This is a genomic window from Laceyella sacchari (assembly GCF_024927925.1).
Lineage (GTDB): Bacteria > Bacillota > Bacilli > Thermoactinomycetales > Thermoactinomycetaceae > Laceyella > Laceyella sacchari.
The window spans coordinates 495172-552842 of the sequence record NZ_CP103866.1 but is presented as its reverse complement, the minus strand read 5'-3'; the positions used below and the strand labels follow the sequence as shown (position 1 = coordinate 552842).

Annotated in this window: 58 protein-coding genes (2 of these 58 only partly in view); 16 read left to right on the top strand and 42 right to left on the bottom strand. The window is 49.4% G+C overall.

Annotated features, from left to right (window positions below):
- A protein-coding gene (locus tag NYR52_RS02960; protein WP_259436243.1) for a peptide ABC transporter substrate-binding protein crosses the window boundary here: on the bottom strand, positions 1 to 1361 show its 5' portion. Its footprint begins 280 nt before the window's first position; only the first 1361 of its 1641 coding nucleotides appear in the window; it begins with the start codon at positions 1359 to 1361; its stop codon lies beyond the left edge, outside the window.
- 328 nt (positions 1362 to 1689) lie between these two features.
- Between NYR52_RS02960 and NYR52_RS02955 the strand changes: the two genes are divergently transcribed.
- The gene (locus tag NYR52_RS02955; protein ID WP_132219602.1) at positions 1690 to 2058 is read left to right on the top strand and encodes a DUF3899 domain-containing protein; all 369 of its coding nucleotides are present in this window, start codon (positions 1690 to 1692) and stop codon (positions 2056 to 2058) included.
- On the opposite strand, the gene NYR52_RS02950 is transcribed toward NYR52_RS02955, so the two are convergent.
- From NYR52_RS02950 to NYR52_RS02935, 4 genes are all read right to left on the bottom strand, one after another.
- Entirely contained in the window at positions 2055 to 2294 is a 240-nt protein-coding gene (locus tag NYR52_RS02950; protein ID WP_158283161.1) for a YuzB family protein, read from the bottom strand. The genes NYR52_RS02955 and NYR52_RS02950 overlap by 4 nt on opposite strands.
- Positions 2295 to 2879: 585 nt before the next feature.
- The gene (locus NYR52_RS02945; RefSeq protein WP_022737795.1) at positions 2880 to 3242 is read right to left on the bottom strand and encodes a cupin; all 363 of its coding nucleotides are present in this window, start codon (positions 3240 to 3242) and stop codon (positions 2880 to 2882) included.
- 86 nt (positions 3243 to 3328) lie between these two features.
- Positions 3329 to 4423: a YutH/CotS family kinase-like spore coat protein gene (locus NYR52_RS02940; protein ID WP_259436242.1), complete on the bottom strand. Its 1095-nt coding sequence runs from the start codon at positions 4421 to 4423 to the stop codon at positions 3329 to 3331.
- 121 nt (positions 4424 to 4544) lie between these two features.
- Positions 4545 to 5327 carry an SDR family oxidoreductase gene (locus tag NYR52_RS02935; RefSeq protein WP_259436241.1) on the bottom strand — a complete coding sequence of 261 codons (783 nt, stop codon included), beginning with the start codon at positions 5325 to 5327 and terminating at the stop codon, positions 4545 to 4547.
- A gap of 129 nt (positions 5328 to 5456) precedes the next feature.
- Between NYR52_RS02935 and NYR52_RS02930 the strand changes: the two genes are divergently transcribed.
- The gene (locus NYR52_RS02930) at positions 5457 to 5975 is read left to right on the top strand and encodes a phosphatidylglycerophosphatase A family protein (RefSeq protein ID WP_259436240.1); all 519 of its coding nucleotides are present in this window, start codon (positions 5457 to 5459) and stop codon (positions 5973 to 5975) included.
- 45 nt (positions 5976 to 6020) lie between these two features.
- Here the strand turns inward: NYR52_RS02930 and NYR52_RS02925 are convergent, their stop codons facing one another.
- From NYR52_RS02925 to NYR52_RS02900, 6 genes are all read right to left on the bottom strand, one after another.
- Positions 6021 to 6995, bottom strand: coding sequence for an MBL fold metallo-hydrolase (locus NYR52_RS02925; RefSeq protein ID WP_259436239.1), 975 nt, complete (start codon positions 6993 to 6995; stop codon positions 6021 to 6023).
- Between the two features lie 21 nt (positions 6996 to 7016).
- The gene (nucF, locus tag NYR52_RS02920) at positions 7017 to 7784 is read right to left on the bottom strand and encodes a 5' nucleotidase NucF (protein WP_259436238.1); all 768 of its coding nucleotides are present in this window, start codon (positions 7782 to 7784) and stop codon (positions 7017 to 7019) included.
- Positions 7781 to 8512 carry a class I SAM-dependent methyltransferase gene (locus NYR52_RS02915; protein WP_132219594.1) on the bottom strand — a complete coding sequence of 244 codons (732 nt, stop codon included), beginning with the start codon at positions 8510 to 8512 and terminating at the stop codon, positions 7781 to 7783. The genes nucF and NYR52_RS02915 overlap by 4 nt, the downstream gene beginning before the upstream one ends.
- Positions 8513 to 8579: 67 nt before the next feature.
- On the bottom strand, positions 8580 to 8750 hold the full coding sequence (locus tag NYR52_RS02910) for a hypothetical protein (RefSeq protein WP_259436237.1): 171 nt from the start codon (positions 8748 to 8750) through the stop codon (positions 8580 to 8582).
- 99 nt (positions 8751 to 8849) lie between these two features.
- Entirely contained in the window at positions 8850 to 9506 is a 657-nt protein-coding gene (locus NYR52_RS02905) for a helix-turn-helix transcriptional regulator (protein WP_259436716.1), read from the bottom strand.
- Positions 9507 to 9542: 36 nt separating this feature from the next.
- The gene (locus tag NYR52_RS02900) at positions 9543 to 9977 is read right to left on the bottom strand and encodes a DUF86 domain-containing protein (RefSeq protein WP_259436236.1); all 435 of its coding nucleotides are present in this window, start codon (positions 9975 to 9977) and stop codon (positions 9543 to 9545) included.
- Between the two features lie 433 nt (positions 9978 to 10410).
- On the opposite strand from NYR52_RS02900, the gene NYR52_RS02895 reads away from it, so the two are divergent.
- From NYR52_RS02895 to NYR52_RS02885, 3 genes are all read left to right on the top strand, one after another.
- Entirely contained in the window at positions 10411 to 11040 is a 630-nt protein-coding gene (locus NYR52_RS02895; protein WP_132219593.1) for a MerR family transcriptional regulator, read from the top strand.
- Positions 11041 to 11211: 171 nt separating this feature from the next.
- On the top strand, positions 11212 to 11481 hold the full coding sequence (locus tag NYR52_RS02890) for a DUF3055 domain-containing protein (protein WP_022737785.1): 270 nt from the start codon (positions 11212 to 11214) through the stop codon (positions 11479 to 11481).
- Between the two features lie 54 nt (positions 11482 to 11535).
- Positions 11536 to 11757, top strand: coding sequence for a hypothetical protein (locus NYR52_RS02885; protein ID WP_022737784.1), 222 nt, complete (start codon positions 11536 to 11538; stop codon positions 11755 to 11757).
- 14 nt (positions 11758 to 11771) lie between these two features.
- Here the strand turns inward: NYR52_RS02885 and NYR52_RS02880 are convergent, their stop codons facing one another.
- Positions 11772 to 12068 carry a YutD family protein gene (locus NYR52_RS02880; protein WP_132219592.1) on the bottom strand — a complete coding sequence of 99 codons (297 nt, stop codon included), beginning with the start codon at positions 12066 to 12068 and terminating at the stop codon, positions 11772 to 11774.
- Between the two features lie 119 nt (positions 12069 to 12187).
- Between NYR52_RS02880 and NYR52_RS02875 the strand changes: the two genes are divergently transcribed.
- Positions 12188 to 12874 (top strand): YhcN/YlaJ family sporulation lipoprotein, encoded by a 687-nt coding sequence (locus NYR52_RS02875; protein ID WP_259436235.1) that lies wholly within the window; start codon positions 12188 to 12190, stop codon positions 12872 to 12874.
- A gap of 48 nt (positions 12875 to 12922) precedes the next feature.
- Here the strand turns inward: NYR52_RS02875 and lipA are convergent, their stop codons facing one another.
- The 3 genes from lipA to NYR52_RS02860 all read right to left on the bottom strand — a co-directional run bounded on the left by lipA (position 12923) and on the right by NYR52_RS02860 (position 15999).
- Positions 12923 to 13825 carry a lipoyl synthase gene (lipA, locus tag NYR52_RS02870; RefSeq protein WP_022737781.1) on the bottom strand — a complete coding sequence of 301 codons (903 nt, stop codon included), beginning with the start codon at positions 13823 to 13825 and terminating at the stop codon, positions 12923 to 12925.
- A 111-nt stretch (positions 13826 to 13936) separates the two neighbouring features.
- On the bottom strand, positions 13937 to 14980 hold the full coding sequence (locus tag NYR52_RS02865) for a FecCD family ABC transporter permease (RefSeq protein WP_310795340.1): 1044 nt from the start codon (positions 14978 to 14980) through the stop codon (positions 13937 to 13939).
- A gap of 5 nt (positions 14981 to 14985) precedes the next feature.
- Positions 14986 to 15999, bottom strand: coding sequence for a FecCD family ABC transporter permease (locus NYR52_RS02860; protein ID WP_259436234.1), 1014 nt, complete (start codon positions 15997 to 15999; stop codon positions 14986 to 14988).
- Between the two features lie 191 nt (positions 16000 to 16190).
- Here NYR52_RS02860 and NYR52_RS02855 point away from each other — a divergent pair, with 191 nt between their 5' ends.
- From NYR52_RS02855 to NYR52_RS02845, 3 genes are all read left to right on the top strand, one after another.
- Positions 16191 to 17156 (top strand): ABC transporter substrate-binding protein, encoded by a 966-nt coding sequence (locus NYR52_RS02855; RefSeq protein ID WP_022737778.1) that lies wholly within the window; start codon positions 16191 to 16193, stop codon positions 17154 to 17156.
- 140 nt (positions 17157 to 17296) lie between these two features.
- On the top strand, positions 17297 to 18364 hold the full coding sequence (locus NYR52_RS02850; protein ID WP_259436233.1) for a M23 family metallopeptidase: 1068 nt from the start codon (positions 17297 to 17299) through the stop codon (positions 18362 to 18364).
- Between the two features lie 303 nt (positions 18365 to 18667).
- Positions 18668 to 19420 (top strand): MerR family transcriptional regulator, encoded by a 753-nt coding sequence (locus tag NYR52_RS02845; protein WP_259436232.1) that lies wholly within the window; start codon positions 18668 to 18670, stop codon positions 19418 to 19420.
- Between the two features lie 51 nt (positions 19421 to 19471).
- On the opposite strand, the gene bcaP is transcribed toward NYR52_RS02845, so the two are convergent.
- Together bcaP and NYR52_RS02835 are read right to left on the bottom strand one after the other, a co-directional pair.
- Positions 19472 to 20857: a branched-chain amino acid transporter BcaP gene (gene bcaP / locus NYR52_RS02840; RefSeq protein ID WP_510735781.1), complete on the bottom strand. Its 1386-nt coding sequence runs from the start codon at positions 20855 to 20857 to the stop codon at positions 19472 to 19474.
- 158 nt (positions 20858 to 21015) lie between these two features.
- The gene (locus NYR52_RS02835) at positions 21016 to 21252 is read right to left on the bottom strand and encodes a glutaredoxin family protein (RefSeq protein ID WP_132219585.1); all 237 of its coding nucleotides are present in this window, start codon (positions 21250 to 21252) and stop codon (positions 21016 to 21018) included.
- A gap of 159 nt (positions 21253 to 21411) precedes the next feature.
- Here NYR52_RS02835 and NYR52_RS02830 point away from each other — a divergent pair, with 159 nt between their 5' ends.
- Positions 21412 to 23172: a UbiD family decarboxylase gene (locus NYR52_RS02830; protein ID WP_132219584.1), complete on the top strand. Its 1761-nt coding sequence runs from the start codon at positions 21412 to 21414 to the stop codon at positions 23170 to 23172.
- Positions 23173 to 23217: 45 nt separating this feature from the next.
- Here the strand turns inward: NYR52_RS02830 and NYR52_RS02825 are convergent, their stop codons facing one another.
- Positions 23218 to 23598, bottom strand: a complete 381-nt coding sequence (locus NYR52_RS02825; RefSeq protein WP_132219583.1) for a hypothetical protein — start codon at positions 23596 to 23598, stop codon at positions 23218 to 23220.
- A 408-nt stretch (positions 23599 to 24006) separates the two neighbouring features.
- On the opposite strand from NYR52_RS02825, the gene NYR52_RS02820 reads away from it, so the two are divergent.
- Positions 24007 to 24555, top strand: a complete 549-nt coding sequence (locus tag NYR52_RS02820; RefSeq protein WP_259436231.1) for an excalibur calcium-binding domain-containing protein — start codon at positions 24007 to 24009, stop codon at positions 24553 to 24555.
- 63 nt (positions 24556 to 24618) lie between these two features.
- Here the strand turns inward: NYR52_RS02820 and NYR52_RS02815 are convergent, their stop codons facing one another.
- The gene (locus NYR52_RS02815) at positions 24619 to 26370 is read right to left on the bottom strand and encodes a GmrSD restriction endonuclease domain-containing protein (protein ID WP_102993755.1); all 1752 of its coding nucleotides are present in this window, start codon (positions 26368 to 26370) and stop codon (positions 24619 to 24621) included.
- Between the two features lie 639 nt (positions 26371 to 27009).
- Positions 27010 to 27063, bottom strand: coding sequence for a DUF3709 domain-containing protein (locus NYR52_RS16695; RefSeq protein WP_375163191.1), 54 nt, complete (start codon positions 27061 to 27063; stop codon positions 27010 to 27012).
- 79 nt (positions 27064 to 27142) lie between these two features.
- Here NYR52_RS16695 and NYR52_RS02810 point away from each other — a divergent pair, with 79 nt between their 5' ends.
- The gene (locus NYR52_RS02810; protein ID WP_259436230.1) at positions 27143 to 29164 is read left to right on the top strand and encodes a M4 family metallopeptidase; all 2022 of its coding nucleotides are present in this window, start codon (positions 27143 to 27145) and stop codon (positions 29162 to 29164) included.
- 234 nt (positions 29165 to 29398) lie between these two features.
- On the opposite strand, the gene NYR52_RS02805 is transcribed toward NYR52_RS02810, so the two are convergent.
- The 7 genes from NYR52_RS02805 to pdxK all read right to left on the bottom strand — a co-directional run bounded on the left by NYR52_RS02805 (position 29399) and on the right by pdxK (position 37183).
- On the bottom strand, positions 29399 to 30187 hold the full coding sequence (locus tag NYR52_RS02805) for a TIGR00266 family protein (protein ID WP_132219580.1): 789 nt from the start codon (positions 30185 to 30187) through the stop codon (positions 29399 to 29401).
- Between the two features lie 194 nt (positions 30188 to 30381).
- Positions 30382 to 31293, bottom strand: coding sequence for an ABC transporter permease (locus NYR52_RS02800; protein WP_259436229.1), 912 nt, complete (start codon positions 31291 to 31293; stop codon positions 30382 to 30384).
- Positions 31294 to 31299: 6 nt separating this feature from the next.
- Positions 31300 to 32310: an ABC transporter permease gene (locus NYR52_RS02795; protein ID WP_259436228.1), complete on the bottom strand. Its 1011-nt coding sequence runs from the start codon at positions 32308 to 32310 to the stop codon at positions 31300 to 31302.
- A gap of 85 nt (positions 32311 to 32395) precedes the next feature.
- Positions 32396 to 34012 carry an ABC transporter substrate-binding protein gene (locus tag NYR52_RS02790; protein ID WP_132219577.1) on the bottom strand — a complete coding sequence of 539 codons (1617 nt, stop codon included), beginning with the start codon at positions 34010 to 34012 and terminating at the stop codon, positions 32396 to 32398.
- A 92-nt stretch (positions 34013 to 34104) separates the two neighbouring features.
- On the bottom strand, positions 34105 to 35076 hold the full coding sequence (locus NYR52_RS02785; RefSeq protein ID WP_132219576.1) for an ABC transporter ATP-binding protein: 972 nt from the start codon (positions 35074 to 35076) through the stop codon (positions 34105 to 34107).
- Positions 35063 to 36055, bottom strand: coding sequence for an ABC transporter ATP-binding protein (locus NYR52_RS02780; protein ID WP_259436227.1), 993 nt, complete (start codon positions 36053 to 36055; stop codon positions 35063 to 35065). Before NYR52_RS02780 ends, NYR52_RS02785 begins: the two co-directional genes overlap by 14 nt.
- A 315-nt stretch (positions 36056 to 36370) precedes the next feature.
- Positions 36371 to 37183 (bottom strand): pyridoxine/pyridoxal/pyridoxamine kinase, encoded by an 813-nt coding sequence (pdxK, locus tag NYR52_RS02775; RefSeq protein WP_132219574.1) that lies wholly within the window; start codon positions 37181 to 37183, stop codon positions 36371 to 36373.
- Positions 37184 to 37389: 206 nt separating this feature from the next.
- Between pdxK and NYR52_RS02770 the strand changes: the two genes are divergently transcribed.
- From NYR52_RS02770 to NYR52_RS02755, 4 genes are all read left to right on the top strand, one after another.
- Positions 37390 to 38877, top strand: a complete 1488-nt coding sequence (locus NYR52_RS02770) for an FAD-dependent thymidylate synthase (protein WP_259436226.1) — start codon at positions 37390 to 37392, stop codon at positions 38875 to 38877.
- A gap of 183 nt (positions 38878 to 39060) precedes the next feature.
- Entirely contained in the window at positions 39061 to 39393 is a 333-nt protein-coding gene (locus NYR52_RS02765) for a hypothetical protein (RefSeq protein ID WP_132219572.1), read from the top strand.
- A 2-nt stretch (positions 39394 to 39395) separates the two neighbouring features.
- On the top strand, positions 39396 to 39761 hold the full coding sequence (locus NYR52_RS02760; RefSeq protein ID WP_132219571.1) for a hypothetical protein: 366 nt from the start codon (positions 39396 to 39398) through the stop codon (positions 39759 to 39761).
- A 278-nt stretch (positions 39762 to 40039) separates the two neighbouring features.
- Positions 40040 to 41452 (top strand): alanine/glycine:cation symporter family protein, encoded by a 1413-nt coding sequence (locus tag NYR52_RS02755; RefSeq protein WP_158283265.1) that lies wholly within the window; start codon positions 40040 to 40042, stop codon positions 41450 to 41452.
- 57 nt (positions 41453 to 41509) lie between these two features.
- Here NYR52_RS02755 and NYR52_RS02750 read toward each other — a convergent pair whose 3' ends face one another.
- The 15 genes from NYR52_RS02750 to srtD form a co-directional block, all read right to left on the bottom strand.
- On the bottom strand, positions 41510 to 43027 hold the full coding sequence (locus NYR52_RS02750; RefSeq protein WP_375163169.1) for a chitinase: 1518 nt from the start codon (positions 43025 to 43027) through the stop codon (positions 41510 to 41512).
- A 349-nt stretch (positions 43028 to 43376) separates the two neighbouring features.
- Entirely contained in the window at positions 43377 to 43922 is a 546-nt protein-coding gene (locus NYR52_RS02745) for an isoprenylcysteine carboxyl methyltransferase family protein (protein WP_132219568.1), read from the bottom strand.
- On the bottom strand, positions 43919 to 44995 hold the full coding sequence (locus NYR52_RS02740) for a type III polyketide synthase (protein ID WP_259436224.1): 1077 nt from the start codon (positions 44993 to 44995) through the stop codon (positions 43919 to 43921). The genes NYR52_RS02745 and NYR52_RS02740 overlap by 4 nt, the downstream gene beginning before the upstream one ends.
- Before the next feature lie 232 nt (positions 44996 to 45227).
- Entirely contained in the window at positions 45228 to 46220 is a 993-nt protein-coding gene (locus NYR52_RS02735) for a helix-turn-helix transcriptional regulator (RefSeq protein WP_259436223.1), read from the bottom strand.
- Between the two features lie 178 nt (positions 46221 to 46398).
- Positions 46399 to 46731, bottom strand: coding sequence for a hypothetical protein (locus NYR52_RS02730; protein ID WP_022737752.1), 333 nt, complete (start codon positions 46729 to 46731; stop codon positions 46399 to 46401).
- A gap of 278 nt (positions 46732 to 47009) precedes the next feature.
- Positions 47010 to 47321 (bottom strand): hypothetical protein, encoded by a 312-nt coding sequence (locus NYR52_RS02725; RefSeq protein ID WP_259436222.1) that lies wholly within the window; start codon positions 47319 to 47321, stop codon positions 47010 to 47012.
- 71 nt (positions 47322 to 47392) lie between these two features.
- Positions 47393 to 50011: a type IV secretory system conjugative DNA transfer family protein gene (locus NYR52_RS02720; RefSeq protein WP_259436221.1), complete on the bottom strand. Its 2619-nt coding sequence runs from the start codon at positions 50009 to 50011 to the stop codon at positions 47393 to 47395.
- A gap of 109 nt (positions 50012 to 50120) precedes the next feature.
- Positions 50121 to 51248 carry a peptidoglycan DD-metalloendopeptidase family protein gene (locus NYR52_RS02715; RefSeq protein ID WP_259436220.1) on the bottom strand — a complete coding sequence of 376 codons (1128 nt, stop codon included), beginning with the start codon at positions 51246 to 51248 and terminating at the stop codon, positions 50121 to 50123.
- A complete protein-coding gene (locus NYR52_RS02710; protein WP_259436219.1) occupies positions 51232 to 51801 on the bottom strand; it encodes a hypothetical protein in 570 nt (189 codons plus the stop codon). The genes NYR52_RS02715 and NYR52_RS02710 overlap by 17 nt, the downstream gene beginning before the upstream one ends.
- A 21-nt stretch (positions 51802 to 51822) precedes the next feature.
- Positions 51823 to 53298 carry a CD3337/EF1877 family mobilome membrane protein gene (locus NYR52_RS02705; RefSeq protein ID WP_132219561.1) on the bottom strand — a complete coding sequence of 492 codons (1476 nt, stop codon included), beginning with the start codon at positions 53296 to 53298 and terminating at the stop codon, positions 51823 to 51825.
- Positions 53299 to 53343: 45 nt separating this feature from the next.
- The gene (locus NYR52_RS02700) at positions 53344 to 55824 is read right to left on the bottom strand and encodes an ATP-binding protein (protein ID WP_132219560.1); all 2481 of its coding nucleotides are present in this window, start codon (positions 55822 to 55824) and stop codon (positions 53344 to 53346) included.
- The gene (locus NYR52_RS02695; RefSeq protein ID WP_022737745.1) at positions 55821 to 56219 is read right to left on the bottom strand and encodes a TcpE family conjugal transfer membrane protein; all 399 of its coding nucleotides are present in this window, start codon (positions 56217 to 56219) and stop codon (positions 55821 to 55823) included. The genes NYR52_RS02700 and NYR52_RS02695 overlap by 4 nt, the downstream gene beginning before the upstream one ends.
- Positions 56216 to 56479: a hypothetical protein gene (locus tag NYR52_RS02690; protein WP_211341876.1), complete on the bottom strand. Its 264-nt coding sequence runs from the start codon at positions 56477 to 56479 to the stop codon at positions 56216 to 56218. The genes NYR52_RS02695 and NYR52_RS02690 overlap by 4 nt, the downstream gene beginning before the upstream one ends.
- Before the next feature lies 1 nt (position 56480).
- Complete coding sequence (locus tag NYR52_RS02685) at positions 56481 to 57392, bottom strand: conjugal transfer protein (protein ID WP_158283158.1); 912 nt, start codon at positions 57390 to 57392, stop codon at positions 56481 to 56483.
- Positions 57393 to 57394: 2 nt separating this feature from the next.
- Positions 57395 to 57671, bottom strand: partial view of a class D sortase, LPxTATN-specific gene (srtD, locus tag NYR52_RS02680; RefSeq protein ID WP_246026805.1) — the end only. Its footprint extends 356 nt past the window's final position; 277 of the gene's 633 nt are visible here — the last part of the coding sequence; its start codon lies beyond the right edge, outside the window — the gene reads right to left on this strand; its stop codon occupies positions 57395 to 57397.

Below are 57671 nucleotides of genomic sequence, written 5' to 3'. Positions count from 1 at the left end.
GACTGCCAAATCTCAAAATGGCTGATCGGATCATCATAATCCGCAGTCCAGGTCAGCATCCCCATATCATAATCGCCACGGCTTAAGCGATCTACATGAATTTTCCACGTAGGTGCGTCCAGTTTGATGTCCCAGTCCAATTTTTTTCTGAGCTGATCTTTGATATTCACGGCAACATCCCGTTTGGCGGTCGAGTCATAACTAACCATGACCACATCGTTCGGCGGAGCAGAAAGATTCAATTCACTCAGCCCTTGTTTAAACAGCTCTTTTGCTTTTGCCACATCCGGTTTGACGACTTCCCCGTTGACGCGGAATGAATTAATCCCTTCACCCGACAACGTCGGAGGAATCAGCGCTCCAGCCGGTAAAGAACCGTCTTTCATGATTTGCACCATTTCTTCACGGTCCAGTGCAAGCGTAATCGCTTTGCGGATCTTTTCATTCTTGAAAAAAGGATGCTTTTGGTTCAGCATGATAAATACGGTCGAAGCCTCTTTAACTTCTAAGTAGTCAGGCGTTTGCTTGAAGGCGTCCACAAAAGCTTGGTTCAATAAAGCGGTGTCCAATTGGTTGGAATTGTACAAGTTAATGCCTTGTGCCACATCTTTGACGATGTGGATGTCCACTTTGGTCAAGCTGACAGCGTTCTTATCCAAGTATTTCTCATTTTTGACCAATTCGACTTTTTGCTGAGTCCAACTGGATACGACAAATGGCCCGTTATAAACCATGTATTCCGGTTTGAGGCCATATTTATCTTTATATTTTTCAACAATGTCTTTTCGCTGAGGCAGGTATTCCACATGTGTTGTCATATTGATAAAGTTAAGCGTGGGTTTTTCGAGTGTAACGACCAGCGTACGATCATCTTTCGCTTTCACGCCCACTTCATCAGCACTTGCTTGGCCACTATTGAATCGCTCGGCATTTTTGATCGGGAACAAGATATATGCGTATTCCGATTTGGTTTTCGGATCCAATGCCCGCTTCCACCCATATTCAAAGTCATATGCTGTAACGGGCTTGCCGTCGCTCCACTTGGCATCTTCATGAAGATAAAACGTGTACACCTTTTTGTCTTCACTGATATCGTAGCTGGTTGCCATTCCCTCTTCCGGTTTTTTCTCTTTGCCCAAACGCATGAGCCCTTCTTGCACATTGTTCAACACGCTCATGGTCGGTACGTCTTTTGCTTGCGTGCTGTCCAGCGTGGTCAACTCACCGGTGTCACTCAAGCGCAAGGTCTGATTATCACTTAGAGAAGAACCTTTTTGTTGATTGTTGCTCACGCCGCATCCGGCAAAGATCACACTGGCGGAGAGGATCATTCCCAAAATCCCATTCCATTTTTTCCACATCAGCGCTAAGCCCCCCTTTATCAAACGAGGGCATGTCAGGTGAATAGGCTAGCAGGTCCAACACTGTTTTTTCACTTCGCGCGTGACGAGACACGCTTCTGAAAAAGGTTTTTTCACCGCTTCTACTCACTAACTTCAATTGCCAAACATGCCCTAGCTGGTTAAATCTTGTCAGATTATTACGTTAACTATGGGAATAACTCGTTTTTGACTTGTATATTATAAATGAATCAGTTGTAATAGGAAAGATTATATTCTAATAATAAATGTTGAACCTCATATGTTTCACAGTTCATTCATACTTCAGCGATGACAAAGGAGAATCACATTGCGAGTAAATAATCCATTTATTCTAACACTGATCGGGATTGTCCTGGGCTTGGGATTGCTGAGATTCACAGCACAAACGGAGCGTATGGCCTGGATTGACCATGCCTTCTTGCTGGGCGTCGGCTGGCTCATCGTGTCTGCCTCGCTGTTCGTGATACGCGGTGGATTTTTCCAATCGTTTGCGACCAATTTCAAAAAGTTCAACAGCTGGCTTTTTCCAGCCGGCTCAAGTGACATACATCGCGAAAAAGAGATCACGGTTGGCCGAAATGAACCACAGGCCTGGATGCCAATCGCAATCGCCGTATCCATGATGCTCGGGATCTTTTTTATCGGGCTCTCCCTGCTTTTGCTTTATACTGTCTAATTCTGATCAGAGATCCGATCAATGATGTTGGCAAGCAATTCCTCTGACGTGGCGCCTTCCACCACTTCTTTGTTCACCAAAGCGAAGAAAGTGTTGGCGCATCGGCCGCAATATCCCAAACAGGCTTCGGCGCGCATGGTCATATTGGGGTATTGCCGGCCTTTTAATTGATTGTACGCATCAATGGCCCCGTCAAGCAAATTGGCTGTACAAAATGCGACGGTCACGGTATTCATCTGATTCCCTCTTTTCTTTTGGGCAAAAAACCCTTTACTTTTGACCATGTTTAACCCAACGCACCTAGTTGAATATACCTATTTTTCTAATCATTTAATAATTATCAAATATATATTTTAATTTTAGGCAGTTTGAATAAATATACAAGCACCTAAAGTTTAGTCGAAGAGTGACAACTTCTCTTTTTGACAATTATGCGAACAAAATAGTGTGCTTTTTTAGTACGTTATGCCACTTTTATGCTTTCACCAGATGAAGTTTCCTTCGATTGGCACGTCAAACCAGGGCATGTCCAGCAGTAGAAAGACCACGTTTCTCAGTGCTTATCGGAAGAGGTTTTTCCACCGCCTTAAATGTGTTAACAAAAGCTCAGACATGCCCCAAGCGACCTGTCCAACCCAGGGCGTGTCTGGTGAATCAAGATACCGGAAAGAAGCGGCGGAAAAACCTTTTCTCGAGGCGCGCCGTGCACAAGTGAAAATAAATGGAGCCGCCGGCCTATGCATCAGACACGCGCTGGTAGATATGAAAAACCGATTGTGAAGATTTAGACAGCTAGGAGCCATAAAAGAGGAATGTTGAGCTTACTTTTGAGCAACCAAAGAAAATTTGCCTGGATTAACCGTTTTCCCTTCAACTACAAAAGCCATCATCCCGTCATCTGATCCCACTTCATGCCACTCGCCTTCTTCCCAATAAATTGCATCCCCCATCTCTACAAAGACGGGGGCTGAGGCATCGCTTCGCACCCACCCTTTCCCTTGGACAACGATGAACAATCGATTCGCCACCGCGGGGTGCAATCCGATCAAGCCGGACGGTTGCACAAAAAAACACCCCACTTGGACAAAACCGTTGGTGCTCAAAACAGGATTGACAAACGCATTATGGCTATCGAATTTATCTATACGCTGCACTAAATGGGTATTAAATCGAAAAATCCGCACAACCTACTTCTCCTTTACCCTTGATGTCCTAATACTTTATATTATAGGAATTTAAAACTGAAAAGAAAATAACCCATTTAAATGGGTTAGATTTCATTTCTTATCCAATCTAATTGCGGGATGGTGAATCCCATTTTTTCTTTTACAACAGAATGGTACATTTGCATCAGGCCCAATTTCTTTTCTTCCATCTGCAACAAGGGTTGCACGCGTTGAGCAGCCTCCTCCATGGGCATGGTCTGATTCAGGTAAGTGTTTTCCAATAAGTGAATTAGCCGCTCAGGATATAAAAGCCTCGCGTAAATCAACGCAAATTCTTCTTGTGAGCACTTGCTCACCCCTTGATACCCTTCTAACACCGCTTCCACGATTTCCCGACTTCCTGTGCGGCCGTATGCGTAAAGGAGAAGTTGAGCCACATCTGTCGCCCTGATATCCAATGCCATTTCATTCCAATCAATTAGGTGCAGCGTACCTTTGGCGGTTTCTACGATGTTGGCCTGGCGCAACCGTTTGTGGCATATCTTCCCTTGCGCACTGGATTCGGCCGCCAACTTGTCGCCGCCAATTTTATCATAATACTGCAACAAATTTTCCATCATCCCGATCGTGTATCGGGAAATGTCGAGCCAAACCCGGTCCAACTCGTTGGGTTGCACCGTCCACTTGGCCGCAGTCTGGAAGATGTTCAGATGTTGCAAATCCCTCTCCCACCGGTCTTGCCACTGGCCGATCCACTCATAATCCTCGTATTTCCCGGTCGGGTTAAAGCCTTTTGACGCCTGGTGCACCCGGCCCAAATGCCGGGCCACCCGCATCCAGTCTTCCTTATCACGCAACCGAGCGGCATCCCCGTCAATCCAAGGTAGCAAGACATAACGGAAACGATAGCCATCAATCTGCAACCGCCCCTTTTTTGTGCGAACTGGCTTAGCCAGAATAGCCACATCCCTATCAACCTGCTTCAGATAGGCGGCCGCCTCATCCACCAACTCCCACCGATCTTGCTCCTTCATACGCACCCGTTTCAACACATACGCGCCACGGTCGGTCATCAGTTTCAATACCCCACCCACAGGCTGGGCTCGCGTTACTTTCAGGTCATAATGATGATTCAATAAGTCGAGCAATCTCTCTTCACCAGTCAATTCCGCCAGTTTTGTGATCCAGTTTGCAGACACACTCCCTCACCTCTCGTCAATCCATGATATGTGCCCGGTGTGGGAATGTTGCCTAGGGCATCGGTATCTTATGTAACTTGGACAGATAGGAATCTGCCAAAGACATTTGCCCATCCAACGTTTATGGCTGGTTGCGTTTAGAAACAGGATGAATTACATCCAGCCCTCCCGTCACTTGGATCATGTTGCCAGTTACAAAGTCAGACGAATCTTGGAGCAAGAATTGGACAGCCTTGGCTACATCTTCGCCGGAGCCCGGCCGCCCTCGCGGTGTTTCCTTATCAGTAAGCGCAGCCGCTTCGATGATGGTCATCTCTTTCTTCTCACCGACGATGTCGCCCGGACAAATCATATTGACAGTAATGCCAAACGGCGCTTCCTCTACAGCCAAAGATTTGGTAAAGGATACTAATCCCGTTTTGGCGGCGGCATAGACAGAGCGATCCGGCCAAGCCGGCGCTTCCATCGCGCGTCCAAACCCAAACAATATTATGCGCCCCCATCCGGCCTGGCGCATATGCGGCAAAACGGCTCTTGTCGACCACATGGCGCTCAACAAGTTGCCCGCGATCAGGTCCTCTATTTCCTCCGGGGAGTGTTCCACAAACCATTTCCGCTCACGAATGAAGGGGCCCACGGTGTGTATTAGGGCATCCACTCGCCCAAACCGCGCCATCGTCTCCTCCACCACCCGCTCGATCTCGGTCCGGTTCTTCACATCACCCGCGCTGATAAACGCCCGGACGCCGTACGCCTCGCATTCCGCCCTCAGTTTGCTTATTTTATCCCCTTCGCGGCGGCTGTTTAGGCACAGATGCCACCCCGCCGCCGCCAGTGTGCGGGCGATCATGCTTCCTAATCCGCTTGAACTCCCCGCGATAAGGGCAACTCTCGCTTCACTCATCAGGACTCATCCTTTCTCTTTATACAACATAATTATTTCTTGTATGGTTAAGAATAAACAAAAGTTCGATGTTTTCTTGTTGTATATAACACTTTTTATATAAATGATGGTTTGGAAGGTGAACTTGCCATGAGAAAAAACACCGCGCAGCCCTGTTCAGAAAAAGAGATTTACGATTTTACCCTGAACTTGATCAAAGAACGAGGGGTTGAGTTGGAAGAGATAGCGGAACTGACTATGTATCTGCAAAAAGATTACTATCCAGACATCACCCTGGAGGAGTGTCTTAGTCATATCCAACAGGTACTACGCAAACGCGAAGTCCAAAACGCCGTAATGACAGGAATCCAGCTCGATGTATTGGCCGAAAAAAATTTGTTGGAAGGCCCTTTGCAAAAATTGATTTTGCATGATGAAAGCTTGTACGGAGTGGACGAGATTTTATCGGTCGCCATATTAAATGTATATGGAAGCATCGGCTTAACCAATTACGGGTTTATTGACCGCGTGAAACCGGGGGTTCTCGCCCGGCTCAACAATAAGCAAAGCGGGAAAATCCACACCTTCCTCGATGACCTCGTCGGGGCGATCGCCGCTTCTGCCGCCGCTCGCCTGGCCCATAATCGAAAATGCGCACAAGAAAAATAAAGACCTGATCGGATCAGGTCTTTTTTACAAAAAGCAATTACCCGCTTATACGGCACACGCAAGATAATAGGCGATCCCGTCACGTTCCTCAATCAAGAGTTCACCCCGGATTCGCAAATACTCCAAATGCGCCAACGTCTCCGACAGAGCGAACCGGAGGTTGTGAATGTTATGGTTGGAGCCAAACTGATGTTGGCACACCTCAAACGCCGTAGCACCCGCCTTTTCCACCACAAACGCTTTCATTTCGCGCAAGCGGTCAGCATGATGCTGCTCCAACATTTCGATCCGTTCGGCGTAATGATCAAACACCGGCCCATGCGAAGGAAACACCCTGCTTACTTCCAGCTCTTTCATCCGCGCGAGCGTGGTCAGATAATTATCAAGGGGATTGGGATGGCATTCCGGCCACAAGCTGATGTTAGGGGTGATCTTCGGCAACAGGAAATCTCCACCGATCAGCCATTTCCGATTAGGGTCATAGAAGCTGAGATGCCCATCAGCATGACCGGGCGTATGCAGGACCTCATAGTTCACATCCCCCAAGCGAATCGTTTCTCCCGGTTCCAGAAAAGTCACCTGCGGATGGGGTTCCACCCATGGATGGAAACTGCGCAAATGTGCTGGGATTTGAGAAACCCATTCATCCGGCAACCCATGAAAAGCAAAAAACGATTCCATCGTTTCCGGCATTTGACTCTCTCTTCCAAAAAAGAGTTGTGCTTGCTCATGGTCAGTTCGGGACAGATAGACAGGAGCCCCCGTCCACTGTTGCAATGTTCCCGCTAACCCATAATGATCGGGGTGGTAATGGGTTAAGACAATTTTCTCCACATCCGTCCATTCCCAATCGGCGGCGGATTGCGCTTTTTGCCAAGCCTGCACATCCATGTCAATATTTAAGCCAGCGTCTACTAACGTCACTCCAGACGATCCTTTGATGACATACGCATTAATCGTTCGCAAAGCAAATGGCAGCGGCAACGGAACCTGATAGATGTCTCCCCATTGATGATTCATCCCTTACTCCCCTTTTCATGTTTATGTTTTGATCCATTCGCGAAGATCTGTCACTTCAAAGGCAGCCCGCACTGACGAATTTTGAGCCATCTCCCGGGTTGTAATTCCTGTATACACCAACAGTGTGTCAATTCCACTTCGTACACCTGCCAAGATATCGGTTTCCAGGTTGTCACCAACCATCAACACCCGTTCTGGAGGCACACCAAGCGCTTGCAAAGCGTACCGCATAATGATTGGTTCCGGTTTGCCAATGAAAGTCGGCTCAACCCCCGTCGCATAACCGATCGCCATCGCTAACGATCCGCTGCCCGGGAACAGGCCCACTTCGGTCGGCAAAGCCCGGTCGGCATTTGTCCCGATGAAAGCTGCGCCAGCACGAATGCTCAAACATGCGATTTTCATCTTGTCATATGTAAACGACCGATCCAATCCGGAAACCACCGCCGCCGGACGCTCGGCAGTCAACTGAATGCCCTGGTCCTGAAAAGCTTGCAACAGTCCTTCCTCGCCAATCACAAATGCCGACGACACCTTCAGCTCCTCTTTGACATATTGTGCTGCGGCCATAGCCGAAGTGTACACTTGCTCTGCTGTCGCCGGAAATCCAAACTTCCGAAGCTTTTCAGCCACTTGCTCAGGAGTACGCGTCGAATTATTCGTCAGGTACAGGTATGGTATATCCTGTTTGTTAAGCCACTCCATAAATTCAAGGGCACCTTCGATCAATTCGGTGCCACGGAACAATGTTCCATCCAGATCAATCAAATAACCTTGGTAATCACTCATTTGTCTACACAACCCACCAATATCATTCGTTCACTGTCTTTGGCATACGGATCACCAGCAAAATTGCCGTACGCCTTTTGCACATGCAAGCCCGCTTGCTCCATCCATTGCCGGAGCCGTGAATATTCGATCATTTTCACGCGCTCCTCATACTCTCTCGTTCCCCGTTTGTCGGTGATGGTGATATGTTTGCACACAAACTCGCCGTCAATCCACCGCTCTTCCCGTATGGAGACATTTTCTTCCTCCCTGATGCTGAGCGGCACCAACGTGCGTTCCACCGCAGATCGATTCAAGAAATCGATCACAAAATGCCCTTGGGGCTTCAAGATGCGATGGATTTCTCCCAACACCTGAAGATTGTCCTCATCTTCTTCAAAATAACCAAATGAAGTGAACAGGTTCAGAACCACATCAAACTGATTATCAACAAAAGGCAAACGTCTCATATCCCCTCGGATAAAGGGAATGGCCAAACCTTCCGATTCCCTGACAGCATGGGACAATAGCGTAGCCGACAAATCCAGCCCCACCACAGAGAATCCTTTACGCGCCAAAGCGATGGTGTGCCGTCCCATCCCACAACACAAATCAAGGATCAACTGTTTTTTTTGCAACGGAAGCCATTCTTCAAGCTTCGCCACTTCTTTGGAGGCATCTTGTCTGCTACGGTGTTTATAAACCGTCAAATAGTCCTCGCCAAAACTCTTCTCATACCAATTCGACATGATGTCCCCTCCTGATCATTTCTCATTGATTGTACCATTTCTACATAAAAAGAAAAACGACACGCGTCTAGCGTGTCGCAAGCTTGGTTCCCAAGCGAATCCGGAGCGATGTTTGGAACTGTTGTTTTGCGGCCACAAAAAAAAGCAAAAAAGCGGCACCGCTACCGAATGTAGGACAGCGAGCCTCACCGATGAATTTGAGGGCATGGCCGCTTGCCTCCTCACCGTTTTTAATCATTGGACCAGCAAACATCTCGCTGCTGTAAAGATTTGTACGCCATCCGTCGCAAACCCTGCACCTCAAACCTCTTATACTTAATTGAACGCAGGAAGGAAATCACGAAAGGGGTGCGTTTTCGGTCCGCTCTTTCTGTTTGATTCGGAAAACGCAATGTTGCCCGCCTTTCGCTTGACACTCCGGCCGTTCCACCCGGGCGTCCAGCATGCGTTCAAACCAGTTGAGCTCGCATTGGCATGCGTGATTATATTGGTTGGCCACTTGAAAAATAGGGCAATTGTATTCAATCATCTCATAACTGCCGTCAGGCAACTCTTCCACTTTCACCATATATCCTTTTTGATCTTGGATCTCGGCCAATGTGCGCACTCTTTCACCAAAATCTTTCCCGGCGAAATCCATTTGATGCGCCTCAGCTAAACGCTCTTCGCGATTGTTGAATAGCTGGTCGACCAGCTCCGACCCAAAATTTTTTTCTAAATCGTGCAATAAATCGATGGTAAAGCTCGAATAACTTTTTGGGAAGTGTTCATCCGACTTCTCAGTCAGGAAGTATTGGCTGGTTGGTCGGCCCATAGCTTGTCTCAATAGCCGTGCTTGGATTAGCCCATCCCGTTCCAAAGTATTGATGTGGCGCCGCACGGCCATTTCTGTCACCCCTAGACGCTCAGCCATTTCCCCGACGGTCAGCGGTCCTTCCATTTTCAACATCAACAAGATTTGCTTTCTGGTTGAACCCGCCTCACTCACCTGCATCACCTTCCTTTCTCCTCGTTCTCTCTCTCCCGAGATTTATGCCAAACAATCGGCTCCCAATTCTCGTTTCAAATAAGATTCTACTTGCGCGCTGAATGAAGTGTACCAATCCACATCTTCCAGCACTGGGCGCACTTCTGTCCAAGTGACCTTATCATAATAACGCACAAGTCGCTCACGAAGTTGCACATGATTTTTCAACTTATTTGCCACATTTGTTGAGATGACCGTTTCGTCCAATAAAATATCTACAATATCCAAATATCCGCCTGGGTCCCGCATAATAAATCCATCTATCATCACGCTACCAATGTCAATCATGCACTCCACCGCCAGGTGCAGGGCTCGCTCGACCGCGAATTTTTCTGTAAGGCCGGTCGCTTCCGGATGGATGCGTCGCAAAACTTCTTGGCATTGTGCCAAATAATTAAGTTGATTCTTTATTTGCTTTACATTTACATCATACACCATTTATTTGATCCCCCTAATTTGGAAAATGCCGTTTTCTTGACATTCATATAGAATTATAAGCTATGCCCGGAACAAATGAAAACCATTACATCAGGGTGGCACGCGTCCTCCTCCGCGCGAAAGGGCCAAAGCTGGACAACCTGTGGCATTGTCCTGACAGGCTGGCGATAAAATTATTTGGCCCACGGTAACAACATCATTGGGAATGAAACGAGTAGGTACCAAGCCCAGCGCAACTTGTTTAACGTGATAAACCAGAAAGCTGAACTGGCTGGCCCCCTTCCCCCTTCGTTGCGTGTCGTCGACGGTCATGTTTATTTATCAGACAACAACACTAGTTTTGTCATCTCATGACTTCCTTTGTCTTAGTTGAAGGAAATGAATGGAAATGAGCGAAATCGTAGGAAAACACTAATTCATGGGAGGGTAAAAGATGGCACAAGCGGGGTGTATCTCTACTAAAGAAGCGGCTGAGCGCTTGCAAATACACGCTCGCACCGTCCGCAATTGGATTGATACCTTTCAAGAATATATCGGTCCCAATTGGAACGAGCGAGGACACTATGTTTTATCCGAAGAAAGCTTTGCCCGTTTGCTCGATATTAAACAGCGGTTAAATGATTCCAATAAAACCTTAAAGCAAGTCCGGGAAGAACTGATCCTTGAAGGGAAAATCTCGCTCCCCCAGCCAGCCGCACCAGCGGCTTCCCCCAGCCCCAATTCGGAAACCACGGAAAAAATGTTTCAACACCTGCTGGAAACCATCGACAACGTGGGAGGGTTGGTTGAGGAATTGTATGAGCGAATGGAACGCATGGAAAACCACATGAGCGACTTGTTTGAAACCTTGGAGGGAATGGAGCAAAAAGTGTTGACCGTCAGCTATGATTCCATCTCGGCCAACGAAGTACAACAAATGTTTGACGAAGTCCGCAAAAAACAGGATCAATTGCGGATTGAACTACGCAATGTCTCATTCACCCAACGCCTGACTGCCGCGACGAGCGAATATGGCTTATTGCCACGCCGGCAGAAAAAATCGCGTTTTTTCGGTCTTTTATAAATGATTCTTGTGGTTGATTAAAAATGTTTTTCGAGTGAAAAAGGCGCGGCATCAAAGCCCCAAAGCCATTTTCCTTGTTGCATCCGGGTGCCTTCGCTAGACACCTGCGCTTTCAGGTCGTAGCGACAGCCGCTATAATGGAGGAAAATGCTTCTAAAGGGGTTTATCGCAATGTCTAATGATTGGATGTTTTTATATGATGACACCAAAGAAACCCGAACCCGGTTTGTCAGCTTCATGGGAGAGACAAGCCGGTTTGATTTGGCAATCACAATGACCGACCGTTTTTACGGCAAGTTACTCGTGCTCAACCTCTTGTCAAACCGCTTTGCCATCATCGGCCAAGATGACTTGGATGAGCCCGGCTATCTTGAGCATGCCTACCAATTGTCCGAAGAAGAGGCCAATGAGCTTCGGCAGTTCCTGGCAACCATGATTTAACAAGCATATCCTCCCCCGAACCATCTTATCTTAAAGTCAAGGGGGAAAGCATTGATGACATCCTCAACTGAAAGAATCCAACCCGAAGAATTTCCGGACGGCCCCTACGGCGCGGCACACAATCAAAAGTTGGGCAAATCAACGCCATGGGAACCGGGCCAACAAATCCACTCCGCTTTCACATATGAAATGCGGGAGTTTCATGAAGGCTTGGAAAGAGATTACCCGGGCAGCCATCCCCGTCATGATGAACCGGAAGAGCCAGCTCAATCGTAGAGCTGGCTCTTCCCTCACTTCGTTTCTTTCTTATCCGCTAAGCGCTTCAACACAAAATAGGCACATCCGAAATTGCAAAATTCATTAAGATATTCCTGAAGATAGCTGATCCGCGTCTCCGTCGTGGCCTTTGCATGATGATCAGAAAAAAACCCCTTCAACCTCAACTGCCCATAGCCCCAATCTCCCACCACATAATCATATTTGCTCAAAATGTCGCTATATCTCCGCCGAAAAGCCTCTGCGTTCCAACCTTCGCGATGATTGGTCAACAATTCATATTCCAAACCATATATCTGAATACGTTCCATGAAGATCAACCTTTTCTATTCCATTTCTCCATTATATGTTACCACATCCTGTAACAGGCAAAAACCTTCTGCATCATGAAAATGGATTTGGGCACCTTAGCAAGTAGGAGGTGAAGAAAATGAAACGCTGGATATACATTATTCTCGCTTGCCTTCTTTTTATTCCTGCTTGTGCCAAAAACAACGGAAATCAACAGGGAATGGGGAACGAAAACGCGGGAGGCGGCGCTTTGAATATCAGCACCCCGGAACCGCTCTATCGTGAAGAAGGCCAGGAGACGCGGATCGGTCGCGTACGGAACGACACGATTACCGGAGAGGAAAACGCTGGGGGCGGCGGACAAAATGAAGTGGGATATTTTCGATATAATCCAGAACATTATCACAACAAGGCTGGCGCGACAACAAGCGTCTTCATAGACCGAGACTTGCTTGCCCGCCACATCTCGGAATTGGTCGCTTACCTTCCCAATGTCAAAACCGCCACCACGCTTGTCACCGATGACCATGTGTTCGTGGGCATCAGCACCAAAAACGGCAAAATGGACGGCAAAACAGTCAAAGAGGCTAGACGGACGGCTGAAAGCGTCACGCCCCGCTATTATCGGGTTCACATCACCACCAACAGCAAATTGGAGTCGCAAATGAACGACATCGGCATGCGCATGGTGGGTAATCACGACGTGGAAGGGGTCAAGGGCGATCTGGAACAACTCTTGCGCAAAATGGGAGACGAAACACCGCCCGACGTAAACGAATCCTTGTATCCGAACTCCTATCGCCAAATCAATCCGCAAATGAAGTAGTTTGGAAAAAGGACGACCCTTGTTATAAGAGCCGTCCTTTTTCTTTCGTTATTGCGCCAGTTTTTGTTGGTCATTTTCTTGCGCAGATTGTACTTGCTCATGGGCATGGTAAGAACTGCGCACCAACGGCCCGGATTCCACATGCGAGAAGCCCATCTCAAGGCCGATTTCTTTCCACTGCGCAAATTCGTCCGGTGTCACATAGCGCTCAATCTTCAAGTGTTTTTTGGTGGGTTGCAGGTATTGGCCAATCGTGACGATGTTCACGTCATGCGCGCGCAAATCCCGCATCGCTTCAACCACTTCATCAAAGGTTTCCCCTACGCCTACCATGATGCTGGACTTCGTCGGAACATCTGGTTGCATCTCTTTGGCTCGTTTCAACAACTCCAAAGAGCGGTCGTATTTCGCTTTGGAACGTACCCGGTCAGACCGGCGGCGCACGGTTTCAATGTTGTGATTGAGGATGTCTGGTTTGGCATCCATCACCACTTTCAGCGCCTCCCAATTCCCCAGAAAATCGGGAATCAGCACTTCCACGCTAGTAAATGGGTTCCGTTTGCGAACCGCTTTGATCGTCGCAGCAAAAATAGCCGCGCCTCCATCATTCAAATCATCACGGGCCACAGAGGTGACTACAACGTGCCGCACACCCATCTGCTCCACCGCTTCAGCCACCCGCTCTGGCTCCGCCCAATCCAATTCCGTCGGTAATCCCGTTTTTACCGCGCAGAATCGGCAAGCGCGTGTGCAAATATCACCCAAAATCATGAAAGTAGCCGTACGGTTAGCCCAACACTCGAAGATGTTCGGGCAACGCGCCTCTTCACACACGGTGTGCAAGGTCTTGCTCCGCATCATCTTCTTCAATTCTTGGAAATTGTCGTTTGTGTTCAATCTGACTTTCAGCCATTCCGGCTTGCGCTCACGCGTCACATTGTTCTCTGACACTTCAATCCCCCCAGTTCAAACCACATCCGCCTATCTATATGACAAGTGATTCTCTGATTTTCAAATGTCCTCTTTATATTACCACAAAGATTAAAAACTAAGCCTATCCTCTTACGTCCGATTTCGGCTTTGGATGAGCAGATAGATAAAATAGGGGGCCCCGATCACAGCTGTGAACACGCCAGCGGGAATTTCATGAGCCGCGTACAGCGTTCTTCCCAGCAAATCAGCCAGCATAACATAGATGCTTCCCAACAAGGCCGACGCGGGCAACAACGCACCATAGGATGAACCTACCAATTTCCGGGCCGCATGGGGAGCAAGCAAACCGACGAAGCTGATCCCCCCTGCAAAAGCGACGGAAGCGCCTGTCAAAGCGGTGCTTAAAAACAGGAAGAGCACCCGGTCACGATGAACACTCCCACCCAGTCCCGTCGCCACCTGATCTCCCAGCTGCTGCACATTCAGGTGCCGGGCAAAAAAGAAGATCAACGGCAAAAAAATCACCATCCACGGCAGAATGATCATCACCTGCTCCCAATTGCTACCATAGACGCTCCCCGTAATCCATGTTTTCGACTGCACAGCGCGAAACTCCGGCCCCAATAAAATGACCAAGTTGGTAAAAGCCTGCATAGCGGTGTAGAACCCGATTCCCAACAATATCAGGCGAAACGGAGTTATCCCTTGCCGCAATGACAACAAATACATGAGCAGAGCGACCACCATCGCGCCACCAAAAGCGGCTAGCGGAACCCAGTACAGCGGCACAACCAGGGAAGTCGCCCCGTCGCTGAAGAAGGTCAACACCGCAACAGCGGCCACGGTCGCTCCACCAGTGATGCCAATCAAGTCAGGCGAAGCCAACGGATTGCGAATCACTGCCTGCAAAATGGCTCCAGACACCGCCAAACCGGCACCGGATAAAAGTGCGATGAGCACACGGGGCAAGCGTAGCGTTTCCACTACCAACGTATGATAAGCATTCCCCCAACCCAAAAACACTTTCAACACATCTTGGGGAGCGATATACATGTCGCCGACCCCCACACTGACGCACACCACCAATAGAGCAATCGCGGCCAGGATCATCAGCGTCCACAGCGCCTTCGCTTCAACCAGCATGGAGAACCCTTTCATGCGCCAAGACCACATCTTTTTCACGCCCGCTCACCTCTATTCCGCATAGCCAGGTAAATAAAGAACGGCGTCCCGATCAGCGCGGTCATCACACCAACGGGAATCTCCTGCTGATTCATGATCAGGCGCCCGCTGATATCCGCCACCAGCAACATCGCCGCACCATACACCAAACAATAAGGAAAGACCCACCGATGATCTGTACCGACGGCCCAACGAACCATATGGGGTACCACCAATCCCACAAACACGATGGGACCAGCGACAGCCACCGCTCCGCCCGCCAGCAACACGATCACCACCGAACCCATCAATTTGATAAGCCCTGTCTTCACTCCCAAACCGACGGCGACATCATCCCCCATCATCAAAATGTTTACTGCGCGGGAGAGCAAAAAGGCTAAAATAAATCCGGCTACCATGAATGGAAACACCGGCATCGCCAATGCCAAGCTACGTCCTTCCACTGATCCGGTCAACCAAAACAACAACTCTTCCAAACCCTTCTCATTCATGATGAGCAAGCCTTGAGTCAACGAAGAAAACAACGCCCAAATAGCTGACCCGGCGAGTGTCAACTTGATCGGCGTCAATCCGCCCCGTCCGGCTGACCCCAGAAAATACACAGCAAATGAAGCGATGGCCGCTCCTACAAATCCCAAACTCACCAATGAAGAAATCCCAGTCATGCCCCAAAAAGAGACACCGATCACAATAAACAGGCTGGCGCCCGCATTGACGCCCAACGTTGCCGGAGAGGCCAATGGATTGCGTGTCAACGCTTGCATCATCGCGCCAGCGATAGCCAAGCTTCCCCCTGTCATCACCGCGATCAGCGTTCTCGGCACCCGGGTGGTCTGAATAATCAGATGTTGATTAGAACCATTAAAATGAGTAAAAGAATCGATAACCACATCAAAAGGAACACGCATAATACCGACACTGACACTCACAACCATCAACAGCCCAACAAGCAGGACACCACCAATGAGACCCATCCACTTCCATCCCGGGGAATAGGCACGTTCTTTCAAGTCAAGTCACCTTCGTTCCGTCATCAGTTCTTAAAATCAACTTTAGTCTATGGGAAGCATGAAAGCGTGTCAACGATGTTGAAAATCATTATCAAAAAGTGATTGACAACCCACGAACCAAAGCGCTATAGTATAAGCAACGAAATAATGATAATCATTATCAATTACTTATCGGAAGGAGTACCATTCTCATGTTCGGACTGAAGCAACGTTTGATCCGATCTCTGCTGATCGTAAGCGCGATGATGATCGCTCTTGTGGGCTGTTCATCCTCTCCCGCCCCCACCAGTGAAAAAACGGGGCAAACCCATGCCATCAAACATGCCATGGGTACCACGAAAGTGCCGACCGAACCCAAGCGTGTAGTCGTTTTGACCAACGAGGGACTTGAAGCCCTGCTCGCTTTGGGCGTCAAACCTGTCGGTGCAGTAGAATCATTTACCGAAAAACCTTTTTACAAGCATCTGATGCCTGAAACCAAAGGCGTCAAGACTGTTGGAACAGAGCATGAACCCAACCTGGAAACTATCGCCAGCTTGAAACCCGATCTCATCATCGGTAACAAAATGCGCCAAGAAAAAGTGTACAACCAGCTGAATGCCATCGCACCGACCGTATTTGCGGAAGAGCTGCGCGGTGACTGGAAACTCAACTTCAACCTGTACGCTCAAGCGGTAAACAAAGTAGAAGAAGGCAAGAAAGTATTGGCGGATTATGATAAAAAAGTGCAAGAAGTCAAGCAAAACGCGGGTGACCTGTTGCAACAAAAAGTGTCCGTCGTTCGTTTCATGGCCGGTAAAACACGCATCTACCAACAGTTGAGCTTCACAGGTGTCTTGCTGAAAGACGTGGGCTTCGCTCGCACCGAATTGGGGCAAAAAGAAGAATTTGCCCTGGAGATCTCCAAAGAGCAATTGCCTGATGCCGATGGAGACATCATCTTCTACTTCACTTATGATGTGGGCGATAAAAAAGGCGACGCCCAAGAGCAAGAAATGACAAACGATCCACTGTGGAAAAACCTGACTGCGGTCAAAAACAACCGTGCTTTCAAAGTGGACGATGTCATCTGGAACACAGCCGGTGGTGTGAAAGCCGCAATGCTGATGCTGGATCAGTTGAACAATATCGTAAATCAAATCAAAGCAGCAAAATAAGGTTGGTATGAAAAGCGGGTCCCACACCCATGATGGGGCCCGCTTCTTATTATGCAGAAAATCCTTGACCATCATCTTCCATCATGGAACGTCAGTGAAAAAGAAAAACTATCTTTAAAAACTGACCCGTGGTGATAAATATGAAGAAGCAATGGATGATTCTTCTCTGCGTGATTCTCATCGGTAGCGGAGTACCCGGGCTCGCCGCGGCCGCGTCACCAACGCCAAAGGTCGACCCGTCTGTGCAAGCGCGGGCAAAGGAACGGCAAATCTTATATGAAACGATGCAAACCTTGACCGGAGTCCCATGGCCTTATCTAGCCGCGATAGATCAATATGAACAAAACTTGCGCCAGGAGTCAAAAGATGCAGGCCCACCGCCACTCATCTCCATTCAAGTCCCCCCATCCACATGGGCTGGTATGATCAATCCTGACCAGGAAGATAAGCTGCCAGATTCGATTTCCTTCTTCGGAGGCATCGGCAAAGACGGTGATGGAGACGGCGTCGCGGATCGGCACAACCCGAATGACGTGTTGTACAGTGTCGCTTCCTACTTGGCGGAGAAAGGACACAAAGAAGAGCAAATCCGCGAACGGATCTGGGATTACTACCGCCATCCCACCACGGTGGATGTCATTACCCACATCGCTCGCATCTACAACAAGTTTCAAACCGTCCAACTCTATGATCGCTCTTTCCCCATCCCTCTGCGTTACAATTACACCTACCATAACACGTGGGGAGACCGTCGCGGCTGGGGTGGATTGCGCATTCATGAAGGCACGGATATTTTCGCCGATTATGGGACACCTGTGCTTAGCACCAGTTATGGTTATGTGGAATTGAAAGGATGGAACCGCTATGGCGGGTGGCGGATTGGCATCCGTGACATTTACAATCGTTATCATTACTTTGCTCATTTGAGCAGCTTCAATAAAGGCTTGAAAAAAGGAAGCATCGTCAAACCTGGGGATGTGATCGGCTATGTCGGTTCATCCGGCTACGGCCCTCCCGGCACCTCCGGAAAATTCCCTCCCCATCTGCATTACGGCATATACCGTTTCAATGGCCGCAACACTTATTCATTCGATCCTTATCCCCTCCTGCGCCGTTGGGAACGCGAAGCCTTCAAAAAGCGGAGGGAACGTAAAAAGCGACAAAGCCGCCAAACCTCTTCGACCACAACTTTGCAGTGGATCGATTAACTGTTACAGCAGCGGCTTCCCATGCATATCGGCTCCCATGTCGGGAGCCATTTTTTGACGAGCAAACTTTTCTTTTATTCATATCCTCCACAACGACGCTTCAACACATCATCAAAAAAAGCCAACCGCCTAAATCGCAGTTGGCCAATGTTCCGGGGTACTATATTATTCGTTCCGACCTCCCTATTTATGGTCCCGAACCAGCTAATTAGGTTTCTAGAAAACTTTTTTGCTCCAAATGGACCCATGCGTATTGACCCTCACCCAAGAGGAGCCTTTAGAATCGCAAGTGAGGTGGAACGCATGCAGTATACGGTAAAAGAGATTGCCCAATTGGCAAATGTGACGGTCAAAACGCTTCATCATTATCACAAAATCGGCCTGTTGATTCCGCGCAAAATAAGCGAATCCGGTTATCGCTTGTACGGGCAACAAGAACTGGAACGATTGCAACAAATCCTTTTTTACCGCGAGCTGGATTTCCCCCTCAAAGAAATCACTAAACTCTTGGCTGGTGAATCCGATCGGCTGTCCATTTTGCAGAACCAAAAACAATTGCTCATGGCGCGGTTGCGCCGATTGACGCGCTTGGTTCAGACATTGGACGAATCGATCGATCACGCCTTGAAAGGAGAACCCATGGAACAATCAGCGATGTTCAAAGGATTTCGAAGTGAAGAAGAGTGGGAGATGGCACTGGCGGAGCAAAACGAACATATCAAAAAAACGTATGATTACGATTTGCTGGCCAGCAAGCCGATCGAAGTGGAGGCAATGAACGAGATGGCGCTGGAGGCAAAGCACTTTATGAACAGCATGGCTTGTGCATTGAGAGAGGGGCGCAAATATGACGACAGCCAAGTGAAAAAGCTCATCCGCCAACACATCGACTTCTTGAATGACCACGGGACGGCCCTGACCGATGCCGACTTTGCGTCACAAGCTCGTTTTTTTGTGCAAGACGATTTCCATCGCCACATGCTGGAGGAAGTGCAAACCGGCCTTTCTTATTATCTCTGCTTTGCTGCCGAATCCTTTGCCTCTGATCAGCAATGAGCGAACCTATTGAAAAAAGCTGTTGCCCATCAAGGCAACAGCTTTTTTTCGTCACTTCTTCTTGTTCAACTCCGAGCTGCGGTATCCATACACGAAATAAATGATTAAGCCCACCAGCAACCAGAGCAAGAAACGCATCCATGAGGTGAACGGCAATTTAATCATCAAGAATCCGCAGAACAGAATGGCCAGAATCGGCACCAACGGCACCAATGGCGTTCGGAACGCCCGCGGCAAATCAGGTTGCGTCTTACGCAGGATCATCACGCAGATCGACACCAGCACAAACGCCGCCAATGTTCCCAAGTTCACCAACTCAGACAATTCCTTCAACGATACGAACCCACCCAAACATGCGGCAACCAAACCAAAAATCCACGTGTTGATAAATGGTGTGCGCGTTTTGATATTTACTTTGGAAAACACTTTGGGCAACAGGCCGTCACGGGACATGGAGTAACCGATCCGCACTTGTCCGTACAGCATCACCAACATCACTGTCAACATCCCCACAGTTGCCCCCACACTGACCAAGCCACGCAACCAGTCTTGCCCAGTCACTGAGATGGCGAAAGCAACAGGACTTTTCTCATGACCGGCAAATAGTTTGTATTCGACCAATCCCGTCATCACCATCGTGGTAACCACATACAAAATGGTACAGATGCCAAGCGACCACAAAATGCCTTTGGGCAAATCCTTTTGCGGATTTCGCGTTTCCTCTGCGGCCGTGCTAACGGCGTCAAACCCGAGGAAGGCGAAGAAAATGACGGCTGCCGCTTGAAATACCCCTTCAAATCCAAACGGCATGAACGGCGTCCAGTTGTCCGGTTTGACATAGAAGAAGCCGACCAAGATGAACAACATCACGACCAACAGCTTGAGAGCCACGATCAAGTTGTTTACCCACTTGGACTCCTTCACCCCGATCGATACCAACAACGTAATGAGCAAGACGATCAGGAATGCGGGAAGATTCATGATCCCGCCCTCAATGGGGGTCATCAACAGCGATTTTGGAATTTCGATGCCCAAGCCCAAGAGCAAGTCCGCAAAATAACCTGACCAACCAACCGACACGGAACTAACCGCTAACAAATATTCCAAGATCAAGTCCCAGCCGATAATCCAAGCCATGAATTCTCCAATGGTGACATAACTGTAAGTGTAAGCGGAACCAGATACGGGAACGATGGAGGCGAATTCAGCATACGTCAGCCCGGCGAACAGACAGGCCAGTCCGGCAATGATAAAGGAAAGAGTAAGTGCTGGACCCGCAGTCAACGAACCTAGACCCGTCAAAACGAAAATCCCTGTACCAATGATTGCACCAATGCCAAGCAGTGTGAGATCCCACGCCCCGAGCTCCCGTCGCAGTTGCGACCCTTTGCTCATCTCTAAGGCAAAATCCACACTCTTTTTGCGAAAGAGTTCCACAATGTTGCCCCCTTTTGAAATAATTAAAAAATTAAAATAATGCGGCAACTACATTTAATCCAATCATTTAGAATTGATGGATTGTTTATATATTATATATGAATCATGTATGAAAATAAATAATAAATCCTACCAATTCCGGTAGGATTCTTCAAAAGTTACTCATTTTCTTCTTTTAACGCTTTTAAAATGGCATCCGGTTGTAAGCCGTGAATAGCTTGCCCATTCACCACTGTGACCGGCACTCCCAAAAACCCCATTTGTTTCACTTCTTCCAGATATTGTGGATTTTCGCTACAATCTCTCGTTTCATAAGGAATTTGGTAATCATTTAAAAAACGCTTGAGGACATTGCACTCAATGCAATGCGGCCGCGAATACACAATCACTGCCATCTTCTGTTCACTCCTTTGCTTTTACTATACTATGTAATCTCCGTCCACTCTATATTTTTGCGCATCTTCTTCGGTATAATAGGCCTAAGCAACCATTTGGCAATAGGGATGGATACTCGGATGTGTTCATCTCTGCTGCCAATTTAGGAGAGATGTTTTGTGCACAAGAATTTACGCACGTTTATAGAGCAATTGCGCAATGAAAACGATATCGTAGAAATAGACGTTCCAGTTGATCCCCATCTAGAATTGGCAGAGATTCACCGGCGTGTCATCTCCGAGGAAGGCCCGGCGCTTCTTTTCACCAATGTAAAAGGAAGCGCCTTCCCTGTGGTTACCAATCTGTTCGGCACCTCCCGGCGGGTCGATCTCGCCTTTGGGCCGCGGCCGGAAACACTGATGCGACAAGCTGTGGACATGGTGCATAAACTGATGCCACCCACTCCGAAAGCAATCTGGGGAGAACGGCAGCTACTCATGGAGTTGCTCAAGGTTGGCTTAAAATCCGTCCCCGCCTCGCAAGCGCCGGTGTTGGAAATGCAACAGCCGCAACCGGACTTAACCCAACTCCCGGTGATCACTTCGTGGCAAGAAGACGGCGGGCCATTTGTCACCCTGCCTTTGGTCTATACGGAACATCCAGAAACCGGCCAGCACAACTTAGGCATGTACCGCATGCAAGTTTTTGACGCGAACACAACTGGCATGCACTGGCAAATCCACAAAGGGGGCGGGTTCCACCATTTCGCCGCGGAAGAGAAGAACCAAGCGCTCCCGGTACGCGTCCATCTCGGCGGCCCACCCGCTCTCATCGCGTCAGCCATCGCGCCGGCTCCCGAATTTTTGCCGGAACTCTTGCTTGCTTCCCTGATCATCGGCGAGAAGTTGCCTGTTGTCCGTCCCGCCGATGGCGGTTATCCGTATATCGCTGAAGCGGAGTTTGTCCTGTCGGGGCATGTGCCGCCTCATGTTCGTCGCTTAGAAGGGCCGTTTGGCGACCATTACGGCTATTATTCACTGGCCCATGATTTCCCCGTCTTCAACGTCGACAGCGTCCATCATCGCAAAGACGCAATTTATCCGGCGACCGTGGTCGGCAAACCGCGCCAAGAAGATTATTATATGGGGGAATTTTTGCAGCGTCTTCTATCACCAGCATTCCCGATGGTGATGCCTGGAGTGAAAGCATTGTGGACATACGCCGAAACCGGGTTCCACTCTCTGGCCGCGGCCGTCGTCAGAGAGAGCTACAGCCGGGAAGCGTTGGCAAACGCCTTCCGCATCTTGGGCGAAGGTCAATTGACCTTAACCAAATTCCTCATGCTGACAGATCGCCCTGTCTCATTGGAGAATTTCCCCGAGCTCATGGAAACGATACTGGAGCGGTTTGACCCGGCGTGTGACCTATTTATCTTCAGCAACACTTCTATGGACACACTGGATTATACGGGACGCCGCCTCAATCATGGTAGCAAAGCCGTAATGATTGGCACAGGCGAAACCAAACGCAACCTACCTGGCGAATTCCACGGTCCCGATATGCACGGGGTAAAGCAAGCCGCCGTCTACTGCCGTGGGGCGCTGGTGCTGGAAACCGATGCGTTTGTTGACGCGCCCGACTTGGCAGAGCACTTATTGGCGCATCATCGCGAAGAGTTAAAATCATGGCCCATGATCTTCCTGGTCGACGATATCTCAGCCGCCTCCGGCCAATCTGCATTCTTGTGGACGATCTTCACCCGCTTTGACCCAGCGCATGACATCTACGCGCAAGCGGAATGGTCGCGCCACCACGCTCGCTATCAATTCCCGATCATCGTCGATGCGCGGATGAAACCGGGCTATCCTGATGAGTTGGAAGTGGATCCGGCAATTAAGCAACTGGTTGACAAGCGCTGGAAAGAGTATTTCCGCTCATAAGACGAGAAAAGTCCCCCTGGTCCAAGGGGGACTTCACTTTTTGCGCTACTCTTTGATTCGGAACAAGGATATATCATTGGTCAAATTGGCTTCAAACTCGGCACGGCTCGGGTCGATGAAATCGATCTCCTTCACATGGTCAGCTGCCAACAAGTATCCTTCTATATCTTCAATTGCACCTTCTTTGATCTTCACGGACAATTGTTGCGCGATATAGCGAGCCAAGGAGCTGTCCGAACCTTCCCCGCCGATCTCCATGCCTGTCTCTTCTAAAAAGCCGGGATATCGCTTGCCTATCGCGATCGCGATCTGATATGCCGTAAACAGCGGCCGGCCGAAATGATGTGATTCTCCGCGATCATTCTCCACCGCTTGCAATACTTCCCTAATCTTGTCCTCCATCTCCCATTGATCCCACTTGCTCATGATGCCCTCTCCTTTTATGTATTTTTTAATATGATTTTATCAAGAAATAATTATGATTTATATAACAAAAATGACATAGTGTTGTAAGGTGGGGATGGATTGCTCCAAAACACCATTTTCTCATTCGCTTCACGCGGGTTAAGTACTCTTCGGGTACGGTTTTCCGCCGTTTTAATCTAACTTGTTTTACTAGATAGGCTCATTCTACGCAGTAACTAATGGATCAACCCTTAAAGTCTATATAATAGTTAATGACATTTTATAATATAAAATATTGAATTATTTTGATTTTAGTGGTAACCTCTCTATTACATGACATTTTAATATTAATCAAACTAAAAAGCATTTTATGTTCACTATGCAAACTGTTTGATGGTGAAACCAGTTAAATGCAAAGGAGGCAGTAGCATGTTTGTCATTTTCTTTATATTGATGCTTTTTGCCTTGGTCGGTATCATTTACCCAACACCGTTACATAAAAAAATCAAATTCAAGCAAATCGATTTAGGAAAACGTTTATGGAATGTTATCTTATTCATCCTCTGCCTCATTCTTCTCTCTATCTTTGCGCCCAATCAATCTCAGCCTGCTGAGGACACAGACAAAAAAGTCAAAGTGGAAACCGACAAAACCAATAAACAACCGAAACAACCAAGCACTGATCAGCAAAATAACGAGCAAGATGCTGACGAAAAAGCAAAAGCACAAGAAGAACAAAGCAAGAAAAACGCTGACGAGGCTACCAAAGATGACGAAGAAAAAAGCAGTGAATCCCAAAAATCCCAAACGACCACTGAGCCATCCAAACCCACTCCCAATGAGACCGACGAGTCTAGCAACGTCTATTACGCAAACTGCAAGGAAGCGCGCGCAGCAGGGGCTACACCGCTCTATAAAGGAGAACCCGGGTACGCCAGCAAACTCGACCGCGATGGGGATGGCGTCGCTTGTGAGTAGATCATTTCAAAAAAATCCCCCCAAGGATTATTCCATTGGGGGATTGTTCCTTTTTCCAGCCACTCAAAGCCGCAAAAAACCCTGTTTGATGACATGGGCCATTTTCTTTCTCCGTTCTTCCAAAAACCGCGAGTATTCAAGGCTGGTCCAATTGTCAGGAAGGGCGTGCATCTCCATCATCTCCGACAATTCAGCGGAAGGAAATCTGGAAGCATATTTGGGGAAATATTCCTCGGGAGACTCATCAGATATTCTGACGTTATCTCCCCATTCAACTAATGCGAAATTAGCCACTTGGTTGATTAGCTTGCTTTCATTGATACCAATGGACTTCAAGTATTTTTTAGGAAATAAATGATGAATCTCAATCGCATTCCGGTTGGCATGGAGCATTGGATCGAGCAACTCAGACACTTTCATGCTGGAAAACAGCACGTTGGCGCCAAGAATATTTAAAGCTGCATAGTAAGCGTGCAACGCCGGATTTCTCGAGGTGGAAGATTCAAGTTTATTAACCAAGGTGATAGCCCAAAAATCATTGGTCAATGAATCATTAATGATTTTTTCCAATGTCCCCACAAACTCATCTTGATTCCTAACCCCGCGCAACCGTGCCAAATCGGCTTCCATCACCGTTTCCGGGGAACTGGTGTACCGGCCTGTCAGCACCAGCATAAAGTACCATTTGGCGATGAGTTGTCGTAGCCGATAAGCGTCTACGCGAAAATCTTCTTTCCCAATTAAATACATGATATAGGCATAAATAATATTGATCTTCGAACTAACCATCGCCTTACTTCTGAAACCAGCCTTAATCAAGGCTTTTAAGAAATCATGCCAATTTTGCATGTTGAGCGCGCTGGCTTGCGCATGTTTCAACACTTCAAATTGCTGATCTCTCCTATCCGGAGACACCTCACCTGTTTCCAAGTCCTTCCCGCGCAAAATGGAGTAGACGTTTTTCAGACGGGCCCTTTTAAATCCAAGACCCACTGCCACGCGCAACATTTGGTCTGGATCAGGGTGAATGAAGTGGTTAAACGCACTCGCCCGCTCCCCACCCGCTTGACGCGAATCCCTAGCGAAAGCCTCCAATTCTTTCCTTCCTTGATCCCAAAACACAGATAACAAGGTCAAAATGAAATCAGACTGATTCAATTTCTTTCCTTGACTGTTGATACGCACGAAAATATCGGATACCTGCTCCTCATCCACGGTGGAAGATATCTCCATCGCGGTAAATTGATATTCTTGCAATTTGTACAGGCGATCGATATTTTCACTGATCACGTTCACTTCTTCATCGGTAACGTCTCGGTGGTTACACAAATTCTCAATGAATTGGCGAATGAATCGAAAACTGGATGCACCTTGTTTCCAAAGCTCTGAGATATCGTAAATATACTCAGGATCGCGCTCAATCGCCGCATCTGCCACATCAAATTGGCCATCGATGGGGCGAAAAGAAATCTTTATGGAGGTCTCCTTAAAATCCTTATTTAACACCCTGCGCCCTTTTAGCACCGCATACAGGGAGGTGAGCCGTTGCTGACCATCCACGATTAACAACCTCGGCACCTTGGCTTGTTTCTGTTCTACACCAATCTGTTTGGTATCAGTCAGATGCTCGTTGGCCCAGAACAAAAAGTAGCCAACGGGAAAGCCTCGGTACATGGAATCAAACAAATCTCTCACTTTGGCCGCTGGCCACACAAACGGCCGTTGCAAATCAGGCAAAGCAATATCTCCATGCTCAATATCATGCAGGAGCTTGGATAGACTGTAATCCACTCTCTTATACAGCATTGTGCTCATCCTTGTTCCATCCCCTTTCCATCCATTCAATAAAACAGATCGTTTGCGACATGAGAGTGTAGCAACAAACCACTTGGAAGTAACTGACTCAAGCAGATTATGAAATCATTTGAGTTACTAGCATGAATTAAGTAACTAGAAACAAATCCATGTATGTATAAGCAGAATAAGTAGAAAAGGATGAAATCCCTTTCCACATTCTTTTTTTGCTAGTTTTTTCTCAATCGTTTTGACTTCTTCTACTTTAATTGTTTTAAGAAAAATTTTCTAGGTTTTGAATCCACTTTAGTAAAAGGATTATGGCAAAGGGAATCTCTCCTTTCAAAATTCAAAATCTACTATTACTATAATATGTTAATATTTATTATTTTATTTGTTTTCTAATTAAATTCTAACTCATACCACGTATAATTGAACAGGAAATTTTCTTATTAACAAAGCAAAAAAACTTATCCTCTCTCCCCACTACTTTAACCAAATATGTTTAAAGCAAAATCTACATTAATCGCTTATTTATGATCATTAATTCACATTGGCATGATTCATACAAATACCGTCAATGTCTCTCCTCCTCCATCCCTCCACCACAAACTGGATTAAAACCCCATTTACATCCCCTTTTTTTTCCTTACGAGTTAATTAATTTATTAAAATTTTGCATTGATATTTACTTCTACACACACATTGTCTTATTATTCATTTTGTAAATCTAATTATTATAATTTGACACATAATTGGATTTCTTAATCTTCCGCAAAAGGAGTTGAAAGGGATGGGAGCTAAGAAATTTACTGCTTTCGCAGTGGTTTCGACCATGGTGTTTACTCTGGCTACCGCCAATGTGTACGCAGCGCCAGGGGAACAACCGACAAAGGCGAAGAAAATGGCCGTGTTGGAGAAATTATCAAAACAATCCAAAGGGAAAGAAAAAGTCACATGGAACAAGAAAAAAGGGGTTCCCACGTTTGTGACAGGCAAGCTTTCGGATAAAAAGGCCAAAACTCCGGCTGATGTGAAGAAGATCGTGGAGGAGAACAAAGCGCTCTTCAACATGGATTCTGCTTCTTCCGAACTGTCCCTTATTTCGCAAGAGAAAGATGCCTTGGGATTCACGATGTATAAATACCAACAAGTATATCAAGGAGTGCCGGTATTTGGCAACGAACTGATCGTCCATACTGACAAAAACGGCACTACTACTTCCATCAACGGTTATTATGATCCCGAGGTAAAAAACTCCGGGCTAAATACCAAAGCGACGCTGTCATTGGCGCAAGCACTCAACAAAGCGAAGGCGTCCGAGGGCGTAGCCAATGTAAGCAAATTCGACATCCAAAAAGGCAAATTGCATGTATATGAAACCCAAAAAGGCGACTACCACTTGGTTTATGTGATCACACTGTCCACTCTGGAAGGCAAACAGCCCGTCTATGCCGATGTATTTGTGGATGCGCACAATGGTTCGATCTTGCACAAAATCGATAAAGTAAATCATGCAGCGGCCACTGGCACAGGCACGGGCGTGCTTGGCGACACGAAGACGCTAAACACCGATTCTTACAGCGGTGGCTACTATCTGCGCGACATCACCAAACCAATGTATTCCACTGGCGGCAAAATTGAAACCTACACTGCCAACTATGGCACAGCCTTGCCAGGCACGCTGTTAACTGACGCCGACAATGTGTGGACTGACCGCGCAGCTGTGGACGCCCACTACTATGCCGGCAAAACCTACGACTTCTACTACAACAAGCTGGGACGTAACTCCTTTGACAATAGAGGAGCCACTTTGAAGTCCACCGTTCATTACAGCAGAAATTACAATAACGCCTTCTGGAACGGAACACAAATGGTCTATGGGGATGGAGACGGCAGTCAGTTCACCTCGTTGTCTGGTGCGCTGGACGTGGTGGCCCATGAGATCACCCACGCTGTCACCGAGCGTACAGCTGGTCTGGTTTACGAAAATCAACCTGGTGCATTGAATGAGTCCTTCTCTGATGTGCTCGGCAACTTGGTGGAAAACAAAAACGACCCGAAATGGCTCCTCGGTGAAGACGTCACCACGCCTGGCATCGCCGGCGACGCATTGCGTTCGATGTCCAATCCGAACGAGTATGGCCAACCGGGTCACATGAATGAATACCAAAACCTGCCCAACACCAGAGAAGGAGACTGGGGCGGCGTTCACATCAACTCCGGTATTCCGAACAAAGCATTCTACAACTTCGTCACCACACCTGGCATCACCAAAGACAACGCCGGCAAGATCTGGTACCGTGCGCTGACGCAATACCTGACTTCCTACTCCCAATTCATTGACGCGCGCAATGCCACCATCCAAGCGGCTACCGATCTGTTTGGCGCCAACTCGCTGGAAGCGACTGCCGTAGCCAATGCTTGGGCCAGCGTAGGCGTAGGCTCCAGCGGAAACAACGGCGGCAGCGGCGATGCTTACGAACCAAACGACAGCATGTCCGCAGCCAAAGCCATGATCTCCGGTACTACCTACAATGGTCTGATCAGTAGCCCCACCGATGTGGACTGGTTCAAATTTACGCCCAGCAAATCAACCTACCTTTCGCTCAGTTTGACCAATCTTCCAGCAGACTACGACCTGTATCTGTACAACTCGTCTGGCACTTTGTTGGCTAGATCGGAATACGCCGGCACCTCTTCGGAATCAATAGCGGGCACCATCCAAGGCGGAGCTACCTATTATGTGAAAGTGGTCGGCTACAACGGCGCCATGAGCACAACCAAACCCTACGCGCTAAAAGCAACTTATTAAGCAACACCTCGGCATCATCTTTCATTTGACTTGGGTGTGTCTGGCAAATCAAGTTGAAACTGGCCTGATCATCAGACACGCCCTAAACGATAAAGACTTGCCTTCCCCAAACAGGGAGAGAGCAAGTCTTTTTTTGCACAAAAGAAGCGAGAGCGCCTCGTTGGGAAGCGCACGCTTCTTCCAAATCATCCTTGTTCCAGCAGCCTCCGCTTCAAAGTTCGCCGCACAGTCCATTTAATCCCCGTCAAAAAAATCTCCCAAGCTCCCCAAAATGCTCCCTTCTTCTTTGCGTCCGACGGCCGGTGCCGCGGCAAAGATCCGACTGGCCAAGCGGCTGAACGGCAGACTTTGGATCCAGACTTTCCCCGGCCCTCGCAAGGTGGTAAAGAAGAGACCCTCTCCCCCGAACAAAGCTGTTTTGATCCCGCCGACGAATTGGATGTCGTATTGGATCGAGGCAGTCATCGCCACCAGACACCCGGTATCGAGCCGAATCATCTCCCCTTCGCTCAACGCTTTTTCAACGATGGTACCGCCCGCATGGACAAAAGCCAGTCCGTCTCCCTCCAGTTTTTGCATGATAAAGCCTTCGCCACCGAAGAAGCCAGCCCCGATCTTGCGTTGCAACTCAATGCCTATCGACACACCTTTGGCAGCGCAGAGAAAAGAGTCTTTTTGACAAATGATCTTCCCATTGTATTGTTTCAAATCAAGCGGGATGATTTTGCCTGGATAAGGCGCTGCGAACGAAACGTTTTTGCGCGTGGAGCCTTCATTGGTAAACACGGTCATAAACAGGCTTTCACCGGTAATGAGGCGTTTTCCCGCACTGAACAGTTTGCCCATTAATCCCTTGCTCTCTTTGCTGCCGTCACCAAAGATGGTTTCCATCTGAATGGTGTCGTCCATCATCAATAGGCTACCCGCTTCTGCAATCACGCTTTCCCGGGGGTCGAGCTCAATCTCCACCAATTGCATGTCATCGCCGTAAATGCGAAAATCGATTTCGTGTGCAGATGCCATCTGATCCGCTCCTCTGTTGTCATTGTAGTGTGTCAGCCACACCGTTCTTTTTGCTCATTTCTCTTTCTTATGTTCCCGCAATTGGTATCAACTTATCACTTTTGCAAAAAAAGATCCGGCGAAAATGCCAGATCTGCGAGCTTGTCTGCTGATATAAAGATTCGACTGGTGCCAATCCTTTCTCACACGGTAAGTTATTGTTTCATACGCGGGTCAAAAATGTCCCGCAATCCGTCGCCAAGCAGATTGAAGCCCAAGACAGTAATCATGATGGCCACGCCAGGAAACACCATTGTCCAAGGAGCCAATTGCAGATAGTCACGAGCGTCCGACAGCATGGTCCCCCACTCTGGATCAGGCGGTTGCGCCCCCAAGCCCAAGAAGCCGAGGGCGGCCACCTCAATTACCGCAGTCGCAAAGCTTAAGGTGCCTTGCACCATGATCGGCGTCCAACAGTTGGGCAGGATGTGATGCCAGAGAATCCGGCTGTTATTCATCCCGATCGCCCGCGCAGCCAAGACGAAGTCTTCTGCTTTCACACTGAGCACGCGCGATCGCATCAACCGACCAAACGTGGGAATATTAATGATCGCGATGGCAATCAGGGCGTTATTCAGACCCGGACCCAACATAGCCACAATCGCAATGGCCAACAAAATGCTGGGAAAGGCCAGCATGATGTCAAACAGGCGAGAAATCAACGTGTCTTGCCATTTCCCGTAATAACCAGCAAGCAAGCCAAGCAGGCTACCCACCACAATAGAACCAGCAATGCTGATAAAGCCCACCCATAAAGAGATGCGGGAACCGTACACGATCCGTGTGAAAATGTCCCGGCCAAGGTCGTCCGTGCCAAACCAATGCTCAGCCGATGGAGCGGCCAAGGCATCCGGGCTCGGTTCTGTGTAGTTATAGGGTGTGATAACCGGGGCCAAGATTGCCAAAATGATAAAGATCAGCACTAACACACTGCCGATGACGGCCGAACGGTGCCGTAAGAACGCGCGCGCAAAATCACGCGCCGGATTGTCCGGTTGGGTGGAGTGGGACACGGCGCCTGCTTCGGCAAGATTGGTCACTGGTGGTTGAACGTTGTCAGTTTGCATCCTGCCTCACTCCTTTCCATATTGGATGCGCGGATCGATCCAGGCGTACAGTAAGTCGACAATGAGATTGATTATGACGAAAATGAAAGCCAGCACGAGAATGCCGGATTGGATGACCGGATAGTCGCGTGAATTGATCGCGTCATAAATATATCGCCCAACCCCAGGCCAGCTGAAAATGGTTTCCGTCAAGACCGCCCCGCCGAGCAGCAAGCCCAGTTGCAAACCGACCACCGTCAAAATGGGGATCATGGCGTTTTTCAGCGTATGTTTATAAATAACCAAAAACTCGGATATCCCCTTGGCTCTAGCTGTGCGGACATAATCTGAGCGCATCACTTCTAACATGCTGGACCGGGTCATACGGGCAATGATCGCCATTGGAATTGTTCCAAGTGCGATCGCTGGCAACAAAATATGCTTTAACACATCCCACAACATGGCCATATCGCCAAACAGCAGAGCGTCAATGATGTAGAAGTACGTGATTGGCTCGTATTCCATCCGCGGGTCTAACCGCCCGTTGGAAGGAAACCATCCCAGCTCTTGCGCAAACAGCCATTGCTCCATCAAACCAAGCCAGAAGATGGGGATAGACACACCGATAAGGGCAATGAACATCGAGCCGTAATCGAGCCAAGAGTTTTGGCGCCATGCCGATAAAATGCCGAGATTGATACCAAAAAAGAGGGCGATGGCGATAGCGACAAAGGACAATTCCGCGGTTGCCGCCAAGAAGGGACCAATCTCTTCCGAGATTTTGGTCTTATTGACCAACGATGTCCCCAGATCTCCTTGCAACAATGCTTGCAAATATTTGAAATACTGGATATAGACCGGTTGATCCAAACCCAGATTTTGCCTGATCTCTTGCAGTTGCTCCGGTGTGGCTTTGTCACCTGCGATGGTCTTGGCCGGATCTCCCGGTATGGCGTGGACGACCGCAAACACAATCAGCGACATGCCTAGCAGCACCGGAATCAACATCAATAACCGTCGTGCAGTATATGCCAGCATTTGATTTCACCACCTCATCCCTATCGATCATCATGGATGCAGAAAGGGTCCACCACCGCCTAAGCCATGGTGGGCCCTCCGCCACTTATTGCGCGAAGTCGACTTTTTCCAAAAACAGCTCCGTCGTGGGGTGCGTTTTGAATCCGATCACTTCTTTTTTAGCCGCATAGGGGACGGTGGCATGGGCAATCGGCACCCATGGCGCGTCTCGCTTAATGATTTCCTGCGCTTTCATGTACAGTTCTGCCCGTTGCTTTTCATCGCTCAACTCTTGCGCTCTAATGAGCAGGTCGTGCAATTCATCATTTTTGTAGAGGGCGATATTCGCAGCGTCCGGCATACGGGTGTTATCCTTGTCTAAGAGTACGTACAGGAAGTTGTCTGGATCACCGTTGTCCCCGTTCCAGCCGAACAAGGCCATCTGGTGCTCGCCTTTACCCGTTTTGTCCAAGTAGATTTGCCAGTCATGAGTAACGATTTTCGCCTTTACCCCGATTTTGGCCAGATCGGCTTGGATGTACTCGGCGATCTTCTTGCCGTCCGGCATATAAGGCCGGGGAGCAGTCATCGCGAAGAATTCCACTTCCAATCCGTCAGCATAACCCGCTTCCGCAAGCAATTGTTTCGCTTTGTCCAGATTAAATTCATAATCTTTCACATTTTTGTTGTAACCCAACATAAATTCCGGCATGGGGTTGATCGCTGGTTTGGCCAATCCAGAGTAGAAATTTTTAATCAACGCTTCTTTGTTGACCGCATGGTTGAACGCTTGACGCACTTTGGGATTGTCAAACGGTTTCTTTTCCGTGTTGAAAGCAAGATAACCCACGTTCATACCTACTTGTTTGAAGACCTGCAATTTGCTGTCTTTCTCTGCCGGGGCGACATCGGTCGGATTCAATCCGTCAATGATATCCACATCCCCCGACTTGAGCGCAGTGAAGCGTGCGGAGTTATCGGGAATCACTTTGAAAATAACTTTGTCTAGTTTGGGCTCCCCTTTTCTCCAGAAATTCTCATTTTTCACCAGGGTGATCGTGTCATTTTTCTTCCATTCTTTCAGCTTGAACGGCCCCGATCCCACTGGGTTACGCGTAAATGCGATCGGATCTTTTTTCACCGCGGTGGGTGAGGCGATTCCAAACGCAGACATTGCCAAGTTTTGCAAAAATGGTGCCTGTGGGCTGGTCAATTCAAACTTGACCGTAAATTCATCAACAGCGGTAACGCTTTTGATTTTATGTCCCGGATCCCCTTTATAGCCTCCAAACATGTATGCGTAGTAAGGGAAGTCTCCTCCTTTGTGCTGGGGATGGTTCTTGTCAGCCCACCGCTCGAAGTTAAACACCACGGCTTCGGCGTTAAATGGGGTTCCATCATGAAACTTCACGTCTTTGCGCAATTTGAAGGTCCATACTTTGGCATCTTCGCTGGCTTCCCAGCTTTCAGCCAAACCGGGTACCACATCTGTGTTGCCCTCGGCATACTCAACCAAATTGTCAAAGATCTGGTCTGTCACCTTGGTGGACTCCCCATCGGTGACGAGGCTTGGATCAAGCAACTTGGCGTCTTCCCCGCGCCCGTAAATCAATGTTTTGTCATTCTTGCCATTGCCCGCGCTTTTCTTCTCCACACAACCAACCAAAACAGATGAAAAAATGAAGATTGCTATGAGTGATACCATCCATAATCGTTTTTTCATTCCCTTTCCTCCTTTTCACGGATCTTAAATCAAAACCTGCTTCGGTGTTGCTTGGCCCTCACCCCCTTTGGTGAGAAAACCGAGAGTGTCACTCATGCCTTTGTGTTATGCAAATGGCAAGCCACAAAATGACCACCACCGGCATCATCAAAGATAGGACGTGTTTCTTTGCACACATCCATCACATGGGGGCAACGTGGATGAAAAGCACATCCTTTCGGTGGGTTATCTGGGCTTGGCACGTCTCCGGACAAGATGATGCGTTCTTTTTTGGCATCGGGATCGGGCACCGGCACAGCAGACAGGAGTGCTTCCGTGTAGGGGTGAAGTGGCTTTTTATACAGCTCATCGCGGGGAGCCAGCTCGACCAAGCGACCCAAGTACATCACGCCAACCCGATCACTGATGTGCTTGACCACGCTGAGATCGTGTGCAATGAAGATGTATGTCAGCTCAAATTGCTCCTGTAAATCCATCATCAAGTTCAGCACTTGGGATTGGATGGAAACGTCCAGTGCTGACACCGGTTCATCCGCAATAATCAGCTTAGGACGGGTAGAAAGGGCGCGAGCAATCCCGATCCGTTGCCGTTGGCCGCCGCTAAATTGGTGCGGATACCTGCCTGCGTGGCTCTCATTCATCCCGACGACATGAAGCAATTCCCGCACTTTCTCTTTGCGCTCCTGTGCGTCACCCAAACCATGAACGATCAACGGCTCTTCGAGAATAGTGGATATTTTTTGGCGTGGATTGAGCGATGCGAAGGGATCTTGAAACACCATCTGCAAGTCCCGCCGTACCTGCCTCAATTCTTCTGCCTTGAGCTGAAACAGTTTCTTACCGGCAAACTCCACTTCCCCCGCTGTCGGCTCATACAAGCGCATGATGGTGCGACCCGTTGTTGATTTGCCGCAACCACTTTCTCCGACGAGCCCCAGCGTTTCTCCGGGTTCCACAGAGAAGCTCACGTCATCGACGGCTACCACTTCTCCCACTTTTCTGCCCAACACCCCGCCGTAGATGGGAAACGTTTTCTTCAGATTGCGCACATCAATCAGTGCCATGATGCGATTCCTCCTTCTGATGCAAAAAACAACGGCTTACATGCCCTTGTTCCACCGGCGCCAAAGGCGGCACTGCCTGCCTACATACATCCATCACCTGCGTGCACCGTGGAGCGAACCGGCATCCCGCCGGCATCTGATACGGATTGGGCACTTGCCCCGGAATGGCATACAACCGTTCCTTTTGCTCATCCAATTTGGGAATCGATTGCAACAACCCTTGAGTGTAAGGGTGTCGAGGCTGTCTGAACAAGCGGTATCGGTCGGTTTCCTCCACTACTTGCCCGGCGTACATGACTACAATCCGGTCGCACATCTCGGCGACGACACCAAGGTCGTGCGTGATCAAAAGGATCGCCGTGCCAAACTCTTCGTTCAAGCGTTGCATCAACTCAAGAATCTGTGCTTGAATGGTGACATCCAGTGCGGTCGTCGGCTCATCGGCAATCAACAGGCGAGGGTTCAAAATCATGGCCATGGCGATCATAACCCGTTGTCTCATCCCACCGGACAGCTGATGCGGATACTCATCCAAAACGCCTTTCCGGGCTATTCCGACTTTTTCCAGCATCTCCCGTGCCAACTCCCGTGCTTCGGCCTTGCTACACGACCGGTGAGCACGAACCGCTTCAATCAATTGGTTGCCGATGGTAAACAGTGGATTGAGCGAGGTCATCGGCTCTTGAAAGATCATGGCCATGTCTTTGCCGCGAATCTGCCGCAGTTCCCGCTGACTCGCTTTAGTCAGGTCGGTGCCTTGAAACCGGATCGATCCGTCCACGATCTTGCCAGGAGGTTGGGGCACCAAGCCCATCACGGCCAAAGACGTCACGCTCTTGCCGCAGCCGGACTCACCGACCAAGCCCACGATCTCCCCTTCGCGAATGGTGAGATCCAGCCCATCCACCGCTTTCACCACACCTTTATCTGTAAAAAAATGCAACTTCAAGTGCTGAATCTCCAACACAGGTTGGGTCATTGGATCACCTCAGGGATACACCGTAGTGTGTGAATTGGGAATGTACAGAATGATTATCTGTTTTTTATTAGATTAAAAATATTTTTAACTCAATATATTCTACCAATTCGTAAGTTAATCCTTCAACATTTAATTTATATATCCCAAAACTAAGCATTTTTGATTTACCAGATTTCGGTTGTCGATCAGAGTAAGTTTTTTTCTCTGCGCGCGTATAAAGCCGCTTCGTCCTCGGCACTTTGTTCCTCACCCGTACGCCGCAATAAAAAACGCCCCTTGTGCGAAGGAGCGTGGTTATCTATGTCATAATGTGACTTAGTTTTTCCCATATATCCGTTGTGCCGCATGCAGGGTGGGACCAACATACTGGTTCAGCGGGAATGAATGACGAATCGCCTCGGTGATGAAAGCTTTGGCCGTCTCAATTGCTTCCCTTACCGGCCGACCCTTGGCCAATTCCGCAGCGATGGCCGCTGAGTACGTGCATCCGGCCCCGTGCGTGTAGGTGGTTTCAATCCGTTCGCTTTCCATCACTTCAAACGACTTCCCGTCATACAGGACATCGACTGCCGCTTCATGTTGCAATTTGCCGCCGCCTTTGACCACGACGATTTGTGCCCCCAAGCCATGGATTATGCCGGCAGCTTCTTTCATTTGTTCAACCGTGGTGATCGGACCAAGCTTGCTCAATTGTCCGGCTTCAAAGAGGTTGGGTGTAACCACAGTCGCCTTGGGCACTAGCACTTCGCGCAAAGCGTCTGCCAGTTCGGGGTGCAATACCTCATCCGTGCCTTTGCAAACCATGACCGGATCGATCACGGCTGGCACGCCCGCTTTGTCAATCGTATCGGCCGCCAGCTCAATCAATTCCACTGAGCCGAGCATACCTGTTTTCAAGGCATGAATGCCAATGCCGTCCACTATCGTTTTCAATTGTTCACGAACGACATTCATGTCTACGGGGAATACCAAGTGATTCCAGCGATTGTCCGGGTCCATGGCCACGATGGTGGTCAAAGCGGTCATACCGTACACACAAAGCTCCTGGAATGTTTTCAAATCGGCCTGGATGCCCGCTCCCCCGCTGCTGTCGGATCCGGCTATGGTTAAAGCTTTATATATTGCCATAAAAAATCCCCCCATCGCATACTTCTAGCAAATATTACTCTACGATTCATCATACCTTAATGTGCCAAGGGGAGAAACCCCTTCCCTCTCCAACCACAGTTTGCCCACGGCCTCCCTACACTGGATGAACATGGTTGCAATCCCCATGCCTACAGGCGGACAAATTTTGTTAGAATGGAATGATGAATGCAGGAGGGATGAATGAGATGAACACTGAGCACAAGGTTGATCTAACCCGTTATGTGTCCAATTTGGACCGGAATGTCTACACCATTTTCAACTTGCCGGAAGAAGTGATTGCGGTAATCTTCGCCTATGTGAGCCGCAGTTCGCTCAGTTTTCGCGACAATCTGGCGAAGTTGCTTGCCGACGACGAGCTGGCGGTAAACGAACAAAGCGGCGGACTGGCCACCTCTTATTCAGAAAAAGCGGCGCGCTTCCATGAAAAATGGGTGGTTGGCTATGGGCATTCCAGCGTCGCCGAACATGCTATCGCCCATATCGGCATCGAGAAAATCAGCCGCCTCGCTTCCGCCGAACTGGAACTAGCCAATTCATTCAACAGCTTCACAGAGTACAGCCAGCGGTACCAGCGGCCTGCGCGCGGGGACATTTACATCCCTGAAGAGCTGGAACAACAACCGGAATTGAAGGCCGACTACTTGGCGCTACAAGACAAAGCGTACGATACATACGAAGCGTTGATGGCGGGTCTCATTCCTTACCTCAAGCAAGCTATTCCACAAAATGAAGGGGAATCGCCTCGCGCTTACCAATCAAGAGTGGAAAAAATCGCGTTTGAAGATGCCCGCTACGTGCTCACTCTGGCTACGCTGACCAACTTGGGCATGACTGGGAACGGCCGCGCACTGCGCGACACACTGGTCGCCCTCTTAACTAGCGAACAGGCCGAATCCCGGCAGTTGGCGCGTGACATGGAACGGGAGATTAGCCAAGTGATCCCCACCTTGCTCAAATACGTTGAACCCAACGCCTATGTGGCCGAAGCGCGGCGCAAGCTAAGCGATCGGTTCGGCACAATCCAGCCAACCACCCAGACCATCAAGGGCCCCCACGCACGGTTCACCCGCTTGCCGGAATACCGCGACGCCCTGACCCTGTTGGCCACCCAGATGCTGGTCACTTACGCCGGCCTCTCTTACGATGCGGCGAAATCCCACGCTGAAACCTTGCCGCTCGTCGAGCTGGAACAGCTGGCCCAAGACGCTTTGTCGGACTTGCGCTTCTTTGACAATCCGCTTCCGGAACTGCAACATCTCCATTACCAAATGGAGTTGGTCATCTCGGAAGCCAATTGGCATCAACTGTTGCGACACAACCGACGTGCTCACTTCAGCTTTGGCCAACCGACCGTCCACCTCGGTTATACAACTCCGCCACATGTGGAAGCCGCCGGACTGGCCGAACGGTATCAGTCTTTTATTGACGAAGCCGAAGCAGTGGTGCGGAAATTGGCAGATTGGAACCCTTCCATCGCCCAATACGCAGTGACCAACGCCCATCATCGCCAGGTCACGATAACGGCCAGCTTATGGGAACTATACCATCTGATCAATCTGCGCACCTCACCCGAAGCACAATGGGATATTCGCGACACGTTTCAACAACTGCATGAACAACTGCAAGCAGCACACCCGGCATTAGCGAGATACGCCAAACGTCGACTGGGCTGATCCGAAGGGCTCCCTCGAAAGGGGAAGCCCTTTTTTCTCATGCCATGCGTCTCTTTTTACGCAGATTCGATGTATAATGAAAATAGGAGTTTTCTACACTAGGAGGTGCCTGGAATAAAATACAGCACGTATGCATTCCAGGTACAAGGAACAGGATGATCAGACGAGAGGAGACTGTCTCGCATGTCTAGAGCATTTGCCCGTGAAGAACTGATCTCCGCCAATGAATTGAAAGAGATCAGCAAAGACCAATTATTTGAAGAGAAACTGCACGCGTTTCAAAAGTTGGGGTTGGTGCACAATAACGAGCTTCGCGCCGTCATTTTAGATATTAAAGCGTATGAGCAGCTGTTGGACCGTTTGGAAGAATTGGAGAATATGCATGAAGACTTGCGCCTCGCCGATGAAATGGCTGAACGCCTCCAAATTGCCAGCACCGAATGGATCGAAAAATCCCCCCATCAAACCCGACTCCAGTTTCTATCACAACTGGCCGAAACCAAAAGGACTCCTTGACGATGAAAGAGGTTTACCATCCATGCTTCCGTGATGATCTCGCATTTCTGCACACGGTGCTGGGAAAAAAGAAATTTCAAGAATGCCTGATACAAATCGACCGTGCCGTTGAACAGGTCCTGCGCAACCCAACCAAGGCCGCTTTGCTCAAATATCCCCCACTTACCGGATTCCGCAAAAAAAAATTTTTCTCCATCGGCCGACCGCGCAAACGACAACGCCCCAACATGCGCTTACTGTACCGCTATGTGCCCGCTGAGCAAACCATCTACTTCCTGTCTGTCGGATTGCGCATCGCGGAGCGCCCCCGTAATCCCAACGATGTCTATTCGCGTGCCCGGGAACGCGATTTTTCTCGCTGGGAATAGGCAGAATATTATAACACTGCACACCTCTAGCCGATAGAGGATGTTGGCCCGTTACTCACACGATCAGTTGGCCGACATCCTCCGTTTATGGCCTTCCTTGGAAAATCCCCCTGCCCCCACATCTCGCTTCACGTAAAACAGAAAACGGCCTGACAACCACTATTTGTTGTAGAATATCAGTCAGTTTGTAAAATTAATCCAATGACTTAGTAAAACATTTATGATATAAAAGAATTTGGTAAGGTTGTGTCTTTTTTATGAAAAGAGGTGACGAGATCGTGGAAATGCTAGGGCAATTGGTTACACAGATTAATGACTTTTTATGGACTTATATCATCATTACCTTGTTGATCGTCTTGGGATTGTATTTTACATTTCGTTCAAAATTCGCCCAATTCCGCTTTGTCGGTGAAATGATGCGTCTGTTGGGCGAAGGGCGCGGCAACAACAAGAACGGAATCTCTTCCTTCCAAGCGTTTTGCATCAGCACTGCCGCGCGCGTCGGTGTAGGTAACATCGCGGGTGTGGCAACGGCGATTGCCTTGGGCGGCCCGGGCGCAGTCTTCTGGATGTGGCTGATCGCGCTGGTCGGAGCGGCTTCGGCATTTGTAGAAGCGACGCTCGCCCAGATCTATAAAATCAAGGACGGAGACACATTCCGGGGCGGACCGGCCTACTATATGGAAAAAGCCCTCGGACAACGTTGGATGGGAATCTTGTTCGCCGTTTTGATCACCATTTGCTTCGGCTTGGTTTTCAACGCCGTGCAAGCCAATACGATCACGGTGGCCTTTGAATCCAACTACGGATTTGACCGCGCCATCTTCGGTTTGGTCCTCGCCGGCACATTTGCTTTCATCATCTTCGGTGGGGTGAAACGGATCGCCAAAGCGTCTGAGCTGATCGTTCCGGTTATGGCGATCGCTTATATCCTGTTGGCACTATATGTTGTTGTAACGAACCTGTCTGCGATTCCCACGGTCTTCAAACATATCTTTATGGGTGCCTTTGGTTTGGAGCAAGTGGTAGGCGGTGGTATTGGCGCCGCGATGATGCAAGGGATCAAACGCGGCCTTTTCTCCAACGAAGCGGGAATGGGGAGTGCACCCAACGCTTCGGCCACAGCGGATGTAACCCATCCGGTAAAACAAGGATTTATCCAGTCATTGGGCGTGTTTGTAGACACCTTGCTCATCTGTAGCTCCAGTGCCATGATCGTGTTGATCTCCGGAGAATTCACCAATAGCGAACTGCCGGGTATCGTCATCGCCCAAAACGCCCTGAGCGCGGAAGTCGGTGCGTGGGCCGGACATTTCCTGTCTTTTGCTATCTTGTTCTTCGCCTACTCCAGCTTGATCGGTAACTACTACTATGGCGAAACCAACATCGAATTTATCCGCAACAGCAAAGTATGGCTGACCATTTACCGCTTGGCCGTCGTCGGCATGGTCATCTGGGGTTCAGTCAGCAAGGTGCAAATCGTATGGGATATGGCCGACTTATTTATGGGCCTGATGGCGATCACCAACATGGTGGCGATCGGCTTGTTGGGCGGCATCGCCTTTAAAGCGCTCAACCACTATATTGAACAAAAAAGAGCAGGCCTTGACCCTGTCTTCTATTCCGACAGCCTCCCCGGCTTGAAAGGGATTGAAGTGTGGGAAAAGAAATCTGACAAAAAAGCAGGCTAAACCGCCTGTGAAAAAAACGCCCGCCAGTGGGTTTGCACTGGCGGGCGTTTTTCTTTGTTATTTCAACGAATCAAGCGAATTGCGAACGGGGTTGGAAAACGCATGGCCGGAAGCGGCATCCCAATTGATCGACCAAGTCATTACACCGCGGAAACCGGGGTAGCCACCCGTTTTGACCAGCTTGTACGCTCCACCGTACGATTGGCCTTTCACCAAGTACTTCAACGCCTTATCAATGTTGTCCGGAGTGGTGTAACCACCCGAAGCCGCTGACGGACTTGCCGGCAAGCCGATCGCCACCTGATCTTCTCTTAATCCCGGGAACACGTTGTTCGGATTGTTGCCCACCGGGAACCCTTGCAACAGCATCTCGGCCATGGCCACTTGGAAATCAGCCGTCCCTTGTGTATAACTCTTGCCGTCTAAGCCGACCATCGAACCAGAATTATAATGTTGCACATGAATGAAGGTCAACTTGTCCCGAAGCGCATGGATCACCGGCAAGTAAGCGCCCCAAGGACCACCGTATGACAGGTATCCCCCTTGCACATAAGCCGTTTCCGGCGCCATCGTCAACATAAAATCACTGCCGAACGAGTCACAAATGGATCGAATGGCGTCAATCATGTTTACAATGATGGGGGTAGTTGGATGCTTAAAGTCCGTATCCCCGGACCCAACCGCAAGGGAACTGCCTTCCAAATCGATATCCATACCGTTGAAACCATAGGTTTGAATAATGTTTTTCATTGAATTAATGAAGTTTTGTTTGGCGGTCGCATCATGGAGTTGAATATGACCATTAGCCCCGCCAATCGAAATCAACACTTTCTTGCCCATCTGTTTGAGGCGAGCGATGTCGGCTTTAAATTGTTCGGGTGTCGCATTATAAGGAGTAAATTGCATATGCCCAGGAGCTTGTCCACTTGGTTCAGCGAACGCCACTGGAATCACGTCATATTTGCTTGACACCTCCCCCAGCTTGAGCGTGGTGGAGCCATTGTCAAAATTATGCCAGTATCCGATCAACAATTTGTCGCCAGCTGGTGCGCCACCCCCGTCATCCGAGGAATCAGTGGTCACCGTCACACTATTGCTCGCACCGGATCGATTGCCAGCCGCGTCCTTCGCTTTGACCGTAAAAGTATAAGATGTGTTAGCACTGAGCCCCGTAACCGTGTATTGCGTCTGGTTGCTTACACCTGCCAAGTTGGCGCCGTTATACACTTCATAGGCGACCACTCCCACATTATCCGTGGACGCTGTCCAAGACAAGCTGACACTGCTTGCCGATTTGCCAGTCACTTTCAAATTAGCCGGAGCACTTGGTGCCGTAGTATCATCAGAGCCGGAAGAAACCAGCTTCCACAGCGCAGGCACATTTGGCGGTTCCCAGCCAGGCAACGATGTATGCGATTGCAAGCAGGAATATACATTCCCCTGATATGTCACCTGATCCCCCTGCTGATAATTAACATGGGGCGCCCATTCACTGGCGGCGAAAACGCCGATGGGCAAAAGAGCAGCCAATAGCAGGATGACAACCGACAATGCATATAAGCGGCGTTTGTTCATTTCCATCCCCCTGTTCATCCCAAGATATAGATAATGTTTTCAGTATTTTAATAAATCTTTCTATTTTTATTTAATCATATCCCTATTCAGAAAACAATGATTTATCTTATCATCTAGTTGTTATAACAACTATCCAAATAAAAAAGCCACTCTTATTAAAGAGTAGCTTCTTTACCAGCAATCATCATTTGTCTTATTGCAGATTTACCATCTGCATCGCTTCCCGAACTGGCTTATAGTGATCGCGGTCAGTATGCATGCAAATAATCATGCACGATGTCAACGCATCACTACTCACCCAACGGCTCTCGCCTTCATCAAGCATCCGGTTTCACACGGCCAGCCTTTCTCACATCCGCCGTGTCGGCATCCGCTCTTCATAACATGTCCATTCTCGCCACGCCCGTTCTTCAGCCGGAATTCGCACGCCAAAGAGGAGGAACGCATTAAACACTGACACCACCACCATGGTTACAAATGCCCCCAACATCAAGGGTAAACAGATTAACTCCATGATCACCACCAGATAATTGGGATGCCGCAGGTATTTGTACGGCCCTTTTACCCGCGGTTCTTGCCCCGGGACGAGCAGGATGCGCGTATTCCAGCACCGCCCCAACGAACGAATACACCAGATACGCGCCACTTGCGCCAACACAAAAATGATGAACGGCACCATCCACCATGATGGCGGTTGTGCTCCATATCCCAAGCACTCCACAATTAGGCCCACAAACAGCAAGACGTGAACCGTGACCAGCAACGGATAATGCTCCCGTCCGATTTCAACCGCACCCTTCGCTTTCATCCATCGAGCATTTTTCTCCGCCATCCAACACTCACCGAAGCGTTGCAGGATCACAAACAGCAACAGTCCCCATTCCCATTGATTCATCTCTCTCCCCCCTTCGCTTGTAATAAAACCATCTCCAAGCTGAATCCCGGCCCCAAAGCGGCCAGCAACCCCCGCTCTCCCGGAAGCAGCGGTTGGCGCATATCTTGTTCCAGCACAAACAAGACTGTGGCCGAGGACATATTGCCGTATTGCTTCAACACCCGGTAGGCACTCGCCAACTTGTCGGGGGACATGCCTAGCGCTTCCTCATAAGCCTCCAGCACCTTCTTCCCGCCTGGATGCATATATAAGCGGTCAAGCCGGGGGACGGTCAACTGATGGGTAGCCAAAAACGGCTCTAACACCCCTTTGACTTCTTGCTTGATCAAAGTGGGAATGTCCCTGGAAAAAATCACCTTCAACCCATCATCCATAAAATCCCAACCCATAACATCTAGCGAGTCCGGCCAACAATAGCTGGCAGCATCGGTAACTTCCCAGTAAGCCCCATCGGATCGAGCTTCTCCTGTCCCTTCCTTTACCAGAACGGCAGCCGCTCCATCCCCAAACAGCGACGTGGCTACTAAGTTGCTTTTGCTACGGTCTTGGCGGCGGAAAGTCAAGCTACAACATTCTATCGACACCAACAGCACGCGGTCGCCGGGGCAAGCTTTGGCAAGCGCCGCAGCCCGTGCCAATCCCGCCGCTCCCCCGGCACAACCCAGCCCCCAGATCGGCGTGCGTTTCACATCGCTACGCAAGCCCAAGTAATTAATCAGCCTGGCGTCTAAACTGGGGGTAGCCATGCCGGTCGTGGAGACGACCAGCAGATGGTCAATTTCATCCAATGTGATATCGGTTTGCGCCAAACAACGCTGAATTGCTTCAGCGCCCAGACGACATGCTGTTTCTACATACGCTTCATTTTTCTCTTGAAACGAATGGTCCCGCTCAAACCATTCAAGCGGTTTGCTCACATATCGTGTGGCTATGGCCGTGTTTTCAAAGATCTTTAACAGCCTTTCAATACCTGGAAAAGTCTCTCCAAACAGACGCTTCGCAAACTGTCTGGCTTCAATCTGACGGAGTTCGTAGGGCGGAACAGCGGTTCCCACTGCAATGATTCGCGGCATAATCCAGCCTCCGATTTTCCTTTGTTTTCCATTAGCATCCCCTGATTGGGCCAAGCTATGCAAAAACTCCCTAGATTAGGGGAGTTTCGTGAGGAAAGCAAAAATGCACCTGTTTATCAGAGACTGCCTAGAGTTAGTTGTTGCACTTCTGCCCATGATCTCGTGAGGAAAGCGTTTTTTGCATCGGCGCCAATGCGCTCACAGGGAGACTAACGTTTGTACCTCACCCAGCTCAGGGAAGTTGAAGTTCGCCTTGGCCGTCCATTTGCCGCCCGTAGTGTCGCAAGACCGCCTGCGCCATTTTGATGATTTTCGTTCGGAGCGCGGCCGGGGCACGCACCCGTATCTGATCAGCAAAACCCAATACATACTCTGCCGCCTCTTGTTCTACATCAAACCACAAGGTGGCAGGAATCCAGCCATCTGGCAAGGGGGTGTCCGTTTGAATCTCTTTAACAATGCGTCCGCCAAACCGAAGTCGCTCTACAATCGCCGGGGACAACTCCACTTCAATCCGATATTGCGGAAGCTTTTCCACAAAGGCTTGTTTCGACTCGTGCCAATAATCGGCCAGCCGAAATGAGGCAGGGCGGATGAAGGTTTCCTCCAACCGATCCACCGCTTGGATGCGGCTCATCCGGTAGGTGCGCATGCCTTCTCCAGTCCGCGCGACGACATACCACTTGCTTCCCATCGCCACCAAGCCCAGCGGATCGATCTTCCGCTCCACGATGTGCCCGTCTGCGCGTTCATATCGCATGCGCACCCGTTGCTCACGCCACACCGCCTGTTGTATCTCCCTAAAAAACCGGCCCCTGTCCGTGGTCTGCCTCCATGTGCTGGTATCAACATAGATGCGTTCCCATATCTGCTCTGCTGCCTGGCGATAAGCACTTGGCATAGCGGCCATCAATTTCTGCCGCGCCAGCCGTGCTTGCCCAGCTATCCCCAAATCTTGCAACACATGTAGTGAAGGCGCAATAAACAAAGACGAAATCTCTTCCCGATTAAGCACCGTCAACTTCGCACGAAAATCATCCAAGAGGCGCCAACCCCCGGTTTTTCCCCGTTCGGCCACAACCGGGATACCAACCGCGCTCAAAGCATCCATGTCACGGTGAATCGTGCGCACGGAAACTTCCAAGGCTTGTGCCAGCTCTTTGGTGGTCATTTTCCCGCGTTGCTGTAGAAACAATAAAATGGAAAGCAACCGATCCGCCCTCATGTTCCCACCTCCTGTCAGTCACATCCAGTGCGTGCCACCGAACTTCCCCTGTTTAAACAAGAAAACCAGCCTGCTCCCTGATGGCGGACTTATCCTCAATCCTATAGATCATGTTGCCCCACACCCTTCGCTCCAAACAAAATAGCACCCAAACCCCATCGGTTGGATGCCATCACCCTTAAAAAGACAAAAGGAAACTGTAATATATCGTCACAAAAAGCATGAGCAAAAACACCATGCTGTAAAACTGCGTGAAGATCCGCAAAGCTGGCGACTGCACCCGCTCTTTAACCAGAGCAAGAATTTTGCGAGCCAGCCACACAAACGGCGGCACCAAGAAACCCAAAATGAACACATGTACCCATCCAACATACAACGTGCGTTGCCACTGGGTCGCTTGCTCCATCGAAAAGCCAAGCCACATGAGCATACCCCACCGGCCAGCCAAAAACACCGCAATCAAGATGACGTAATATACCATCCACTTCCGTTGCACAGACCAACCCTCCATCTGCGAATTCATCCTTGTCAGTATAACAGATGAAGCGCTTCAGGTATATGGAGTTGCCGAACACAGCTTACGGCTGTAGGCTTGAAGGTGGTGTTGAGCCTGCACTTTTGGTCGCTTTAGCGGAAAATGGCATCGTTATTGAACCTTGGGCGCGGGCAACCATCGCATCTCAGATTGCCCGCTTTCGACTCAGCCGGTTCCCTTTATTCTATGCGCCCTTCCTGCTACTTTTGAAACCTTCAAGAAACACGCCAGAAAGCTTATATTTGGTGGTTAGGTTATTTTTTGATATACGTCATCAATTTCCAAACAACCAAGCGCAATAAGCCCATGATGACAGCGGCTACCGTGCTCGTCAGGATGTTTTGATCCATATGAAAGTGAAACATAGAAAACCCTAGTACCACCCAGGCAATAGTAATACTAAGTGTGGCCGACCAGAACAGTAAAGCGCAAAATACGACAAACGAAATCACCATAAGCGAGGTGGATTGGATGGAACTTCCCACCACATAAGAAATGAACGCGACTTCCACAAATAGGATGACTGACCGAAACAAATGGAATATCGCCTTAAACATATTGAACATCGTCTTCGCCTCCACCCCTCGGTCTCTTGGTAGCAAACCGATCCCGGCAGGCGCGGGATCGGCAGTCTCTTTTAATTCGCTGATTCGGAGCGCTTGTCAAAATAGAGGGACTGGTTCATATATTCGGCGATTTCGCGATCCACTTCTTCGATTGGACGAACTTCGGATGACTCCTTCATGATCTCCAAACCCCACTCCAGTCCCCACTGCAAGGCATCATCTTTCTCCTTGGTGCGGTGATCTGCCACTTTTCCATCGGGCCGATAGACCACCGGCGGTTCATTCTGCACGACACAGGTGGTCACATCACTGCGTTGGCGCCGCTTTGAGCGGATGTATACGGCGGCGTGCCGTTCTGGCAATTTCTCCAAGAAGCTGGATGTAACATGTTTACGCGTAATGCTTTCCACTTCGTCCGACCCTTCTGTTTGTCCGCAACTCAACACCATCCCAATATTGGACCGGATGGCCTGCATCAATTCCTCGTTGTTGAAATGGTCGATTTCACGCGTGATCAATCCCATGCCAAACGGATACTTGCGGTCTTCTTGCAGGATTTCCGTCAGTAGCGGAATTTGCACCAAGTGCACTTCATCCACCATCATCAAATGGAATTTGGAGCCTGTGGTTCGTTTACGGGCTACTTGGTAATACTGGTTGATCAGCTGCCCGATGGTTACCAGGATGTCATAATCTTTGAGCCCGTAAGTATCAAACATCACCAGATGGCCTTCATCCATGTATTTATTGATATCCAAGCTCATCTCTTTCTGGCAGAACAGCCGGCGCATGGTCGGACTTTGCAGCAAACGGTCAATCCGGTGCAAAACCCGCTCCGCCTCCCGCTTTAATTCCGCTTCGTCTACATTGGCCCAGAAGCGCTTGACATAAGGGTCCTGCACGTTTTGAATCACTTGGTTGCGAAACGCTTTGTTGCGGAAAATATCATCAATGCCCAAGATAGTGTGCGTTTCACTATCTTCCAACAAACTTTGGATTGCCATCGCCATGAGGCGTTTGGAGCGGGACAGCGCCTCATCCGCTTCTTCAAACGTCACCAGCACCGTCGCCAGCTGTTCAGCCAACTGGTTGGTCGACATTCCTTCAACTTTGTGCAACAAGTTTAATGACGGAACATGGGTCGCATCGTGGGTGAGGTTGAAATGGTGAATCTTCTCTTTTGGTATATTCACCCCTACCTTCTCGGCGATGCGCAGTCGGTTCTCGATGATGGGAATGATCTCCCGTGCCGGGTCGATGATGGTGAAGCCTGGTGCTTCATCGGGGTTATCGAACCACTCATCCAAAATGGATTGAATCATTTCCACGGCCAAGCTTGATTTTCCCATCCCGCTGGCCCCGGTCAAGATGAAGTGTTTGCTGAGCTGTTCGTAGTGAACGCGCACTTCCCGCTGTTCGAGCGGATGATGGATTTTCCCGATCAAGACGCCTTCGGTCCATTCATCTGGCTTCAAAGAGCGTTGGTTGTCTTCCAAGTGCACGATATAACCGCGCGTGTCAGGGCCTTCTTCCTTCGCTTCCTGGTAAATGTAGTGATTAGACGGCGGAATATGCAAAAGATTGGCAATCTCATCCCCCGTCCACGTCATAATCGTCCAAGGATATGGAATCGGAACCAAATTGTTGTCTCTCAATGGATTCCACCAGTCATGGCGGATGAATTGGATCGCTCCATCGTATTTGAGCGCCGTTTCCACTGATTCAGCGGTAGAGCGCACGACAGAGACGGCGTTTTCAGAATTAGACCAGACCGACAATCGCACATGAAAGCTCAGTTCCCGCCCGGTGAAGCGTTGCACCAAGCTGACACGGCGGGAGCGCTCTTCCGGGTCCATATCTTTCGTTTTTTTCCGCTTCAAGTCATCGACAGCATCTTCCGTCCGCTCCTCCACCTCTTTCCAGCTGACAGGAGAGAATTGAAGATCCAGATACGTTCCCGGCCGCAAACAGTTCAATATGCTACCCAATTGACTCTGTTTCTTCTGACTCAACGAAGCGAGCGGCAACCCTTTGTTCTGACCAATCTTAAAGATAAAGTGTCCACCCGAACCACCTTTGTCCGGTCCCGGGAATTGCTCCTCCGGGATATCATGCAGTTCTGCCGCGGGATAAACACTACGTAGCGTGTCTTTCACACTGTTTTCCTTATCCCCCGGATAAGCGAGATAAATGCCGATCTCCTTACTGTTTGCCGGCAGAGCAAACCGGAGTCGAAACCATGGGCGGCCGTACCGCAGGCGCATCCGGATGGGACGAACCATGCCCCCAAATGTTCTCGTCAATTCTTCTATTTTATCCAGGTCCAATTCGATGCGATTAGACGGCAGAATCCGCAAGTAACGCACTTGCTCCTCCGCCCGTTTCCGATAATGGGACTTGGTCATCAGCTGAGTACCGACAATCGCTCCAATAATGATAATCGCTAAGAGAATGACGAGCGGAATCCAAGATGACAATTGGCCGCCAAGCCATTGAAAAGTGTTACTGACCGCTTCCGTCGCTTCCTCGGCCTTTCCTCGCTCACCAAACAGTCCCTCCAGGAACCGCCAAACGTACAAGACACCGATCAACAGACCTAAGCCGAGAACGCCAAAGAAAAAATATCTTGCGACAAGGCTGAGCTGGTCATTGCCGCCTTTTGGAACTTTATTCCACTCACCGAACAACATACTCCCACCTTTCTGCCGAAATGCCCACTTCATTGTCACATTTTCGACAAACATATCCTTTTACAAATTCGCCATCTAGCATGAGACAACCTCTACGCCATCTGCCCGCTCACTGCTTCACCACCAAGCTAGGGTCAATCAGCTGCCCGTTCTTCCGCACCTCAAAATGCAAGTGCGGGCCGGTGCTCCATCCGTTTGACCCCACCAAGGCGATCACTTGCCCCTTGGAGACTTTTTGGCCGACGCGGACTTTGACGTCTTCAGGGTACATATGCGCATACAATGTACGAAACCCATTGCCATGGTCAATGACCAACATCCACCCGTAACCGCTGGCTTCACGCGACTCCGCCACCACGCCTCCGTCGCTGGCCAAGATCGGGCTGCCCGCTCGGTTGGCGATATCTAATCCCTCGTGATAGGTGTACACTTTCTTTATTGGATGAAAACGCATGCCGAAGGGAGATGTGATGCGTCCCCCTGGCACGGGCCAAACAAATTGGCCAGTTGAAATCCCGGTTCCTCCCGCCGTCAGAACAGGGTGGGCAAACGAATCAGCATACCGTTTAACCTTCAACACATAATTCTCATAATCATGGTTGTAGCGCCAGATGGACCCCTTCCTGCCAAACCAATCTTCACCTTGGCTGTGATTGGCCGCCAAATAATTGGCTGTGGCGTAAATGGCATCAACAGGATCATACGGATCGGCCTTGCCATCCCCGTTGCCATCCACCCCGTAACCGCCGTATTTAGCGATGAGACTCGGGTCGGTGATGTCCACAGAATCAGGCAAATCCCCGAGCGCTGTTCCCCCCGGATAAGACCAGCCGACCCACGTTTTATCCATAAACTGGGTATGGCCCTTCGCTCCCACCGAACTCACACTCAAATCTTGGCCAAAGTTGGTTTCCACCTTGTGGATAGCGGCTAAAATATGCCATGGCACCCCATACTTCTTGGCAGCCGCTTGATATATAGGCAGATATTTTTGCGCCACCTGCGGGAAGCCTTCCGCCACTTCCCATTGTTCCACTTCGCTCCCCGTTTGTCCCTCAGTAAAGAGATTCAAGAAGAGAAGTCCTAGTAGTGCACAGACAAACAGAAAGAAAATCCCCCCACCAGCCAAGATGGAAAGAAACAGCACTTTCGCTTCACGGCCGGTTTTTTCTTTTCTGCCTTGAATGATGTACGGCTTCTTGATCGTGACGGTCGCTGGTCTACTCGAAGTTGCCACGTGCTTGCGCCTCCTCCACTACCCAGCGCTCCCCGTCAGCGCTTAAGAGCAGCTGGTAAATCCGCTCCACCGGCAGGGACTCCTTCGGCCCTTTTTCCAACACGATCACTTCCGCGAGACAGGAAACGCGATGTGCCACCGCCTCACAATCCATTCTGCCTGGTTTGGAGAAAGCCGTGGACACCGTGTCTTCTGGCGAACGGGACTGGGTCGCCTCTTGCTCCAACACCGCATAGTGGAAAGGCGTAGTCAGATTTTTTAGTGACGCCAGCCAAGCGTCTCGTTGTTTAAAATCTACCGTCGTATAAGCTTGAATAAACTGTTCGGCGACCCGTTTCGCCTGTGCCACCTCTTCAGGCGTCACCGAAGTAGACTCCGTGTCAGACCCAACTTCGGCCACCGGCTCCTGGGTTGGGCGGGAGGTCTGATCAGCGCCTCCCACCCAACCGAGCCAGATGAGCAAATACTTAACTGAAAATCCGACGACCAAAAATACGCCGAGCACCAACGCAAACAATTTGCGGCGACCACTGGGCAAATCTGTATTAAACATGGGTTGCGCCCTCCTCTTTCCCTATTTGCGCAACTTGATTTTCCCCGCGCGCGCAGCCAGATTTTCCGTATATTTCGTAACATAATTGATTGGCATCTCAATATTGAGTTCACCTTTAAAGTTATCCATTTTGCCCATCGGCGCCTTCATGATGCTGAACAGTTCATTCCGCTTCCAAATCACGCCGACCACCAAGATCAATTGCATGGCGATGGTCCAGATATACCCCACCTTGTCAGGAGGGTTCATTGCGTAGAGAAATTGGGAAATGGTAAGCAGCATACTGAAAAAAACGCCGACGATCAATTTGATCAGTTGATACCCGATAAACCGTTTGAACCAGTTTGTTGCCACCGACGACCAATTGGGATTAAGAGCCATCAAGAACGCAAACGGAGCGAACAAAGCGATCAGCACAAACATGAATTGGTAAACAATCATCGCCCCGGCGATGATAAAGAAAAGCAAGCCTAAGATCAAATGGGATATGCAGAGCAGCAACAACAGGGTCAACCGCTCAAATACACCCATCGTCGTCACCATCGGATTGGGTTCGATGCCCCGCTCACTGCTTCCCGTCTTCTCATCGATCACCGCTTGTTTTCGGGCACTACTACCCACTTTGTGATTCAAGATCTTGTTAATCCGTTCTGGCGTAATCTCTTTGTCTATCGACGTCTTGCCGTATTGCAGCATGATATACGGCTCGTAAACCATCATGTTGTACAACTTGTCAGCAATGATCAGCGAGGAAACGTCAGCAGGATAAGTCACTTCCTCATCGCTCAACTCCGCTTGGAAATCGATTCCTACACCCATCACCTCTTGGCTAAGGCCACTACTGATGTCATTGAAATAACGCATCACCCCGCCCGCGTTGGCGAAGAAGGCCATTCCCAAGATCAGGATCACTACGCTGGTAATCATCGATGACAAGGCATCTTGCGTCTTCTTCTTGATGATCCCTTGATAAGCGATAACCGCCCCGGCGATAATGATCATCATCAACAGAAAATTGCCCATCAAACCGGTCTGGCCGTACCCACTTCCGTTGAATCCGGCCAATTGCTGCACCGCTTTTTCCACTGCATCAGCAAACTCGTCGACAATATCAAGGGAAAAAGCGTTCTCTACGATCAAGATGACAGTGAAGTTCCATGAGAGCAACGCTTGCCACACCAAATTGTTTACATGGTGCATCATCATATAGCCCGAATCGGCGGCCAAATCATACAATTCCCAAGCTTGCCGTTCCTCCAGGGTCATCTCCAGCGAATAGCGACTCGGCTTGTACTTGGCAAACTTCGTCTCATATCCTTTGGCTTTGGCGCGATCAATCTTTTCCTCTGGGAAAATCGTGAGCAAGTCACTAACCAAGTTGAAACCTTCAGATTCTTGCTTCGTCTCCTCCGCATAGACCACGCTTCCGCTTCCTGCACTGCCTCCCATGATTAAGAGAGTAAGAAGGAAGACAGCGATCCATTTTCTCCCCATCATTGCGTCTGGTCCCCTTCGTTTCAAGCTATCCAACCACAACCCTCTTCATTGGCGCACCGCTTCCAACCCCGGCTGTTTGCGTGAGCCCGGACGGGTGTCAAACGCCGTGAACAGGCGTTCTTCCAATACGCGAATCTCCACTTCATTGACGCGCTTCTCCAGATCGGACATCAGGCACATCCCTGTAGGCAAGTTGCGGATGGTCTCAATGTTGTTTTCATCCGCTTCAATCCCCAAGATTTGACATGCCGCTTCCGCTTCTTTGGTGTCACGGCAACGAAACACAAACCGGCACCCCAGATTGGATCGAATCTCTTCACCCAGCATATCTTTGGCATTTTGGCTGATCAGGTAGATCGCTGCGTTTTTGCTCCGCCCGGTGCGCACCAACTCCTCCAGGATCGCTCGGCCTTCCCGCACTTTGGCCAACCGCCATGATTCATCGAACAACACCAGCTTGAACTCACTGGACGGCTGGTTGGAAAAACGGCGGGAAAAGTCCGAAATGGCCATTAAGAGTGCGATGGCCATGCGTCCAAAGTCAGTTTGGCTCTCCTCCGGCAATTTCAAATCCTCCACCTGTAAGATGGTGAGCGGCAACGACAAATCAATTGCCTTCTGCGTTCCATCGCCAAACAGCAACTGTCCTTGCCCTGAGGTGGCCAGGTAACTCAGCACATCGACAATCTCTTCCAACGAATCCTGCCGCTTTTCCGGCGCTTCACGCAATCCCGCTTTTAGCGTTTCAATCACTTTCATCATGGACGGCCGCTCCGCATGTTGCACCACATGGTCCACGGCTTTGCCGATCACAATCGCTTCATAGGTGCCATCTGCGGCGCGAGCGAGGAATTGAAGAATGCGTTTGGCCGTTTCCGTTGCGGCAGATCGATCCTGAATGCTGTGCGCACCCATCAACGGGTCCAGTTTGCCACGGTCCTCCGCACTGGCCCGCAAAGTGACCACACGGGAGATATCCTTCAATTCTGGCAAGTATTCAGGCCAGTGCGCCCGTTCATCTTTCGGGTCAAAGATCAACACTTTGGCCCCCGACAGCAGGGCTTGATATGCCAGGAGATTAGCCCCCAACGACTTACCTGCACCCAGCGATCCGATAAATGCGGCAGAAGCGGTCGTGCTCAACTTTTTATCTTTGGGACCACGGTCATGCTGGAAGAAAACGGGCAAATTTTGCGACATGCCGATGAAATGCCCCTGCCCGTCACCCAGTTGCCGTGTCGCCCCAATCATGCTGGCGCCGACTGCGGCCGGGTCCATGAAGTGAACATAATCAGTGATATACCGTTTGGCGCCAGGTATGAATTCATTGAAAGCCCGCCACTGGTCTCCATACGGCACCTCTACTTGGATCATCATGTCGCTGTACATGTCGCGCACGGTTTGGATGCGCAAGTTCAGCTGTTCTTGGTTGGACGCGGACACGCAAAGCACAATTGATGTATTGATCAACGGAAATTTATCGGTGCGTAGGTTACTCTCCAGTTCGTTGGCCTCTTGGCGGCTGCTCAAAATGTGGTAGGAGGTTTCTTCTCCGCTTTCAACCGCATGTTCATCTTCTGCTTTCAGCTCTTTTTTCTTATTCAGCACTTGTGACAGTGCCTTCCCGTACTCAATCGTCTCTGTCCTGACCGAGGCCTCCACTGGAAACGATAGTCGCTGCAAGCAATACAACCATTCCAAACCGGGGAACGGAGCCTTGTCGGGAATATGAGACAAGGTAAGAAAGGCCATGTACCCTTGTTTCGCCTGGTTGCCAATAAATTGTTCCACCACCAGTTGCCGTCCGTGGGAGTCATCGAACCGGCCTTCTGCCAATGTGAGGATATCGCGCCCTGGCCGTTTGGCCTTCTTGCCTTTCACCTCTACCGGCACCGCTTGCGGCACCCAATCTTTTCGCCGTGGTGTGTCAGCAATTCCCCGGTAAAACCCTCGTCGGATCAACCACTCCAAATCCGCCGGATCGACCCGGCGCGCGCGCAAAAAGCTGTTAATCCGGGAGTAGATCAACTCTTCCTGCACTTGGTAAGCTTCAATCTCCTCTTGGAACACCTCCGGCATATCCGTTCCTGCTTGGTTGTTGAGGTACCGTCTGAAATCTTTCCAAATGTAGCTGAGCTCGCCGAAAAACGACAACCCCTTGACAGTGGTCGGTTTCAACTTTACCCCGATGAAAAAGCGGTGTTGATGGATGTCTTTGCCTCGTAAATGGTCGATGGCCGTCTGAATGTGACGCTTGCCAGCCTCCCGCAATCCATCACACAGACGCTCCTCCATCGCTTGGCGATGCTCTTCCAAGCTTTGGTATTCGGGTACGACCAGTGCATGCGTATCAGCATGAATGTTCCAATAAAAAGCCTCCAGATTTCCATGGAGGCTTAGTTTATCGTCATTGGAACGATAGTCGTAGTTGAACGGCTGCAGTTCATAGTAAGCATAGACAGAGCCTTCCGTGCCAAACACCAGGTTTTGTTCAAAATATTTGACGGGAAATTGGATGCGCGTCATTCTTGATCCCCCCTGGTTGTATTGCGATAAGGTACTACACCTTCGTATTGGTAATATTTTTGCTTCGGCCGCTCAATCTCTTGGTAACGCGCAAAATGGTGAGGAGCGAAAAAATGCTCCACCACCCGCAGGAGAAAGCGGTGGGGTGCTTTGCCATCCAATGTCTTACGAGTGAAAAACCAGGCCACTAAGGCTGGAATCCCGATAAACTTAACCAGAAAGTAGTCAACCCAACTGATGGGAGGAACACGGTTAAGGATAACCATGATAATCAAGGTTCCGACGAAAAATGCCATCTGCCGGTATGACACCGGCAGCGGCAAATGGACTCCCTGAATGGAGTAAACGGTTTTCTCAATGCGAAAAACTTGATTGTAGACGCGAATTTGCTTCATTCGAGGACAGCCTCAAACAACCAGCGGAATCCATCGGAACCCAGCGAAGAAACCATTTCCGGCTGGAATATAAACACACTCACCAGCATCGCGAACAAAGCAAAGCCGATGAAAGCTGTGAACGCCCTCTTCCAGAACAACGTCAAACTGATGAAAATCACAGCCAAAAAGAAGATCGAACCAATCTCTCCACCCAGCGTTTCCTGCAGTTTTTTCCCCGGAGTATCGGCCAACAACAACATTGTGCTTAAATTCATCATGCTAGATCTCCCCTTGTCCCATTCTCACAACATACCAACGGTCGCCTTCCCGGACGAGGTCGAAGGTGTAATGGTAAGCCATCTCTGCTCCCGAAGACAAATCCTTCAACTGCACGTCACAGGTGACGGCATAAACGTCGCCTTGTTTGCGGACGGATAAGTTTTTCAAATCCATGAATTGCAAGATATCTTTCAATCCGGCGGTGGGCGTACTATTTTTTTGGAAATAAGCAATTTCCTGTGGTTCGCCCGTGGTGTACACTTTCCAGAAGGACTTCATGAATGTTTCCACTTGCGAACGAATCTCTTCATTAACCGCCTCCCCTTGTTCCTTCTCATCCTGCCCTTCCGGTAGTTGGCGAGAGGAGGGCACGGGTGGAGCCACCAAATAAGGCGTGTCCGCAACCAGATAAGAGTTGCCCACTTTCTTGATCGGGACCACCATGTAACGGTCAACCCGTTTCTGCATCTTGGCATTGCCGACTTTGGTCAAAATCGTTTCGGCGAACACCGTCACATCTATCACACCAGAGCGATCGGGCCGCTCTTTGATGTCCCAGACCGCAACATAGCGGGCATAAGATTCCCAGTCAGCTTGTTTGAAATCAAGTCCTGCTTGCACATCCATGTTGTTGTGCAAAAACGGATTTAACCGCTCCGCACGAGAACTTTCTTTGCCTTTCGTCCAAAAGAAATATTCGCGGACAAACTGCTCGGCAAACGCTCGTTCTGAGAAGTGGGCTTCTATCCCTTTTTGTGCTGCTTGGTTGTCCGCAGCGGCAATTTTTCGAGGCGGAACCGGGATCAATCCGAATTGGACTCCCAAGACGGCCGTCGCACTAACCGCCGTGTAGAGTATCAATGCCCAGAACAAAAAACGTATGAAAGTACGACGAATCATCGGCCGTTCCATGTTCATCCTCCTTGTTCATCCGGAGCTGATTCATCCAGCTTCTGTTTTAATTCAGATTGAATGATGTAGCGTTCTGGAGCCGGCCCGACAAATGTAAATGGATAACATGTCGTCAACGTGAGCACGGGTTTCCCATGGGGGACGATTACCGTACGGTCGTCCGGTTTTGTGACCCACGTCTTGGTAATAACGTAAACAAATGTCCCCTGTTTGGTACGAACACGGAGTTCATCCCCTTTTTTCAGTTGGCCAATTTTACGGAAAACCGTGTCGCGATGG

Bases quoted from the DNA above. Each gene is read 5' to 3' on its own strand.
- NYR52_RS02805 (WP_132219580.1), bottom strand. From the start codon at position 30,187: ATGGCATCTGCACACGAAATCGATTTTCGCATTTACGGCGATGACATG.
- NYR52_RS02895 (WP_132219593.1), top strand. From the start codon at position 10,411: ATGGCACAAGCGGGGTGTATCTCTACTAAAGAAGCGGCTGAGCGCTTG.
- NYR52_RS02685 (WP_158283158.1), bottom strand. From the start codon at position 57,392: ATGGAACGGCCGATGATTCGTCGTACTTTCATACGTTTTTTGTTCTGG.
- NYR52_RS02705 (WP_132219561.1), bottom strand. From the start codon at position 53,298: ATGATGGGGAGAAAATGGATCGCTGTCTTCCTTCTTACTCTCTTAATC.
- NYR52_RS02825 (WP_132219583.1), bottom strand. From the start codon at position 23,598: ATGAGCAAGTGGGATCAATGGGAGATGGAGGACAAGATTAGGGAAGTA.
- NYR52_RS02815 (WP_102993755.1), bottom strand. From the start codon at position 26,370: ATGAGCACAATGCTGTATAAGAGAGTGGATTACAGTCTATCCAAGCTC.
- NYR52_RS02690 (WP_211341876.1), bottom strand. From the start codon at position 56,479: ATGATGAATTTAAGCACAATGTTGTTGTTGGCCGATACTCCGGGGAAA.
- NYR52_RS02930 (WP_259436240.1), top strand. From the start codon at position 5,457: ATGAGAAAAAACACCGCGCAGCCCTGTTCAGAAAAAGAGATTTACGAT.
- NYR52_RS02935 (WP_259436241.1), bottom strand. From the start codon at position 5,327: ATGAGTGAAGCGAGAGTTGCCCTTATCGCGGGGAGTTCAAGCGGATTA.
- NYR52_RS02855 (WP_022737778.1), top strand. From the start codon at position 16,191: ATGTTCGGACTGAAGCAACGTTTGATCCGATCTCTGCTGATCGTAAGC.
- NYR52_RS02900 (WP_259436236.1), bottom strand. From the start codon at position 9,977: ATGGTGTATGATGTAAATGTAAAGCAAATAAAGAATCAACTTAATTAT.
- NYR52_RS02925 (WP_259436239.1), bottom strand. From the start codon at position 6,995: ATGAATCATCAATGGGGAGACATCTATCAGGTTCCGTTGCCGCTGCCA.
- NYR52_RS02950 (WP_158283161.1), bottom strand. From the start codon at position 2,294: ATGAATACCGTGACCGTCGCATTTTGTACAGCCAATTTGCTTGACGGG.
- NYR52_RS02865 (WP_310795340.1), bottom strand. From the start codon at position 14,980: ATGTGGTCTTGGCGCATGAAAGGGTTCTCCATGCTGGTTGAAGCGAAG.
- NYR52_RS02720 (WP_259436221.1), bottom strand. From the start codon at position 50,011: ATGTTGTTCGGTGAGTGGAATAAAGTTCCAAAAGGCGGCAATGACCAG.
- NYR52_RS02875 (WP_259436235.1), top strand. From the start codon at position 12,188: ATGAAACGCTGGATATACATTATTCTCGCTTGCCTTCTTTTTATTCCT.
- NYR52_RS02780 (WP_259436227.1), bottom strand. From the start codon at position 36,055: ATGACCCAACCTGTGTTGGAGATTCAGCACTTGAAGTTGCATTTTTTT.
- NYR52_RS02845 (WP_259436232.1), top strand. From the start codon at position 18,668: ATGCAGTATACGGTAAAAGAGATTGCCCAATTGGCAAATGTGACGGTC.
- NYR52_RS02750 (WP_375163169.1), bottom strand. From the start codon at position 43,027: ATGAACAAACGCCGCTTATATGCATTGTCGGTTGTCATCCTGCTATTG.
- NYR52_RS02770 (WP_259436226.1), top strand. From the start codon at position 37,390: ATGAACACTGAGCACAAGGTTGATCTAACCCGTTATGTGTCCAATTTG.
- NYR52_RS02890 (WP_022737785.1), top strand. From the start codon at position 11,212: ATGTCTAATGATTGGATGTTTTTATATGATGACACCAAAGAAACCCGA.
- NYR52_RS02765 (WP_132219572.1), top strand. From the start codon at position 39,061: ATGTCTAGAGCATTTGCCCGTGAAGAACTGATCTCCGCCAATGAATTG.
- NYR52_RS02910 (WP_259436237.1), bottom strand. From the start codon at position 8,750: ATGATTAAAAACGGTGAGGAGGCAAGCGGCCATGCCCTCAAATTCATC.
- NYR52_RS02820 (WP_259436231.1), top strand. From the start codon at position 24,007: ATGTTTGTCATTTTCTTTATATTGATGCTTTTTGCCTTGGTCGGTATC.
- NYR52_RS02885 (WP_022737784.1), top strand. From the start codon at position 11,536: ATGACATCCTCAACTGAAAGAATCCAACCCGAAGAATTTCCGGACGGC.
- NYR52_RS02915 (WP_132219594.1), bottom strand. From the start codon at position 8,512: ATGTCGAATTGGTATGAGAAGAGTTTTGGCGAGGACTATTTGACGGTT.
- NYR52_RS02785 (WP_132219576.1), bottom strand. From the start codon at position 35,076: ATGGCACTGATTGATGTGCGCAATCTGAAGAAAACGTTTCCCATCTAC.
- NYR52_RS02800 (WP_259436229.1), bottom strand. From the start codon at position 31,293: ATGCAAACTGACAACGTTCAACCACCAGTGACCAATCTTGCCGAAGCA.
- NYR52_RS02700 (WP_132219560.1), bottom strand. From the start codon at position 55,824: ATGACGCGCATCCAATTTCCCGTCAAATATTTTGAACAAAACCTGGTG.
- NYR52_RS02725 (WP_259436222.1), bottom strand. From the start codon at position 47,321: ATGTTCAATATGTTTAAGGCGATATTCCATTTGTTTCGGTCAGTCATC.
- NYR52_RS02730 (WP_022737752.1), bottom strand. From the start codon at position 46,731: ATGGAGGGTTGGTCTGTGCAACGGAAGTGGATGGTATATTACGTCATC.
- pdxK (WP_132219574.1), bottom strand. From the start codon at position 37,183: ATGGCAATATATAAAGCTTTAACCATAGCCGGATCCGACAGCAGCGGG.
- NYR52_RS02810 (WP_259436230.1), top strand. From the start codon at position 27,143: ATGGGAGCTAAGAAATTTACTGCTTTCGCAGTGGTTTCGACCATGGTG.
- NYR52_RS02710 (WP_259436219.1), bottom strand. From the start codon at position 51,801: ATGTTTAATACAGATTTGCCCAGTGGTCGCCGCAAATTGTTTGCGTTG.
- NYR52_RS02835 (WP_132219585.1), bottom strand. From the start codon at position 21,252: ATGGCAGTGATTGTGTATTCGCGGCCGCATTGCATTGAGTGCAATGTC.
- NYR52_RS02740 (WP_259436224.1), bottom strand. From the start codon at position 44,995: ATGCCGCGAATCATTGCAGTGGGAACCGCTGTTCCGCCCTACGAACTC.
- NYR52_RS02695 (WP_022737745.1), bottom strand. From the start codon at position 56,219: ATGAAGCAAATTCGCGTCTACAATCAAGTTTTTCGCATTGAGAAAACC.
- NYR52_RS02795 (WP_259436228.1), bottom strand. From the start codon at position 32,310: ATGCTGGCATATACTGCACGACGGTTATTGATGTTGATTCCGGTGCTG.
- NYR52_RS02905 (WP_259436716.1), bottom strand. From the start codon at position 9,506: ATGCAGGTGAGTGAGGCGGGTTCAACCAGAAAGCAAATCTTGTTGATG.
- NYR52_RS02850 (WP_259436233.1), top strand. From the start codon at position 17,297: ATGAAGAAGCAATGGATGATTCTTCTCTGCGTGATTCTCATCGGTAGC.
- nucF (WP_259436238.1), bottom strand. From the start codon at position 7,784: ATGAGTGATTACCAAGGTTATTTGATTGATCTGGATGGAACATTGTTC.
- NYR52_RS02880 (WP_132219592.1), bottom strand. From the start codon at position 12,068: ATGGAACGTATTCAGATATATGGTTTGGAATATGAATTGTTGACCAAT.
- NYR52_RS02760 (WP_132219571.1), top strand. From the start codon at position 39,396: ATGAAAGAGGTTTACCATCCATGCTTCCGTGATGATCTCGCATTTCTG.
- NYR52_RS02745 (WP_132219568.1), bottom strand. From the start codon at position 43,922: ATGAATCAATGGGAATGGGGACTGTTGCTGTTTGTGATCCTGCAACGC.
- NYR52_RS02790 (WP_132219577.1), bottom strand. From the start codon at position 34,012: ATGAAAAAACGATTATGGATGGTATCACTCATAGCAATCTTCATTTTT.
- NYR52_RS02735 (WP_259436223.1), bottom strand. From the start codon at position 46,220: ATGAGGGCGGATCGGTTGCTTTCCATTTTATTGTTTCTACAGCAACGC.